Below are 52,605 nucleotides of genomic sequence, written 5' to 3'. Positions count from 1 at the left end.
CCCGGCGCGGTGGCCGGGTTAGTCAGCATCCTTTTTCTTCTCTGTCGTCCTAGCCTTCATTTCAGATGGGAAAAGATTTCTCATGACAACAATGAAAACGGCAACGATATTGACGGTCACTCCTGAAATTAGAGCTATAAGAACATTGGATTCCAAATTAAAATCGGATGCTTTGAATTCAACAACCCAGAGCTTAAGGTGGGGATATTTTGCCCCCTGAAGCACAAGAATAACGATTAGAGCAACTGACCACAACCATACGAATCTGTAAGCCTTTTTGGCATACATTTCGCGCATTGTAAGAAATTGCTCTTGCCCTTCGTTTTCCAAGTCCTTAGAGCGAGTGTCTATTTGCTGAACTGCATTTGCGAGAGATTCAACGGCGCTTTTTAAGTCATCAAGCGCTTTTTCGTCTTGACCTCTTTCCCCTTCCAGCTGCTGGCGCTCCAATGAAGTTTTCTCATCGCCATTGGATACGCTGGCTCTTTCAACTTTTTCTCTCGCCCTCTTTATGAGCGCCTCAAGAGCTTCCTTTTTCTTGTCTAAAGGCTGGCTTGGGTCAATCACCTAATCCCAACTCCCTTGATGTGCATTCCTTTATAACATCATTAGGGATAATAAGATTCCGTGGCTCGCCACCGCCGTGCTCCTCAACGACATGATACCAGGCAGACCCAGGGCGGTGAGTCAGATTGGATAGAGCGCCTGCGGACTGATCGCCATAAACTTCAAGCACAGAATCTATGATTGATAGCGACAGGTCATCACCCTCAGGAACATGAGGTGTGACATACTTAAACTCTATCAAAGCACTAGGAGAATCATCCCACTCCAGCTCGGTACCAGGAACAGTAATGTTCGTAGAACCATGGCCTTTGAACTCATGATAAATTGATTCGATCACCGGCCCATATGGCCACGCGAACACTTTGTCTTTAACAAGTGGCTTATTTGACATAACAAGTGACCACGCATGAGCGTAGAAAACAAGCTTTTGCAGCTTCATTGGCGTTATGTCTTTGATGCCTTTTTTCTTGGCTTTCTGAATGAAGGCATTAGCGACCGCGATAGCAGAATAAGCCATGTTATGCCTCCTTTTGGTTTAAATTTAGACAATAGCAGCCAGTTCCAAAAACTGATAGCTTTCAGAAGTGCCTGTATGGATTTACAGTATTTATATTACGCCGAGTACAACATAACGTCTATCTTAATCGCATAAAGGTTTTCAGTCACTTACTTTCGGATAGGATCTAATGCTGATGATTCATGAATGACAGCACGAAACGCTAATATGACGCATCGATACAGGTCAGTGACTATATGTTGTCTTTAATGCTATTTGTCAATACTACATATAGCAAAAGGCCGCATATCTGCGACCCATCCCGCCCGAACACCACTCTGTCAACTGGCCTAAACCAGCCGCTTCTTCGTCTTTACCGCTATCCGAACGTCTCTTCCGGCCACTGAGCCTTGACCACCTTGCCGATGATGCGGCAGTTCTCGTTGCACTCAATGCTCTGATATCGTGGGTTAGTGTTTAATGGTTCCAGCCACGGCTTGCCGTCTTCCCATACGAAGCGTTTAAATGTTACTTCGCTGTCATTGTGTATACCCGCGACACAGAAATCACCTGGCTCCACGTCTTCTTCTGGATCCACCAAAATCAGCATTCCCTCGGGGAAGCTCGGCTTACTGCCCTGTGGGGCCGTCATCGAGTGCCCCGAGACTTCAAGCCAGAAAGCTTTTTCGCTCGCCTTTTTCGTGGTGGCGACCCACAGCTTGGCGTTATCGCCCGTATAAGTTCCAACCTCTGCAAAAGATCCGGCCTGCACTGATGTGAATAGTGGGTATTCATACTGCTTAAAAACAGCACTTGAATCATCGCCAAACATTATCTGCGCAGGAGATACACCGAGTGCCTTGCTGAGGGTGATGGCTTCGTCAGCACTAACCTTACGCACACCCAGCTCGTAATTCCCGACCCTGGAAGGCGCAGCCCATCCGCACAACTTAGATAGTTGCGCCTGACTTAGGCCTTTTGCTTCGCGAAGAGATTTAATTCTTTCGCCGATCACTTCATGCATTGTTTTCATCTCATTAGATTAACACGTAACGTGATTGCAGTAATTACACGTTTTGAGGTTGACCGTTAATCACAATACGTGTGTAATAGCGTCTGTACTTAAGCTATGGAGGTTGCAATGAACAACATTGCCCAGCAGCGAAAGAAAATCGGAATTTCGCAGGCTGTATTAGCTTCAGCTATTGGTTGGGGGCAATCTCGCATCGCCAACTATGAGCTGAACATCCGTACCCCTGGACTGAATGAATGTCGTCAGATTGTCGAGGGCTTGAAACAGCTGGGCGGTAACTGCTCTCTGGATGAAGTCTTTCCGCCAAATAGTGACCGCAACGCCGCATAAGCCCCACCGCTCATTAACATCTCGCCCTGAAAAAGGGCAGTAATCAAAACAACGATTAAATCACTGTGACAGGCTCACTGCATTGTCACGTAACTACTAACCGAACAAGGACAGTATTCACCATGGAATCAGCAAACTACAGCAAACCAACTCAGCGTGAGGTTGATCGCGCAGAGACTGATCTACTTCTCGCAGTATCGGCATTAACAGGGCGTGAATTCGCCAAAAGTGTTGGATGTCACGAATCAAAAATCAGCAGGGCTGACTGGCGCTTTATTGCAGCGGTTATCTGCACTGCGCGCATGGCGTGGGAGGTGAGTCCGGTAGGCAGGCTGGTACTGGAAACTATCAACGCTATTGCACCAAAAGAAAAAGCGCCGAGCTGCGGTAACAGCTTCGACGCCTGATGCAAATTAACTGGATCAATTCACAGGAGTAATTATGCCTGGACAAAACAAACAAGTAAACCATGACATTCGTGCCGGTGGCCGTTTCGAAACTGTCTATCCATTCATATTTGTCTGCACAGACCTTCAATTATATGAAGGAGATGTTTTCACCGATGAGAGGTGGATTGGTGGTTGTCGAAAGACAACTGAGCCAGCTGATTGCGGGTATGGAGATCAGCTTGTTTATACAGCTGATGCAGAGGGGAAAAGAATCCTTGAGGTACTGTCAGTTGCGGAAATGCCTGGTAAATGGCAACGAAGAGTTATTTACGCCTGCCACCTAATTGATCCTGACGGTCGAGAGAGGAAGGGCAGGCAAGCATACACAGTAACAGAGGCCAGATTCCTCAAGATGACATCTGGTTATTTTGCGGATTACGCACTGGAGGATGATTAATGGCCCGCTCAAGAAATATAAAGCCAGGCTTTTTCACTAATGATGAACTGGCCGAATGCGACCCATATGCCCGGCTATTGTTCGCTGGTCTATGGACAATCGCCGATAAAGAGGGTCGCCTTGATGACCGCCCCAAGAAGATTAAAGCGCTGGTGCTGCCGTTCGATAGCGTTGATTGCGATGTAATGCTTCAGTAACTGCATGATCGCAATTTCATCACCCGTTATTCAGTGGAAAGTAACCCATTCATCCAGATTAATAACTGGAAGAAGCACCAGAACCCACACTGCAAAGAAGCGGCGAGTGAGATACCAGAACCGTTAGTGACCGAACCTGAACCGGAAGAAGCACCAGTAAAGAACGATGCTGGTTCTGTGCTTTTATCCGAAGAATTACCGCAAGTTATTGAAAATGATGAAGCACCAGAAAAGCACAGTTCTAATACAGTGCAAGAATCAGGCGAGAACAATTTAAATCCTGCTGATTCCCTTAACCTGATTCCTGATTCCCTTAACCTGATTCCCTTCAACACCCAAGCCGCTGAGGCGACTTGCGAGGAAGTGATTTCGGAAGAGCAGTCTCAGGCAACGGTTCATCAAATGGCAGGACGCTATGCATTCGAAGGCAACATCGTTCGACTGAATCACAAGGACTACGAATCCTGGAAGAACCTGTACCCGAATATCGATCTGAATTACGAGCTGCAAAAGCTTGATATCGAATTCACTCACGATAAGCCGAAAAACTGGTTTATCACTGCCAGCCAGAAACTTAGCTACCAGAACAAGCAGTCGGCTAATCGCCAACCTGCTCAGCGTTTTGCTGGACAGAATCGGGCGGTATCTGAGGGCTTCCAGGCTAAAGATTACGGCATCACCGAAAATCCAGCATGGGCGGAGGGCTAACCATGGATTTTAAATCTCAAATCGAAACTGTCCGCCAGAAGCTGGTAGACCTCAGCGCAGCACCAAAACAGGTTGAGAACACGATATTTGATGAGTGCCAGTCTGACTGCGAGAAACACGGCCAATTTACGCAGCGCATTCGCATCATGAAGGTACTCAACAAGACTCTCGAAACCCGAAGTGAATGCCCGTCGTGCCTGAAAGAAAAGCTGGCGAAGCTCGAAAGTGACGAAGCTGAATATTTTAGCCGGCGAAAAGCCAGTGAGATTGATCGCCTGATGGATGCATTGCTACTGCCAGAGCGATTTTCTAAATCAACACTGGATAACTATGAGCCGGTAAACAGCGACGCTGCACAGTGCCTGAAGCTCTGCAAAGCCTATGCGGCTAAGTGGCCGGATCGGCTAAAGCAGGGTGGCGGTCTTGTCATGTGTGGCAAACCTGGTACTGGCAAGAATCATCTGGCGCTGGCTATCGCAAAGCACGTTATCACTGAGCATCAAAGTTCAGCGATGTTCACTACCGCATTGCGCGTCGCCCGTATGTTTAAATCCACCTGGAGCAAGAACGCCGAGCGCAGCGAACACGAAGTTATTACGGCATATACGGATCCGCATCTGCTGATTATCGATGAGGTTGGCGTGCAGTTCGGCAGCGATGCAGAAAAGATGATTCTTTTCGAAATCATCAACACCCGATACGAGCGCATGAAGCCAACCATCCTGATAAGCAACCTGCCAAAAGACGAGCTGTCAGCGTTCATTGGTGAGCGGGTTATCGATCGCATGAATGATGGCGGCGGCTGCACTCTGGCATTCACCTGGGATAGCTACCGGTCGAGGGCTGCATGATGCAAATAAACTCTGATGATTACGTGGTCATCGACAAATACGCAGCCGGGAAATTTAACTGGCTCGGCGAAGTTGACACGGCAGAGAAGCGGGAAAATCTCCGTTTATTCAGCTACGAGGTATCGCTGGTATTTATCTCTGTAGGTGCTTACTTGGTGGCCGATAAGCCAGCGCAAGGTGGCACGTCATGACATTCCATCAGCGAAAAAAATTCCGCACAGAGTTTTATAACCGGTTTATTCACGGTTGGAAGCTACGCGACTGCATAGCCTGTAACGGCAGCGGGTATTACGACAACAACGGGTCGCCACATTGTGGGTCATGCGACGGCACCGGCAAAGAGCGTTTCAAGGCAGCGCAAGGGGGAAGGTGATGGGAATTCATTTTCATAAAAAAGGCTTCTGGTTTCGTTTTTTTGGCTATGGCCTGGCAATCAATGACAGAAGTAAATACACGCCTTTCTCTGTCAGATATGGCTATCAGCGAGAAATCAGGATTGGTCGCTGGGGTATTAAGGGGTTGAAACCATGACAGAGACATCTGTAAATACCGCAGATAAGAGTCGGGAAGAATTTGAAGCATGGCTTAAGCGTGACCACCTGTGCACTCCCGAAGAGCTTGTGTGGCAGCCAGAGCGCAACTGTTATGCAATCTACGGCGTACATCTGGCATGGTGTGCGTGGCGTGCATCCGCATCAAAGGAGATCAGTGATGGCCTTGTGGATTAGCAGACCATCGGGAAAGTGTCAGATGATACTCACCGAATATCATTACGACCCAAAGGATAGAGATCAGAAATCTGTTTACCTCCTGCGACACAGTTCATCGGTTCAAAAAGCAACACTGGAACAAAACCTGACGGTAGAGCGAGACGCATACGGAAAATTTAAGCCGACCATTGCGCTTGATGACTTTCCGCGAGGGTTAACCGACCGTGAATCAATGCTCAAGCTGGCCGACTGGCTGCATCGCCTGAGCGTTGCAATCGAAGATAACTGGAGTGAGCCATGACCGCAAAAGTAATCCCATTCAAACCCAAACAACAGCACCAGCAGGTGAAAGATGCTCGCTTGGGGATTTTGGTTCTCAGGTCGATGATTCTTGCCGGTGACCATGACATTCAGGCCATGGACTTACTGGCGAGTAAAATTGCTGATGAGCTTTACGACTACGTGGAGACATTAGAGGGGAGGTAACCATGAAACAAACGTTCGTGTTGCGAGACAGCAACATACGACGCAACTGCATTGAAGCCATCCAGCAACTACCCGCCAATCCCGCCAAACCATTGCAAGTAATCATCCAGGAAGACACCCGCAGCCTTGCGCAAAATCGCATGCTTTGGGCTTGCCTACATGACATCTCGCAGCAGGTCATCTGGTACGGACGCAAGATGGATTCGGAGAGCTGGAAACACGTCTTCACTGCATCTTTGAAAGAGCAGGAGACGGTGCCGGGTATCGATGGCGGCTTTGTCGTTCTCGGTCAGTCGACCAGCAAAATGCGCGTCAGTGAGATGAAAGACTTAATCACGCTAATGCATGCCTTTGGTGCAGAGCATAACGTCAGATTCAGCGATGAAGCAGCACTGGCCGCAGAGTGGGCTGGTCGGTTCGGGAGCGCAGCATGACACTACCACTTAACCTTATGCTGGCTGACGTCATGCCACGCAAAGAATGGCTGACTAATCAGCAGGTGAAATTCATTATTGAGCGCAAATACGGCCCGCAGGACGGCACAAAAGTAAGCTGGTTATTAATCAGGCTAAACCTCTCTCCCAACGTAACCATGCACCGCAGGGGAAAGGTAAAAGAATATCAGTACAAGCTGCTCGATATGGACACCCACTACTTAATCAACTCCATCAGAAGGGCAGACCGCGCAGACCTGACCGACTGGATGAAAGAGCTGATTCAGCCGCGAGTGAAAATTCCGCCTGGCGTGCTGATGGCTCAGTTTAACCAGCTAATCGGCGAGGTGCGGATGAGATGAGCAGCAGGAAATCACCGACCCAGTTAGCAATCGACAGCCTGATATACCAGCCCACCCGAAGAACCCGCAGCAAACGCAAACCAATCCCTTCCGCCAGCCAGGTCGTCACATTTGACTACACCTACGGACTGCTAAAAGCAAAGTGGGACAGGATGAGGAGGGCAAGGTGAAATTACCACGCCGACGATGCAAAAACCCTGACTGCCGCGAATGGTTCCATCCTCCCTATCAGAATCACACGTGGTGCAGTCCAGAATGTGGAGTAGTGATAGCGTTAGCCAGAAGGGAGAAAGACCGCCAGAAAGCGATACAGGAAGCCGAGCGACATCGAAAGGATAAAGAGCAGCAAGAACGCCATAGCCTGAAAGTCCGCAAGTTAGCCATCAAACCTACCAACTACTTCAAAGCGCAAGCCCAGCAAGCCTTCAACCAGTTCATCCGCCTTCGTGACCATAACCAGCCCTGTATCAGCTGCGGTGAAACCGATCCGCCTGATTTATTTGGCGGACAGTGGGACTGCGGACACTTCAAAACGGTTGGTGGATTCCCTGAATTGCGATTCGAAGAACGCAACGCCTATCGCCAGTGCAAATCGTGTAATGGCGGTTCGGCAAAGCATGGGGCTAAAGCAGCGACGGTTGCTCATTACTATGAGTCCAATCTGGTGAGGCTGTTTGGGCAAGACTTGGTTGACTGGCTTAATGGCCCGCACGAAATGACCCGATACCGGCGAGAAGACTATATCCGCATCCGGGACGAATACCGGAGGAAGTGTCGGGAATTAATTAAGAAACAGGAGGCCGCATGACCTGGCTAACCAGATTACTAAACCACTTCAGACCTGTTCAGCCTATACCTGTGCAGTGTAAACGATCCAGCTACCCGGCAGGCGCCGCAAAACTCACCAAGCGGAGGAAGAAATGACGGACTACCTCAGGCAGAAATGGTTAAGGCTTCGCTTATTCAGATCCAGGCGAATGCTGGAAATAAATTACCGAATCATCAGGAACACAGCAAAGCTAATGGGGATGAGAGCATGAGAATCGAACGTGACTATCAGCAGATTGTCCGCCTGGCCGGAGTACGCACAGCAGCAGACATGCGCCGCCTGTTCGGCACCGGATGGAAAACCATTAACCGATCACAACAGGCATGGATTCGTCACCTGCTAACCGTTTGGGGTGATCACCTTTCCGGCGACGAGTATGAGCGCGGCGAAGTAAACGTTATAGGTCGGCTAATGATGCGCTGTGAATGGAGTGAACAGAAGGGCAAGCAGATAGAGAAAGTCGTCTCTGAGCTTCACTGCGAAGGCTACAGAGGGGAGGAATTACTCCGTAAGGCCAGAGATATACTCGTACCTCAATCCTCAACTGGCAACATCATCGCTCTCGCCAAAGAATCAGATGATGCTGCCTTTATGGAATCGGTAATCGTGAAAACCTTTGGCCGGGATAACCCGATCCGCTCTGTAGCCAGATTACGATACTGCAAGCGCAAGAGTGCGCAAAACATCGCTTCAAGTCTGATTTATTTCACCGGTATAACCACAAAGGAGGCTCGAAACAGAATGGAATGGGCGCAGGACATACTTGAAGGGGAATTGTTTTATGCCGTAAAGCGGGAGATGGAGAAAGAAATCCTATCGGTTGTAGCATGATAGCACGAATAGCTAAATATAAAAGGCAATAGTCTTGGTACATTACAGCTATGCTCGGGAAGTAAAGCGAACTGAGCGACGGATTGAAAGAAGATAAGCCCTGAGTTAATAGCTTGGGGCTTTTTTATTGCCTGCTCAAGGGCAGGTACATCCGCTAACAATCGGATTCTCATTGGTTCAACAGCATCATTCATCTTGATTAATGGTCTGGCTTAGAGGCTGGCGAGAATGTAACTTTGCTTTTATGAGAAAGTTAATTATTATTTACGTGTTGCAGTGAATCCCCCTACGCGGTGGGGCTAAGCTACTTTATACGTTTGCTTGAAAGGAGCGGGTCAGGTTGTAGCTTTCCTGACTCACCGGGAGGCACCCGGCACTGCAATATTTCTTCAGTCACATATTCAGCATAAATTTAAGGCTCACTTCGGTGGGCCTTTTCATTTTCCGCGCCCGTGAATCCCAAAAAAACTCCTGTGTCTTTTGTCACGGTAGCGCGCTTAAATTAAAAAAATCCGCACATTGGCGGATTCTATTCGGTTGGCTACCTCACGGCAGGGCGGTGCTTTTCTCTCGTCAAGAAAGAGTTTACCCGGACTTGTCCAGTTCACAATGTAACCAATTCCTAAATTGGATAAGTCCCCGCATACGGGGGTGGAAATGAAACGCATGCCAGATAAAGATCCGGGCTTCTGGGCAAGCCTGATAGCCTGGCTTTATGCCCATAAAAATGAATCAGGTTATGCCGCACTGGCTGGGGCAATGGCTCTGCTGAGAGCATCATATTTTGGAAAAGACACGTGGCCGCGCCGCCTTATGGATGCTGCTATGTGCAGCATCTTTGCCTTCTTCGTAAAACCAACCCTGCAGCTGATTATGTCTATCTTCGGATGGCAGATTGGTGACGACTTCGCATGGGTGGCCGCCATTCTTATTGGATTCATCGGTATCGACTACATCTCATTCCGTTTCAGGAAATTAACTGATCGTAAATTCGGAGGTACCGATGAAACTTAGCAATAATGGTGTGGTTTTCATCAAGCTAGAAGAGGGTGAAAGGCTAACTGGTTATCTGGATACTCGGGGGATTCCAACCGTTGGTGTCGGTCATACCGGCACGGTGGACGGTAAGCCAGTAATACGTGGCATGGTCATCAGCCAGAACAAATCTACTGAGCTTCTCCTTTCGGACCTTGCCTGGGTTGAGCGATCAGTGAATTCAAATGTCACAGCCAACCTTACGCAGAACCAGTATGACGCTCTTTGCAGTCTGGTTTTCAACATTGGTGCAACGGCGTTCGCTAATTCAACTGTCCTTAATCGCATTAACAAAAGTGATTATACCGGTGCAGCAGAAGCAATCCTGATGTGGAAGCGAGCCGGAAATGCCCCGGATATCCTCCTGCCGCGTCGTAAGCGAGAAAGGGAGCTATTTCTGAAATGATCCCATTCATCAAAAACTATTCTCACATCATCGTTATTGGCCTCATCTGCGTAGCACTGTGGGGGCTTAACGCCCGCAACTCACAACTTACTGCCACAAATGATCGCCTCGAAAAGCTGGCTAACAGCAAAGACGACCAGATTAACGATCTGCGTTCTAAAAACGACGGGTTGGCCGCCAGCGTAACTGGTTTGGTGAGCGCTGTCCGACAGCAGAACGATGTGATGTCGCAGGTAACAGACCAGCGGGTAGTTACCGCGCAGCAAAACAGGAAGCTCCAGAATGAAATCAAGCGTTACCTCGAGGCTGATAAATGCGCTACTGCTCCTGTTCCCGCTGATGCTGCTGACAGGTTGCGCGCCGCAGCAAAAGCCGCAGGTGGAATATCGGACAATAAAGCAACCTCAGTTGAAGCTACCGGCAGAGCTGACAAGCCAGATTAACGTTCCAGAAGTACCTGACCCACTGACATTTGGCGACAGCGTGTCCCTTAATGCAGAGTTATTCGGCCTGCTGTGGCAGTGCAATATAGATCGTGCAGGTATAAGTAAGATTGAGGCATCGCGCTAATGATTGAGCCATGCATGTGTATTTTATCAAACAATTGATAACTTTTTTCTACTCAAAACATCATGAAACCGTTTTTACCGTTTGATTTTTGCTGATACATGGCTGTATCAGCACATTTCATTAGTTCATCTGCCGTACCACCGTGCACAGGATAAACAGCTGCACCAATAGTCAGCCCAAAGTCTGCTTCTGAACGACTGAATCTGATTTTTCGCCTGACTTCAGAAAGGATATAGTTGGCATAGCTGGTCAGAACGTTCGGATCTGCACTATCCATCACAACAGCAAATTCATCGCCTCCCAGTCTCGATATGAAAGCGTGGTCTGGACTGATTTTTTTTAAATCAGCAGTGAATTGTATAAGGGCACGGTCTCCGGCAGCATGGCCCAGGGTATCGTTTATGCCCTTAAAGTTGTCCAGGTCAATGAACAAAACGCCTACATTTTCGGTACGACGTTTAGCTTTAGCGAGTGTCGACTTCAAATGTTTTTTGAACATTCTCCGGTTTGGCAAGCCTGTAAGCGGGTCGGTTTCGCTGCTGACCTTTAGTTTTTCTTCGGCCTGTACTTGTAACGTGATATTCCTTGAGATACAAAGAATGCTGGTCGTTTTGCCAGCATTGTCCAAAACTGGCGTGAGCATATTGTCCCAGTGGGTGACTGAGCCATCAGAAAGAACGCTTATTCCCCTGAAGCCTGAGCATTCTCCATTAACTGCTTTTTTTAAGGCAATTCTTCCCTTGCGGTGAACAGAGTCTGGTAGCAGTTTCAACCATGCCATACCGAATTCCTTTTCTTCAACGCTAACACCCAGGGCTTCACATCCTGATCTGTTCATGAAAATCAGGCAGCCATTCGTATTGATAACTTTGATGCAGTCCACACTTACGTTAAGCATATCAGTAAGTAAGTCTATTTTTTCTGCGCTACACACAGGAAGTATTGGGGCAATACTTGGCTTGGAATAAGTCATATCAGGCTCTCTGTAACAGAACATTACACCTAATGTACGCCAGTACTGAACAAAAAATCTACACAATCGTGGAGGCTTTTAGGTGGTTTGGGATTGGCATCTCACTCACTTGTGGAAAGATAATGGGGCTGTCGGAAGACTGGTTTTATTCTTAAGGATGCTCCTGATAAGAGTAGTCCGCAGGAGGTTTTATTGGAGTGAAAACCCCTTACGCTCTTTAGTGACCGTCGCAAGGCGCATTTGCGAGTGCGCCTGATGATGATATGTTGATACCTCTCTAAACAGGAGGTCATATGTCAGGTGAATCAATCGGCATCAACGAAGTTTATGAGATAGCACGAGAGAAATTTCCAGAAGGCCATTTGAAAGTTGAAATATGGGAATTGGGTTTGCGGTTTGTATGGGAGTCAGAATTAAAAAGTGGTTCAGCTTTCCTGCAGGAGCCTCTCAATAAGATATCTGCTTCAACCATTTTGGGTTTTTTACACGCTGAGCTTAAAGAGCCTAATTATTCAGATCGTGACTCAACACATTAACCGCCTCTGGGCGGTTTTTTTATTTTGTTCTGAATACTGCATTCACTGAGTTCACTTTTCAGCATAAACACACTGAATCATCGGTTGCTGGTATCAGCATCGCCGAGGGTTATATCTATCCAACCAGCAGGAAATGCTAAATGACCACTAAATGCATGTCAGTCGGCGGCTACCCCGTCACAGTTGCAACACCTGAAGATATTGAAGAGGGTGGCTACACATTGCCAGCGGCCACTACCGCAACAATTGGCGGCGTCAAAAAGATGACCACTCAGGCAGCATCAACTGCGACAGATGTTGCGGGCGTCGTCACTGATCTGAACGCACTGATCACCAAGCTAACAACTGCGGGGATGATGTAATGGGTGAGAGCGTGATTAAAAGCTATGACATCACTGTTAACTCTGAAGAGTCCACCTGGAATCACAAGACAAAGAAAAACCCGACGATGAGTGATGGTCTGCTGATCATCAGTGAAGATGATGGTTCAGATGCTGTTTACTTCACCGCCAACCTTGTTGGCTACCACGTCAAACCAGTTTACGAGAAATAAGATGGCAAAGCTCACCGACAAGCAAGAGCTGTTTGCCCGTGAGTACCTGAAGGATTTAAACGCCACACAGGCAGCTATCAGGGCGGGCTACAGCGAGAAGACAGCCCGCGCAACAGGTTGCGAGAACCTAACAAAACCTGACATCGTTGAGCGTATCGTCCAGTTGAAGGGTGATCGCAACGAAGAGGTGGGAATTGATGCTGCCTATGTGCTTCGACGCCTGGTCGAGATTGACCAGATGGACGTTCTCGACATCATGACCGACGACATGAGCATCAAGCCTGTATCTGAATGGCCTGCATCATGGCGGCGATACCTGAGCGGCTTCGATCTGGCTGACATGTTCGAAGGGCGCGGTGAAGACCGTGAGATGGTCGGCATCCTGAAGAAGATCAAATGGCCGGACAAGGTGAAGAACCTTGAACTGCTCGGCAAGCACGTCACGGTGCAGGCATTCAAAGAGAATGTGAAAGCTGAACATGTTGGTAAGGATGGACTGCCTATTCAGGTGGTGAACTATACCCCGGCAGATTACGCAGCAGCACAACAGCAGCTGGAGGAGAAACTAGACGGGTTGGACTGATATGAGCAAAGTCATCGAGTGGGAGGATTTAACCTTCCCTGAGCGTGTTGCTCTTAAGTCAAAGTCCACGAAATCGTTTCTCAACTTCACGCGGTTATGGTTCGAGCTGGTACAGGGTGATCGTCTGCTGGTTAACTGGCATCACCGCCTGATGGCATCCAAAATTGATGATTTGATAGCCGGTCGCCTTAATCCCCGCAACCTGATTATCAACATCCCGCCAGGCGGCACCAAAACAGAATTCTTCTCCATCCACTTCCCGGCCTATGTTAACGCGCTGGTGCAGGAAGGAAGATTGAAACGCTTCCGCAACCTTAATATCTCGTTTGCTGACACGCTGGTTAAGCGTAACTCTCGCCGCACCCGCGACATCATCGCCAGCAAAGAGTATCAGGAGCTGTGGCCGTGCGGCTTCGGCGTCAACCAGGCGGAAGAGTGGGAAATAATCGACACCAAAGCCCGCTCAACCGGCCAGACGATATCCCGCTCAAGCAACGGACAGATTACGGGTGGTCGTGGTGGCTATTACGGCGAGCTGTTCTCCGGCGTTGTGATGCTGGATGACTACAACAAGCCTGTCGATATGCTCAGTGAGTCGCGCCGCAATAGCGCCAACACGCTGCTGGTTAACACCATCCGATCACGTCGTGGTGATAAGTCGAAAGAGCATCCTACGCCATTCGTGAGCATCCAGCAGCGACTGCACACTGACGACGCCACAGGGTTCATGATGTCTGGTGGCATGGGGGTTAAATTCCACCATGTAGCTATCCCGGCACTCATTACCGAAAAGTACATTGCATCACTGGCTGAACCATGGCGCTCATTGTGCTGGGAAACAGTAAAAGATACAGAATCAGTCGAATACCTCGGCGAACGCTACTGGTCATACTGGCCGCAGATGGAAGATGTTAACGACCTCATCCAGCTGTGGGAAAAGGATCGCTATACCTTCCTGTCTCAATACCAGCAAAACCCGATGGCGCTCACTGGTGGCATTATCGAAACGGACTGGTTCCAGACCTACACCACACTGCCAAAACTGCAGTATCGCGCTGTCTATGTTGATACCAACAGCGGCAAGGTAGAGGACTGGCTCGACTACACCGTATTCACCCTGGTCGGTATGGGTGTTGATGGCAATCTCTACATCATTGATGTGGTGCGTGGCCGCTGGGACCCTGAAGACCTGCTGAAGAAAGCGGAAGAGCTTTGGGAACGCTGGCGCATGGCTGGCTCTGTTCGCATGATGCCAATGCGTCATATGGCTATCGAAGAGAAACAGGCCGGGCAAGGTCTGATTACCACGCTAAAGAAACGCAGCGCCACACCCGGCCAGATGAGCATCCCGGTTAAAGAAATTCCTCGCGGCACCGGCCAGAACAAACTGGTTCGCTGCCTGAACGTTATCCCACAGATTAAGACCGGCAAAGTATACGTACCCGCCACGCACAATCATGACGGTGCGGCGATTATGCACGTCTATTACGAGGACGGAACGATTGCCGGGACAACATCATGGGTGCTGACTGCCATGACCGAATGTGCTGCATTCTCTGCTGATGACAGCCACGACAATGACGACATTCTGGACACATGGATGGATGCCATTGACGACAACCTTATTTCCGGTCGCCAGCCAATGGTCATCGACCCGAACCAACTCAGGAGAATTTAAGTGTGGCCGTTTAAAAAGAAAACTGTTGCCGCGCCTGAGCCGGTGAAACAGCCTGAAAAGCTTCAGATGAAGATTAGCGCGGAGGCGGTGGCGGCTATTCTGCCAAAGCCGCCGAGGGAGTTTCAGCGCTATGAGCCGCCGAAAGGCGTCATTCCGTCCGCGATTGAGAAAGCCATCCTTGCGATGGACTCAACCGACTACACTGCCATGAATGATGCCTACGCGATGGGATATGGCTACGGAAATCTCGACAGCTTTCCCGGCTACCCCTATCTGGCAATGATGGCTCAGAAGCCTGAATACCGGAAGATGGTCGGAATCATTGCAGAGAAAATGACCAGTAAGTGGATCAAGCTGAAAACGGTGGGTGATGACGATAAGTCAGACCGCGTTAAGCAGATCATGGATGCGCTGGAGCGGTACGAGGTGCGCGACAAGTTCCGTGAAGCAGCGGAGCATGACGGGTACTTTGGCGGCGGTCAGATTTACATCGATGTGCAGACGTCGAAAAACGTTTCAGCTTGGACTGACGACACTGAGCTGCAGTCGAAGCTTTTCATCAGCAACAAGAAAATCACCAAAGGCAGCCTGAAAGGTTTCCGGGTGATTGAGCCTGTCTGGACATATCCGGGAGTGTATAACGCTCAGAACCCGTTAAGTCCTGACTTCTACAAGCCGACCGAATGGTTTGTGATGGGCAAGACGGTGCACGCCAGCCGCATGATTGACTTCGTTTCCCGGCAGGTTCCTGACCTGCTGAAAGCGTCATACAACTTTCGTGGATTATCACTTACGCAGATTGCAGAGCCATACGTTAATAACTGGCTCAGGACGCGCGATAGTGTCAGTGACATGATCCACTCATTCAGCGTCCCTGTAATTGGCACCAACATGGGGGCTATTCTGCAAGGCGGTGGGGCTGAAACATTAATCTCCCGACTGCAGCTGTTCAATCAGTGCCGTGATAATCGCGGTGCATTCGCAGCAGATAACAACCCTCAGCAGCCAGAAACAGTGGAATTCGTTAATGCCCCGCTTGGTACGCTGGACTCTCTGCAGGCTCAGGCACAGGAGCAGACAGCTTCCGTAGCAGGCATCCCACTGGTATTCCTGCTGGGCATCACCCCGAACGGCCTGAATGCTTCATCAGACGGCGAGATTAAAGTCTTTTACGACTACATCCATTCGCTGCAGCAGGCAATGTTTAAGCTAAACCTGAAGCGCGCTCTGGACGTCATTCAGCTATCTGAATTTGGCGCTATCGACCCGGATATCTACTTCGAATTCGAGCCGCTCTACGAGATGAGCGCGAAGGAGAAAGCAGAGATTCGTAAAATCGATGCTGATACCGATGCGGTGTATGTCACTGCCGGCGCTTTGTCGAATAACGAGATTCGCGAGAAGATCGCCGACGACCCTGACAGCCCTTATCACTCACTGGACTTAAGCGATGACCTCGACATCGAAGATGACTATGACGAAGAAGAGGAAGCCGAGCCAGAAGACGATAAGGCCAGTGCGGCCTAATGCTGGCGTCGAAGCCTGGTATCGTAAGCAGCTTGATAATCAGGTTAGTGCGATGCAGAAGTCAGTTGTTTACTGGCTGGCTGCAAACTACAAAGCCAGCGGCGCGGTGGTGGCAATGGACGCATCCCCGGCGATATTCATGCGTGATGCTATGCGTAAGCTGGCAAAGCGCTGGACTAAAGCCTTTGACGGTATAGCGCATAAGCTGGCTGCTCGGTTCGCAGGTGACGCGCTGAAAAACTCAGATGTTTCGTTATACAACGCGCTTGAAACAGCGGGATTCACGGTAGAGTTCAAAATGACCGCGCCGATGAACAACGCACTACAGGCGACCATTGCCGAAAACGTCGGGCTGATCCGTAGCATTCCTGAACAGTATTTTACTCAGGTGCAGACTCTGGTAATGCAGTCGGTTACCCGTGGTCGTGACCTTGGCGCGCTGACGGACGAATTAGAAAGGCGATACGGCATCACCCGCCGCCGTGCCGCGCTGATTGCACGTGACCAGAACAACAAGGCCACATCAGTAATGCAGGCCGCAAGACAGCAGTCATTAGGCATCACACAAGGCATATGGCGACACTCTCACGCAGGTAAAGAACCTCGGAAATCACACGTCAAGGCTGATGGAAAGGTGTTCGATCTGAGTAAGGGGATGTATCTGGATGATAAATGGGTGATGCCTGGTGAAGAGATTAACTGCCGTTGTACGTGGTCACCAGTGATACCCGGACTTAATTAATCGGAAGCAAACATGACAATCGAACGGTTAGCGTTTGACCGCGCATCCGTGCGCAGTTTTGATGGTAACGGTCGGCTTCAGGTAAAGGTCAGCAACATTAGCAAGGCGAACGTCTGCCCGTACTATGGGCGAGAAATTCCAAATCATGAAAAGCTGGGGTTAGATCCTGACAAGATATACCGGCTCTGGCGCCACCCTGATGAACTGAAGAAAGCCGCACCCACATTCAACAATATCCCGCTCCTCTGTATTCACACCCCCGATTTCCCTGGTGATCCGCCGCGTCAATATCGTGTTGGCACGACTCATTCAGGTTGTGAGTTTGTACACCCGTTCCTGCAAAACGGGCTGTCTATTTGGGATAACTCAGCCATCGCAGGGATTGAGACTGAAGAGCAAGAAGAACTGTCTTCGTCGTACCAATACGTCGCTGACATGACACCCGGCACTACCCCGGATGGTGAAGTCTATGACGGCATCATGCGGGACATGGTCGGGAACCACGTAGCGCTGGTAGAAACAGGCCGCGCAGGAAGCGACGTATTGGTCGCAGATTCACTACCCCCGGAGTTAAAACACATGAGCAAACGCAAAGCTGCGGCTATTCGCGCCACGCTGAAGCCGTTACTGGCGCAGGACGCGGATTTGGAAGCTGAAGTGCGCAAGGCGCTTCTGGCACTCGATGAAGCTGACAAGGAAGACGAGAAAGACAAGAAGCCAGCCGAAGACGAGGATGACGACGACAAGGACGATGACAAGAAAAAGAAAACCGCCGACGACGCTGATGAAGATGACGACAGCGACGACGACAAAAAGAAAAAAACAGCTGATGACGAAGACGATGAGGATGACAAGAAAGACGAAAAAGTCTCCAAAACCGCGATGGACTCAGCTATTCGGTTAGCTCAGGACGGCGCCCGCAAGCAGGCCGCTAAAGACTTCCGCGCCGTTCGTCAGGCCGAGCAGGACGTCAAGCCACTGGTAGGCGATCTGGTAGCTATGGATTCCGCTGATGATGTTTATCGCACCGCGCTTGAACAGGCTGATGTGGATATCAAAGGCGTACACCCTTCAGCCTATCCGGCAATGGTTCGCATGGCTATCAGCCAGAAAGCAAATTCACGTCCTGTTATTGCTCAGGATTCCGCTTCCGTCAGCGACTTCGAGAAAGCTTATCCGACCGCTGGCAAACTGAAACGAGGTTTCTAACATGGCAGGTTTTCAGAGTGTAATTAACCAATATCCAGCACCGGGTATTGAGGGTGGCTTTGCAAGCACCAATCAGCACGCAACCTTTCTCGCTGGCGAAGCTGCACTGATAGCAGGCGCAGGCGGCGTAACCATTGGCCGCTTCGCATGGGCTGTTAACGGCGTTGTCACCAATGCTGGTACAGGCGCGCCATCTGGCTTTGTGCATCGCGACGGTCAGGCGGTAATCACCGACTGGCTTGGCGCCGCATCAAACGTCATTCAGCAAGGCCGTGAAATCACGCTGATGACTGCTGGTGACTTCTGGGCGCGCACCTCCACCGCTGCAACGCGTGGTCAGAAAATCTTTGCGTCACTGACTACTGGTCAGGTTCAGACCGGCGCAGCAGGCGCAACCATTGCCGGTTACGCAGAAACCCCATTCTCTGCTGGCAGCGTTGCTGAAGCAGGCGAACTGGTCAAAATCAGCACCTGGAGCAAGTAATGAACGAATTTCAGAAACATTACGCCGCAGCAAGCGGCAAGTACGGCATTGTGCTGCGAGGTGCTGAGAAAGCTCAGTACCTGAATCCTGAATTTGCAGAAAACTTCGCACTGGCGATGGATGCTCAGCCAACTATGGTTACCACCGGTAGCTCCGGCATCCCTGCATTCTTCACCAACTACGTTGATCCTGAGCTGATCCGTGTTCTGGTCACGCCGATGAAGGCTGCGCAGATTTATGGCGAAGTTAAAAAAGGCGACTGGACCACGCTCACCGCGCAATTCCCGATCGTTGAGTCAGCGGGTGAAGTCAGCTCCTACGGTGACTACAACAACAACGGCATGGTTAGCGCCAACGTTAACTGGGTGCCTCGTCAGTCCTACCACTATCAAACCCACACCCGCTGGGGTGAGCGTGAGTTAGATATGTATGGCGCTGCCCGCATCGGTTATGCCGCCGAGCTGAATGTGGCGTCGGCTCTGGTGCTGAATAAGTTCCAGAACAAGTCATATTTCTATGGCATTGCTGGCCTGCAGAACTATGGCGCGCTGAACGATCCAAATCTTCAGCCATCTGTGACCCCTGCTGCAACCGGAACTGGCAGCGCTGTGACGTGGGATTCCAAAGATGGTCAGGCAGTTTATGACGATATCTCTGGCCGCCTGTGGAAACAACTGGTCGCTCAGACAAAAGGTCTGGTGGAGCGCACTGACAAGCTGAAGTTAGGCCTGTCACCAGTGGCAGAAGTAAATCTGACCAAAACGAATATGTATAACGTGAACGTCGCCGATCTGCTGAAGAAAAACTTCCCGAACCTGACCATTGAAACGGCTATTGAATACTCAACGACTGCCGGTGAGATGGTTCAGCTGATTGCCGAACGCCTGGGTGAGCAAGACACTACTTATGCAGCGTTCACCGAGAAGATGCGCGCCCACGCTGTTGTTACCGAAGAATCTTCCTGGAAGCAGAAAAAATCAGGCGGCACCTGGGGAACCATCATTCGTCAACCGCTGGCAATTGCCAGCATGCTGGGAGTTTAAGAAATGGCTGAAGTTGTAACCGTAGGATGCAAGCTGCCAAATGGCCTGCTGATTGATGTGGGTGGAAAAATCACCCACCTGCAGGGCGCCAACTCTTCCAACGTGATCGGCGGCTATGGTCTGACCGAAAGTGTTGATAAAGAATATTTTGAAGCGTGGCTGAAGGAGCATGCAGATCAGCCATATGTCAAAAATGAGCTGGTTTTTGCGCAAGCCAAAACAAACAGCGCTCAGTCTAAAGCAACTGAAAATGCCAGCGTGAAAACCGGCCTTGAAGGTTTGCCACAAGACAAGCCTGTTGAAGGTGTCGTGAAAGACGAAGAAGCCATGAAGGCTAAGGGTTAACAGATGGCTATCGTTGTTTTTGATGTTGCCGCGTTCCGCGAGCGTTACCCGGAATTCGACACGGTAAGTAACTCGCTGCTGAATGCGTACTTCGTTGAGGCAACGGTCTATCTGAATAACACCGATACCAGCCCGGTAACAGATATTGCTGTCCGGGCGGTATACCTGAATATGCTTGTCGCTCACCTCACCGCGCTCAACTCTGGCGTAGGCGGGCAAAAGCCAACCGGGTTAGTTGGGCGGGTAGCGAGTGCTTCGGAAGGATCAGTGTCGGTGTCTCTGGATGCCGGGCCATCTGGCGCTGCTTCGTGGTGGTATATGCAAACACCTTACGGAGCAGCGTACTGGCAGGCAACATTGCCATACCGGACGATTCGCTACCTGCCTGGCGCCTCACCTTCAATGTACCCATATCACTACAACCGCAGAGCAAATTACCGGAGGTAGCTATATGACAACATTTTCAGGCGGTGAAGCTTTAGAGCAGAAACTTGCTGAAATTGCTGAAAAGCTTGGCGAGGGGAAAACGCTGCGCGTTGGTTTTCTCGAAGGGGCCACTTATCCAGACAACACTTCGGTGCCAATGGTGGCCGCAGCCAACGAATTCGGTGACCCGGCCATGAACCGACCGCCACGGCCATTTTTCCGCAACATGATCGCCGACAAGTCGCCTGAGTGGGGTGATGACATTGGAAAAATTGCTATAGCTGTGAATTACGATGCTTCAGCACTTTTTTCATTAATGGGTGAGCGCATAAAAGATCAGTTGCAAGGCTCCATTCGAGAACTTACCGACCCACCATTGTCGCCATACACAATCAAGAAAAAAGGATTCGATAAGCCCCTGATTGAAACCAGCCACATGCTTAACAGCGTCGATTATGACGTTAAGGACGGCGTATGAACCTGCGCGGCATAGCAAACTCCGTCACTCGGGCCATTAACCCGAACGTGCCCGGCGTGTTTCAGATCAGCACTGGTTACACCACTCTCCCAAGTGGAAAGCCGTCGCCGTCACATAACTCTGTCGATGTTGAGGTGCAGTTTCAGGAATTATCAAGCACTGACCTGCGCCAGGTGGATGCAATGAACATTCAGGGCATTTTGCGATCTGCTTACCTGAACGGGAATTTCAACGGTGTTAATCGTCCTGAGCAAAAAGGCGGGGATATTCTCATTGTTAATAATCAGCAATGGCTGGTCGTAAAGGTGGCTGAGTTATGGCCTGACTGGTGCCGAGTGATCGTGAATCTCCAGAGGTCCACATGAGTGCATCGGTAAGCATTATTCAGGATGACCTTACAGCCGCCTTGCGCGGTTTTTTGTTATCCATTGTTGACACCGATGAAGTGGTTCTCGGACAGCAAAACGGCGTTTCTATGCCTGCTGCTGATAACTTCATCGTGATGACTCCCCTTGGTCAGATAGGACTTTCAACCAACCGGGTTCAGTACGATGACAACGGCATTGCCGGGGAAGGCAAGCAGCTTACGCAGCGTAGCACCCAGTGGCCTTGCCAGATTGATTGCTACGGCGAAAAGGCGTCAGCTTATGCCTCAATCATTGGCACATTAATCCGCTCTGATCATGCCTGTGAGTGGTTTAAAGAGTATGGGCCAGTGCTTACCCCTCTTTACTGCTCTGACCCACGCCAGACGGCAATGATTAACGGTGAGCAGCAGTATGAAGACCGATGGACTCTCGATTTTATCGGCCAGTTTAATCCTGTCGTAACCACACCTCGCGACTTCATGGACAACATCACTGTTGGCGTCATCGCCGCAGACTTAAAATACCCACCGGAGAATGCATAAATGGCAATCCCATTACGTAAAGACGTGCAGATCAATCCGGGAGTTCTGCCAGCTGGCGGCTCCGCTTTGGATCTGAATGGACTTATCCTCACCGATAGCGCGTATGCTCCGGTAGGAAGTGTTATCACCTTCACATCTGATGATGATGTGGCGGCGTATTTCGGCAGTGCTTCTGTTGAGTTCAGCATGGCAGAAATTTACTTTGCCGGTTACGATAATTCGAGCAAAACGCCGGGGGCGCTGTTGTTTGGCCGCTTCAGCACCGAATCAGCATCCGCCTGGTTACGCTCTGGATCAATGGCATCCACAACCCTTGAGCAGCTGAAACTGCTTAGTGGCGTTCTGACGATTACCATTGATGGCACGGCGGTAACATCTGCCAGTATTGATTTAAGTGGTGCCACAAGTTTTGCGGCGGCGGCAGACCTGATTGAAACAGGTATCGGCGATGATGTTACTGTCGAATACAACACAACACAGAAAGCGTTTATCGTCACCGCAGTTAGTTCCGGCGCAAACAGTACTATCGGTTACGCCAGCGGCACGCTGTCAGCTGGTCTGAAACTCACCGCGGCTAATGGTGCAATTCTTTCTCAGGGTTCAGCTGTATCAGTCGTAACTGATGCCATGCAATCCCTGCTGAATTCCTCGCAAAACTGGGCGATTTTCACTACGGCATTTATCTGTGATGAAGCTCAACACCTCGCCTTCTCTTCGTGGGTTAACAGCCAGAATTTCCGGTTCGGGTATGTGGCGGCCACCAATGAAGAATCGGCGTTGGTTAACGGTTCAACTGAAACGCTTACCTATAAGATCATTGAGACGTATGGCTATGCGAATGTTGTGCCTGTGCATGGTAGCCAGACGCAGGCGGCAGCGGCACTCGGCTATGCGGCGGCATTAGACTTTGAACGGCAGGAAGGTCGGGTAACTTTCAAATTCCGGTCATTGTCCGGCCTTCTGGCAACGGTCACATCATCCCCTGACTATGATGCGCTTATTGCCAATGGGTACAACTTCTACGGGGCTTACTCTGCCAATAATTACGATACGAAATATTGGGCTGACGGCACAATTACCGGTGATTTCAAATGGTTTGACTCGTTCTGCTTCCAAATTTGGTTGAATGCCAATCTGTCACAGGACGCTATCGAACTGTTTAAGTCAAACCGCTCCATTCCGTACAACGCGACCGGCAAGGCGATCATTGAGACGTCGTTCTCCGATACGCTGAATCAGGGGATTGTATTTGGCGGCATCCGTACCGGCGTCACCCTGTCCAGCGCACAAATATCAGAGATTAAGAACGCGGTAGGCTCTGACATCTCCGCATCGCTGGTTGCCAAAGGTTATTACCTGTATATCGCAGATGGCACACCAACGCAGCGGCAGGAGCGCACAAGTCCAAGCATGACTCTGTGGTATTGCGACGGCGGCAGCGTTCAGAAAATTAACTTAGCCAGCATCGAGGTGCAGTGATGTCCAATACAATTACAAGCGCTGATTCCATCTTCACGCTGTCGGTAACAAACCTGTTCCCTAACGCTCAGACGCTTGAGGGCTATGCTGCTGACGCCATGTTCGCCATGGGTGATACGGAAATGGCACAGGCGGTGCGTGGTGCGGATGGCAAGCTGTCTGCTGGCTTCGTATTTGGTGAATATCTCCAGACTATTACCATTATGCCGGACAGCCCGAGCTGGCCGATGTTCGAAACGTGGATCTTGACATCTGCCACGGCAAAAGCAGTTTTTCGCTGCAACGCAACAATCATCCTTCCCGCGACCGCTAAAAAGTACACTCTGACAAACGGCGTGCTGCAACGTGTTAAGGCTATGCCTGACGCACAGCGAGTATTGCAGGCCGGAACATTCCAGATCAACTGGGAGTCTGTGACTCCAGAAGCCTACAACGCATAAGGTCGGTTATGGCACGTAAAGAAATCTACTTCAAAATCGAAGCTAAAGGGCGCGATACCGGAAAGGTTTTCCACCTCAAAGAAATGTCAGCCACCGCTGCGGAGTGGTGGGCTATTCGCGCTGGTATGGCGATGGCAAAGAACGGTGTAAATCTGCCTGACAATTTCACTGAAATGGGAATGGCTGGCATGGCAAAAGCTGGGCTGGAGATGGTCGCCAAAATCCCGCCAGAAGATGCTAAACCGCTGCTTGATGAGCTGATGAAGTGTGTTCAGGCCGTCCCGAATCCTGATAATCAGGCCATCACGCGCAGCCTTATTGACGATGACACCGAAGAAGTGGCAACACGCCTTAAGCTTCGCGCCGAAGTCTTTAAATTGCACGTCGATTTTTTCACAGCCGCCTCCCTTTAGACATTCCCCCAGTCATGAATGACACGGTTCATGGTCTGGCTGATTATGTCAACATGCCGAAAACCATAGCGACCGTGCTTTCCTCAGGTAAATGCTCATTAACCGAGCTAAGCACAACGCTGGGCGTTGAGGATTTGTGGTGGTGGCTTGAGATTATCACCGTGGATAATTACAACCAGATGGTCATCAACAAAGCAAGAGAGGCCCACTGATGGCAGGCACAATTATCGATGCATTAGTGGTCACGCTTGGCCTCGACTCGTCCGGCTTCAAAAAAGGTAAAAAGGAAGTCGGCGAGGGTCTGGTTGAGACCAGAAAGGGCGCTGATCAGACAGCGAAAGATATGGAAGCCGCAGGTAAAAGAGCGGCTTCTTTCTTTGGTTCAATCCGCACTGAGTTGCTGGCGCTGGTTGGCGTAACCCTGTCTGCTCAGGGCATCAAGACGTTCATCACCAGCATGACATCCGATCTGATGCGATTGGGCATTCAGTCAAGAGCGCTGGATATTTCAGCTAAGTCGCTTGATGGATGGGAGAGAGCGGCTGCGGCTGCTGGTTCCAGTGCTGAGAAAATTACCGGCAATCTCCAGTCATTCCAGAATGTACTGACGCAGATTAGAACTGGCGGCGGTCAGGACGATCCGCTTTTCGATGCTCTGGCAAGTTTCGGCGCAGCAACTGGCGCTAATTTCGATTATCAGAATGATAATTCTGAAACGATCATGCGCAAGATTGCTGAGAACTGGAACAAGCTCAATAAAGATGCTCAGCGAAGATTCGGCGGTATGCTGGGGTTTGATAACCCCACACAGCAAGCTTTAAGTGATGGCAGCCTGATCCGCGATGCTGATCATTTTGCTCAAATCTCTAAAGCAACCGATGGTGCCACCAAAAAAGCATTGGATTTCAATCGCCGCCTTGAAGAGATGAAGCAGAATTTTTCTGCTGCTACACAGGTTTTGTATGAATCCCTTATTCCGTACATTGAAAAACTAATCCCCTTAATTGAAAAAATTGGCATCTGGATATCTTCGCATGGGCCAGAAATAAGCAAATTCTTTACGGACTCCGCCGCAGAAGTAAGCAAGGTAGTTGATGCCGTGGGGGGGTGGCAAAATGCATTAACAGTTCTTGCTGCTTTTGTTGCCGGAAGTTGGGCGTTAAGGATTATCTCGGCAGTTGGCCGTGTTGGTAAAGCATTTGGGCCATTACTGATCGCCATGGCCGCAGTCAGCGCCTGGGATAAGCTTGGCAGCGCTGATGAAGAAGCCAAAAAATCCGGCATGAGTACGGGCGAGTATCTTGTTAAGAAAATGCAAGATAAGCAGCGCGAAAATGAAACATCGGGAACAACTATTGGGGATAAAATCCTTAAGTGGTGGCACGGCATATCAGGGACGGGTGGTTCTGATAACGTATACACCGCTTACGGTACTTCTGCCCCCAGAGGCATTCGCAATAATAATCCCGGCAACCTCAATTACGCGGGGCAAGCTGGCGCCACTAAAGAGGGCGGAAACAACGGCCGATTTGCTGTCTTCCAGACTATGCAGGATGGGGTGGCCGCGCTTCACCGTCAGTTAAAGCTCTACTTTAACCGTGGAATCGATACGATTGAGGAAGTGGTTAACAAATATGCCCCCGCCAGTGACAACAACAATGTTGAGTCCTATATCCGGCAGCTCGTCGGGGCTACCGGGAAAGGCGCTAACGAACAGCTATCAGCAGACGACAATGACACCATATTCAAGCTAATCAAAGGCATCATTAACCATGAGAATGGCAAAAATGCCGATGGCAGCGGGTATGTGGCGGATCAGGATATCTTGAGTGGCATCCAAGTTGGCGCAACCTCAACGGCAATGCGGCAACAGGCAATGCAGCTGCAACAGGTGCAGGGTAATAAAACAGATATCCATATTGGCGAGGTTAATATGCAAACTTCAGCCAGTAACACCAATGCACTTGGGGCTGATCTTCAACGCAACGTGCAGCGGAACAGGCTGATTACACCTTCAATGTCTGGGCAGGGGGGATAATGTCATTTTCATTGAATGAAACAACGCTATTGAGCGCAATCAGTAGTGGGAATATCTTTTCGATAATTAACAGCATCCTCAGCCCAAGTTACGGAATTTATCTAAAAAGCGGAGCCAAGGCGATTTCCCCTTCTTCCTTTTTAGGAATCGAGTATGGCACTGATTCATCGGTTGTTTCATCCCCTATTGAAGGCGGATCTTACAATTCCTTCAATAAGGTTAAGCGTCCATCGGTAATAAGAGTTCTTTTCACTCTGGAGGGATGGACTGGTCAGAGTGGATCTATCCCGAACCTGACGAATTTTACTCTCACAAGCCGCACCGACATGCTCGGTGCGCTTGATGCAATGGTGAATAGCGCAAAAACCTATGATATCGAAACGCCAGACACTACCTATGAAGATTATGACTTGGTTCGTTATAACTACCGGACTTCAAGTCAAGAAGTAACGTTGCTAACTGTCGAAGCTATATTTGAAGCTATTCTTCAGGAGGCCGAAGTTACGCTAACGAGTACCAACGCTGCCAATAGCCCAACGTCAAACTCGACGACAAAAGCGACGAGTGCCGTAACTGAAAAAGCAAACTCCACCGCATCTAATTCAACATTGGATGATGTTAAAGGAGCGCTGACCGGCCTCAAAGATTCCGTATCAAGCGCGGCGACCACCGTCGCAACATCGGTTACATCAGCAGTTAGCAATGTTTCATCTGGCGCCACAAGCGCGATCAATGGTGCGGCCACGTCCGCCATTAACAATCTCTCTTCAACTGTTAAAGAGTTGGTTGCGGGGCTTAGCTGATGCAAAATATCTCATTAAAACCATGGAAGGCTCAGGAGGTCAGCATTACTCTTGACGGTCAGGCGATAACTCTACGTATTGTGCAGAGGTCTACAGGGCTTTACATGGATATCGGTATAGATAATTTGTGGATAGCTCAGGGCGTCCTTTGTCTTAATTGCAACAAGATTATCCGTTATCCATATCTTAAATTTAACGGTGAGCTTTTCTTCGCTGACACTAAAGGAAGCTTAGATCCTGTCTATGACGAGCTTGGAAGCCGTTTCAAGCTGTTCTACGCAACTGCTGAAGAGATGGCTGTATGACCTATAAAAAACGAATGCTTAAATTCCAGTTTACCCTTAAAGAGGGAAGTTTTGATAAATCTGGCAACGACACGCTGACGTTGGATAATTTTAAGGCAGAGATTGAAATAGGAGCTTACGGCGGCATTGCAGGAACAAACACTGAGTGCAAGATTTACGGACTCAGCATAGATAATATGGCGTCGCTCAGCTACAAGGGAATTCAGTACAACGGATCGAAGCAGCACATGATGAAAGTATGGGCGGATGACAAGCCCATATTTATTGGTTCAATTACGAGCTGTTTTTCAGATCTCAATCAGATGCCGGATGCACCTCTCATTATCAGTGCATTCTCTACAGGATTTGACCAGTCGATCACGGCCCCGCCTTTCAGTCGTGAAGGCATCGCAAGTGTGGCGGAAATCATCCAGTCAATCGCTGCATCCATCGGTTATGTGGTAGTTAATAACGGTGTAAGCGAGAAAGTAGAAAACCCCTATTTCGTGGGCGATCCAATTTCTCAGATTCATCAGGTTGCCGAATTGGCCGGAATAAACATCGACTTCAGGCTGGGGGCCATCTATATCTGGCCGCAAGCTGGCAATGTTGATGACACAGTTCCACTCATTTCTCCTGAAACCGGGCTTCTCGGCTATCCAATTTTCACTCGTACCGGAATAACATTTCAATGCGTTTACAGCGATCTGATATTGCGCGGAAGGAAAATCCAACTGGATACGTCCTTGCCAAACGGTAGTGGCGTTTACACCATCCAGTCTGCGGTCCATCATCTATCCTCCTGGACCGAGGGCGGACCATGGTCAACCATAGTTTATGCGTCAATCGGTCAGCTTACAGTGAGGCAATAATGAATCTTTTCACAACTCGACCGGAAGACACGACAGCAGACGCTAATGCACAAAATCACCTGATGCGTCAGTTCCTTATGGGGCAAGCCTTTATCACGCTAGCTGTTGTTACTAAGGCGGACGATAATGGTGAAGTGGTGTCAGTTAAGCCAATAGTTGACGGGTTTACCGGCAACGGCGACCGAATCACGAATGAACCCATACACGGCGTTCCGGTGTGGAGGCTACAACGCGGAGCAAGCGCGGTTATGATGCCACCAATCGCTGGAGATATTGGGCTGATAGCCATGTGCGATCGCGATATCACTGCGGTGAAAAAGACCAAAGATTCAGCTCTTCCAGGCTCTAACCGCACACACAGTTACTCAGATGCGATTTATCTTGGTGGGGTTTTGAACGCTGAACCAAGTCAGTTCGTTAAGTTTTCAAACGATGGCATTGATATAGTTTCACCACTGTTAGTAAGTATCCATGCGCCATCAGTTGAAGTTAACGCTCAGCAGGCATTCACTGTAAACGCTGCCAGCATTGTGTTAAATGGTCCAGTCAACCAAGGTGCAGGAAGTTACTCCGGCGACTTCCAATTTGCAGGCAATATAACTGCGCAGGGAGAAGTGACAGGCAAAGGGGTTAAACTTTCAACACATGTTCATGGTGGTGTAGAATCAGGAAGCTCAACCACACAAGGACCACAGTGATGAAGAAAGCAAAGTTAATTGTGGCTGTCATTTTGTATGTATCAGCCATGCCGGCATTACATGCAGCAGACGCAGATCTCCCAATTAAGTGTGATCACGGTGTATTAGCTGAAATATATGCAGCAAAAGCATCCAAGTTTAAGTTAAACGGTTCTACATCTTCCTATCAAAAAGCCAGGGATGCCGCTAAGGAGCATGGCGCTGAATTGGGCTACCCGGATTATGGTGTGGATAGCATGATCGAAGCAGGGGTGGAGGATGTAAAAATCAAAGATAGCATTACTCAAAGATTAGCCAGTTTGGATACAAGCGGCATGGTTATCTCGCCACTTGTACAAGATTGCCTCAAAAAGCCAGAAAATTACATTCGCAATTACAATCCATAAAACAGACCCACCATTAGGTGGGTTTGTTGGTGTCAAAGCTGTCTATATGAACAGTAACAGCTTTTTCATCAAGGATTTTATATAGTTCTTTCTCATTCAGGCCCGTAATGTCGACTCTTGTATCGCCTTTTCTTAAAGAAATTCCTTTTCCATTTCTGGCCCGAATCCATGCGATGACGATAGCTGCAACTGAATAACATACGTCCTTGTTTTGTATAAATTCAAAGATATAACCTATAACGTTATCTCCATTCCCTCCGCCAGATGCAGAATCAAAAGTTAGCGCTCTGACGCTCATTTTTCTTGACTCTTGAGGAATGATTTTTTCTATATAAGGCATCATATCTTTGCCGACAGACTTAGAGAGGCGAATCGTGAAAACTGATTTAGTCATAACGTTTGGTGGCTCCTTCCTTAAACGGGTAAAAGCAATATGGTTGTTGTCAGGCACCATATGTGCTTTGTTCTTTTATCGGCAAGCAACGATCACATTAGAAGATGTAGATTTATTGGAGTCGATAAAGAAGGTTTAACACTAAACCTCTGAATTAATAATCCTGATATTTGATCAGTAGCCCGCCATGGCGCGGGTTTTTTATTGCCCGGAGTAAATATGCTCACCAAATCACTATTGCTAAATACAGACGCCTGGGATATCGGGCTGGATGACACTGGAAACCTTGCGATCACCAGCAACCCCTTTGCTGTGGCTCAGGACGTCGCCTGCGCCTGCTCAACGTTCCTCGGTGAAGCCTGGTATGACACTACTCTCGGCATCCCATATTACGAACGCATTCTCGGACACTGGCCGGGCACCCAGCTAATCAACACAAAGATGCAGTCTGAGGCTAAAAAGCTCCTATACGTTCAGGACGCATTCTGCACCGTCACGGTTGGCAAGCAATCGCGGGCAGCGTCTGGCGTCATGACCATCACCGACACAAACAGCATCCAATCCACGGTTCAATTCTGAGGTAAATAATGGCTGAAGTAACAGTAACCACAGCCGTTCCGTCAGTCACGTTTTCAGATATCGGTGTTTCTGTGCCGGATGAGGTAGATATCCTCAACGGGCGGCTTTCCGATCTGGATGTTGCCACTGGTGGCGGAATGAGTAAAAGCCTGACAACTCCTCAGGGTCAGATTGCCATGAGTGACACGGCGATCATTGCAGACAAAAACGATAGCCTCGCACTCCTGGCTAATCAGGTTAACCCCGATTACGCATCCGGCCGCATGCAAGACGCCATCGGGCAAATTTACTTTATTGATCGCATTCCGGCCATAGGAACCACGGTAACAGCAACCTGCACCGGGCTTGTTGGCACAATTATCCCGGCAAACAGCATTGCTCAGGATGACAGCGGGTTCCTGTATTACTCTCTTGCGTCTGCGACTATCCCGGCAACCGGATCTGTTAATGTTGTTTTCCAGAATCAGGCAACGGGCGCCATCGCCTGTCCTATTGGCGCATTAAACACCATTTACCGTGCTATTACTGGCTGGTCAGGCATCACAAACCAGACCGCTGGAGTGTTAGGAAATGAAGTTGAAGGGCGCGCAAATTTTGAGTATCGGCGCAAGCAATCTGTCGCCGGGAACGCCAAAAATCAACTGGGTTCAATTTATGCGAATGTTTTAGCAGTGTCTGGCGTGACTGATGCCTATGTGACGCAGAACAACACAGCTGAAACAGTAAATAAGGGCTTCACTAACTTTCCCTTACCAGCTCATTCACTCTATGTGGCTGTATATGGTGGCACGCAGGAAGAGATCGCAAATGCAATATTCCAGAAGCTCCCACCCGGCCCGCCAATGGTTGGAAACAACAGCTACACGGTTTACGACGAAGATCACTATGTCCAGCCATACCCGGATTACGAAATTAAATGGCAAACGCCAACTGCTATAAACCTGCATGTCAAAGTCGAACTTGCAGACAATAATTTCATGCCAAGCGATATTGTTGATCAAGTCAAAGATTCGGTTATTGCAGCATTCAATGGTGAAGATGGTGGCACAAGGGCAAGAATCGGGTCAGTGATTTATGCTGGTCGTTATTACGCAGGGGTTACTTCAATTAACCCTGAAAATGTCGATATTTATGGCATTACGTTAAGTAAAGATGGTGTGACATATTTAACCTCGGCCTCATTTGGTATTGATGAGGTTCCTACGCTTGACAGGGCTAACATACAGGTGACGTTAACATGATAAATGTTGCTGACACCATCCTCACGCAATACGCAGAAAGTCCAAAGCTGAAGTCAATAATTTATTCATTTAATGAGGCTATTGGCGCTGAAGGGTTTATTGATGATTTTTATGACATGATTTGGAACATTAACACTGCGGGCACTTATGGTCTGGATGTATGGGGAAAGATTGTAGTCGTAAGCAGAATGTTGACGTTGACTGAAAATAAAATCGTTTTTGGTTATAGTGAGGCTTTATCGACTCCTGCCACAATTGATGATCCACAGCCTTTTAACCAGGCTCCCTTTCATAGCGGCGACAACCTTACATCTACCGTAAATCTGACAAATGATGTTTACAGAAAATTAATAATGATGAAGGCCGCAGCGAATATTTCTGATTGCACAATCCCCAACCTGAACATGCTCCTTAGCTATATGTTTGGTGACAGGGGGCGGTGCTACGTGAGAAGCGACGGGCCTATGGTTATGAGCTATGTATTCGAGTTTCTACTTAGCGAGTCAGATCTTGCAATAGTGCAAAGCTCTGGAGCGCTTCCGGCACCGGTCGGAGTGACCGTAAACATCGTCCAGCAGGTATAAAAAATGAATTCATCGGACAGCCCATCAAGAATTACAAAAGCTTTTGGTGTTAGTGGAAATAAAAATACAATTCCGACTGATGCAACAACGGAAACATTAGCTGGCGGCATTGCTACTTTTGAAAGTGGGTTCCCCCCTTTAACAATGACACCTATTAGCGCAGGAGGTAAGCCGCCATCTGGTAAAGATGTGAATGGTATTCTTTACTCCGTGACGCTCCAGCAGCAGTGGCAGAATGCTGGGATGACTTATGCGTTTAATAATTCATTTGCATCTGCAATCGGCGGTTACCCCAAAGGTGCTATTATTCCAAGCTCTGTATATACGGGGCAGTGGTTGAATCTCTCTGAGGATAATTCGGCATCCCCTGAATCATCATCTGGAGCATCAACTGGCTGGGTTCCGATTAATAATTACGGCACAACAATTATTTCAGGCTTGACCAATGCAAGCATAACGCTTTCATCCCTTCAGGCTGCTAAAGAAAGAATTACACTGAATGGAACATTGACAGCGAATATCAATATTTTATTCCCTGCATGGGTTAAATCATGGGTCGTTCAAAACAACACTACGGGTAACTTTAATATTACCTGTAAAACCGCATCAGGTTCAGGCGTAACCGTCATGCCTGGTATGGTTTCAAGGCTTTACTGTGACGGTGCAAATATCACTGATGAGACATTAAGCGCTAATAATGATATGACCGGCGCAGTTATGCCGTTTGCGATGAATGTGGCGCCGACTGGCTGGTTGGCATGTAACTCTGATGCAGTAAGCCGAATCACCTACGCCCGCCTATTTGCCAGAATAGGTACGCTATACGGGGCAGGTGATGGTTTAACTACATTCAACCTGCCAGATATGAGAGGTGAGTTTGTCCGGGGGGGGGATGGTGGGCGAGGTGTAGACACTGGTCGAGTATTTGGATCTGCGCAGGAAGGCGCAATCCAGTCACACATCCACACCGGCACAACCAATGGCGGCGGCGGACACACCCACACAGCGACCACAGCAAGCGCGGGCGCCCACACGCACACTGTTTCAGGTACGGCTGCCAGTGCAGGCGCGCATACCCACGCATACACCGCGTGGGCGCAAGGCTACGGCGGTAACCGGTTCTCTATGGATGATGTGCTGTTTGGGGCTTATACCAACAATACCGCCTCCGCAGGCGCGCATACGCATACCGTTTCCGGTACGGCTGCCAGCGCAGGCGCGCACACGCACACAATTACTGTTGCCTCAGTAGCAGATCACACACATTCATTCACCACTAATGCAACAGGCGAAACAGAAACCCGTCCTCGCAACATCGCGATGCTTTACTGCATAAAATACTGAGGTAAAAATGGCTCTGTCAGATACTACACAGGCAAAGAAATATGCATCTGTGGCAGAAGTCGCGGCCGCACAAGCTAAAGAAGCAGTTGTCGAGGCTCTAAAAGCTCCTGTTTATGCGGATGAGGCTAAGCAGTATGCAGAGCAGGCATTACAATCATCCTCTGAAGCTGGTGAGTATTCAACACAGGCGGGAATAAGTGTTGCTTTATCATCCGAAAATGCAAATATTGCTAAGGAATCCGCAGAAAGCGCTGCGTCTTCAGCGAAAAATGCGCAGAATATGGCCGACGCAAAAACTTATTACATAACTGAATCTGACCCAACTGGAACAATAGCTGGTTTAGCAGGAACTCAAAGTGGTGATGGTTTTCGTGTGGCTCAGGGAGTAGATAGCAATGAATCATTTAGATATTATGTAAATGATAACGGAGAGGCTGTTGAGAAAGCTAGTCAGGTAGGAACGGCGTTAGTTGAAGCTACGAAAATATTAGCTAACGATGTTGACAGACGAACCAATGGAGTGCAAAGCCAGAAAAAATCCAAATATCCTTTCGAGATACTGGACGGGAAAGGGAAGGTAGCTCTTTATATTGATAATACAGGGAAGCTTAATTCTCCCGGCGGGGCTTACCTTGCAACATTAGATATTTCAGTACTCAATTCTCCAGAATTAGTCACAAATTTGGCTACTATACAGAAACTGGTTACTAACCTTTCTCTGGCGATTGGCTTGAATGTGTTTAGCCCTAAGAAAAACTCCAGATATGCATATTCCGTAACAGACACCAATGGCAGAGTTTCTCAGGGTGTTCTTCTTGATGGCACTATGGAATATATGGGGTTGCCACTTAGTCAGCAGATAGGACAGATCAAAAACGATTTCTTTTTTATCGGCGACTCAATTACGGCTTTCACCGAGACAACATCGAACGATTACAACAGCACTAATCGCGATCAGGCTCCTGCGGTCTGCGCGCAGGGATGGCCGGTATGGGGAGAAATGCTAAGTCAGGGGCGCATTCTCAAAACGGGCATCTCAGCAACCGGAGGGTTCAGGGCTGACCAGATACTGGCAACGCATGTGCCGGTAGCAGTCGCGGCAAAGCCGAAATTTTGCGTGGTGCTGGCAGGGCGCAACAACATCGTACAGATTGACAGTTACACATATGAGCAGACAATCAAATCGATGGCATCTATCTACCTGACGCTTCGCAAGGCTGGTATCACGCCTGTGTGCTGCTCTATGTCAGCACAAAGCGGCAACACTGATGCGCAAAACACCATGCGCTATAAGCTCAATGAGTGGATTCGGGCTTACGCGGAGAAATACAGCCTGCCCTTTGTTGATATGCACAAGGCAACTACTGATCCTTTGACCGGTGAATGGTATTCAGGATGGAATTATGACGCATCCCATCCTACAGCTATCGGTGCGAAGGCAATGGGGCAGGCTCTTGTTGATGTGATGTCCCTTTGGGTTGGTGGCACTTCGCCAAGAATGGCTGAAAGCAATACCACGCCAGCAACCAGCACTAATTTGATTACCAACCCCCTTTTTATTACCACCTCCGCAACTAACGTCCCGGAATCTTGGGACGTTGGCACAGCTGGAGTAGTGACGCTGGAAAGTAACGCTGCAGTAAAAGGATCAGTGCTTCATCTGGTCAGCGCCAATGGAACAAATCAGGCAAGCCGCAGCCAGACAATTGCGGTTACGCCGGGTGACGTCATGGAATTCAGCATGAAATTTAAAGCTGGCACAGAGACGGTTAATAACGCCTGGGTGCATTACGCAGCAACGCCATTCGCTGGCGGTAATATTCTGGCGGGCATCAGGCTCTGGAAGGCTGTAACGGATTTTGGCACTTATAGCCAGAGGTTTACTGTCCCGGCAGGCGTAACTTCTGTCTTTGTGTCACTTTCAGGCTTTGACCTTAGCATCGGCCAGATCGGCCTGTTCAAAATTACGGGGATTTAAAATGCGCCTAACTCTCGACACAACTTTTGATAATGCAGACCTGCCGCTCATTGATCCGACCGTGCCTCTGCTTCGGGCGTCAACCATTGAGATTTTCGACATGCTGAGCGCGGATGGAGCCACCGGCGCACTCAGTATGGATTTTGCCGGAACGTTTGGAGCGCAGGGTGCCATAGCGACGGCGACAACGCCTCTAAACACCAATATTATCGAACAGGATAATATGACCCTGATTTTCTGCTGGAAAATTGACAGGGTGACCGGTACTCAGCATATGGGGATGGGTAACCTGTCACCCGCAGCTGCGCCGTTTACCGGTTTTCGCCTTGCGACTGCCGCCAACAACACGCCAACCATGATTGTTGCTTCTGGCGTGACATCACCATCCAACTATTCACTGTCATCGGTGGGGTACTCGCAGGCGTGGACGGTGCAGACTATTCAGATATCCAACACGCTGATTAAGCGTATTTCGCATGCTGGCGCCGAAGTGAGCGCAGCGGTAACTACCAGGGCAAAATCCACATTGCCAATTTACCTGAATGGATTGCCAGATGCATTTGACGCTTCATTAAAGACTGGCGCGCCCGGCACGATTGGTATGTTTTGCGCTTATAGCGAAATTTTAGCCACAGCTGACTGCGTGACATTGATGGACGCAATCGCCGCCATTATGGCCGATCGCGGTGTCACAGTCCCTTAATCAATCACAAACCCGCTGTTATCGCCCTGCCTGGGCACTCCCACCAACTAAATTTAACAATGGTAAGGTTGAAATCTTCAGGGCTGATAGCCCGGCGCAAAATGAAAAAAAGCCCACCGGGAGGGGAGGGCTAAGCGAGTAAAGGGAGTTCTAATGAACAAAGCTATGCTGCTTTGTTATGTAAGTGTAGCATTCGGGAGAGATGTTGGTTGTTTTTAGAGGAATCAGTACCGTTAAAAAAAAGCCCGCCGATTGGGGGTGGCGGGCAGAATCAACAAAGAATAAAACAGTCTAGGCAGAACAACGATAGCTAGGATTTAATTATAGCACTGGCATACAAGGAGGGGGGGTAAAATATAAGTTGTGTGATCACGGTCAATAAATAAAAAACCGGAGAAAACCCCGGCTTTATTTTTCAAAAGGTTGTTCAGAAAAAAGATTATCGTGTAGTACTAGTGGTAGTCGTAGTTCCTGTGTTTGAACCATCGCTACCGCCTGCAGTTGCGAGTGCCACTCCAGCAAGTGCAGCAACTGCACCTATACCTACAGCCGAACTGGAACCAACGGCTGTTGTAGATGCGTCGTCGCCTGCCGCTGTACCTTCAGTAACCGGGACCGCAGCAAAGGAAACGTTAGTAAGTGCCATAAGGAAAAGAGGTATGATTAATTTTTTCATAAAATGAGTCCGTCTCTATTTAACGATGGTAGTAATATTTTATACCATAACTCAAATTTTACGCACCAAAAAATTAGCCAGAATTATAATTTAAGAATAGTGCCACATTGAGTTTTTTCTAATTTAAATACAGTCGGTTGGCTTAGCTTTGTGAGGTTTTCTTAATAAATGATTAAACTCATTAGCTAACTACTGCCAATAAGTGATTTTTTCGTAAAATGTGACCCACTTCAAAATATACTAAAGTGCATATTAATTTCTTGATTTCTATTCATAATTTTCTTAGTGTTTGGATAAACCTAACGTTTACCAGCATGGAGTGTTAGTTTTGTCTACAGAGCCACCTATTGATTATGATGAGATGTGTAGAGTAGTAGGAGATATGGTTTTCACTTTGCACGATTTAGGTATTGAGTCAGAGCAGGTTGTGATAGCCGATGCGCTCAAAAGGGCTCTGCAAAAAATGGACATAAAGAAAAACAACAAGTCAGAACATGCGATGGAAGCTGCTGTTAATGCACTGGAAAATTGATTCTCCATGAGTGCCGTCAACTGGCGATCCCGGATGTGAAATTCAGCCCTGAGCTATAGCAAGGTTATCTTGGTGAGGTGATTTAACCCGTGACAATCTTGTTGTGTAGACTTTTAAAACACGGATGAAAAAAAGCCCGCACTGGGAGCGGGCAAAACAAATCACACTCAAATGTCATATCCTCAGGATTTCGAACCGAGCTATGACATACCAAGTATAGTCAATATGTGATTTCCTGCTGAGGTAGTGTGATTGGAGTTACGACAGGCAAAAAAAACCGGCGCTGTAGCCGGGTGATCACTCATGCAAAATCAATTAATCCTAAGCACAATGCTAACTTTACTTTTAAAGTTAGCTTTTCTCATAACCGTGATAATGCTTTGAACAACCCAAATTCTTCCAAACCGCGAGTCGTGAGAAATACTGCAAGGAAAATTCAATTTTGATTTGTTACAGGTTAGCGTAAAAAGTGCGCCATCAGGCATGCCTAGAATAGTATGTAGGTGGACTCGGATGAATTCTTTAAATACCCCTTCAAGCTCGGCCAAAGAGATGGCTGGATTGTTGCGGGGTCGTTAATCCGGTCTACGGAAGCGTGAAAAGTGAAGTGTAGCTCAGCATTATTTTTTCGAGAATGTCGTTGAGTTCACCCTCTAGATCAAGAATGCCTTGCTGCGAAATTGTCATAGAAAATCTGCCGTGATTTTCTCAAGCTCGTCGTTAAGCTCATCATCGCTTTCGGCATGGATAGTTCCGACACAATTGCTATCTAAAAGGCTACCCACACGAACGTCAAATTCATGATTATCGAAAGAATCCACGAAAACATATACTCCTGATCTAGGAGTAGTAAAAGACGCGTAGTTATGGTCGAGCTGCATATTAAATTTCATAATTCTACTCCTTAGCCGTAACTATCGGAGATTACATTTTCTATGTGGGTTGAGATAAGTTATCGGACTACATATGTTGAACTTTAGCTGTAAACCAAAGATGTTGCACGTAATCAGTCCAAAATGATAAATCGTTTAGCTTACAAGATAGCCGAAATGAGATTGTATGCCTCAACGGTAAAGATGTACATACTGTATGTTTGTCGAGTAAAAGAGACGATAACTCATCCTGTTTAATCATCAAAATAAAACAACCATCTCACCCGAACGTCTCTTCCGGCCACTGGCCTAAACCAGCCGCGTCGTAGTCTTTTTTGCCCTGCAAGTAAACACCTCCCTGTGGCTCTATCTCCCGTTCTAACCAGCCCTGATGCTGATTTGTAGTGCTGTTCGAACGCCGCTTACGGAATCCCAAAAGGGCTCATCCTTGAGATTTATCTTCCTCATCACACCTGGCGTTGGTGTTCAGTTTATGTTTTTTCTGACATCACATTAGCGGTAGTCCATATTTTCGTATTATCTCTACGGCTAAAATAGCACCAGCAAGTACTGCTAATGCGGCCAGCACTAATGTGAAATAATTGATAACCCACTCCATTTTTAGAAGGCTGTTCAATCAGGATGATGACCAGAGACGTAAGAGAGGTATCATAACCTGAGCTTATTATTTGTGTTTTATGTGGATTTATTCAGGCTGTATGGATATACAGATTGAGAATGGCCGGGCTACCGGCCTTTACTGCAAGTTGTTTAAGCCTAAACTCTGCGCTGGAGCTGTTCACGCTGATATTTTGCGTAGTCATCTCCGCACTCAGCTGAACAGAAAGCTGTGTTCACGACGACAGGTTCGTCTTTGCACCAGATGCACATGCCATCAGGGCTTTTCAATCTGATTTCTCTCGCGGAAAGAGCAGCGTCCAGTATGGTTTCCTCACGTTCTTGCGCTAAATCTGCAATATCCATAAGTGCCTCTTTGCTTGATCTTCGGTATGTGCCGTCCAAAATTTTAATGTAGCCCTGACAATGTTGGGCCGATTCAGGAAAAATCAACGTTACCACCTTCGGCGCCACTCAGAGATCATTGGTCAGCGAAGTGTCAGCCTCTTCAAGCATCTTTTCCAGTACAGCCTTTAGCTTCTTGAGGGCGAAGGGAGCATCATGGAGGGCGTGGTGGTGATCGGTGTAGTGACGGCGGTAATCACACGGTTGCATGAGCCGGACAGGCCGACGATTTAACTGCCATGAAATTGCTTGTGTATCACTGAGTGTATCACTTTCAATAAAAAGGCATTGAGAATTAACAAACAATACCTTTAAATTCATTAAGATATAAATATCATGCTAGAAAGCGGTGGTGTCTTTAAACAGACCCACTTTCAGATCGGTGGCGTTATAAATAACATGGCCATCAACCAGCACTTCGCCATCAGCGACGCCCATCACCAGTTTACGGTTAATCACGCGCTTAAAGTGGATACGATAGGTCACTTTCTTCGCGGTTGGCAGGACCTGGCCAGTGAATTTCACTTCACCCACGCCCAGCGCGCGGCCTTTACCTTCCGCACCCAGCCAGCCCAGATAGAAGCCTACCAGCTGCCACATGGCATCAAGACCTAAGCAGCCTGGCATTACCGGATCGTTGATAAAGTGACAGCCAAAGAACCACAGGTCCGGATTGATATCCAGCTCGGCTTCAACGAAACCTTTACCATAGTTACCGCCGTCTTCCGTCATTTTAACGACACGGTCCATCATCAACATATTACCGGCTGGCAATGGTGGGCCACCAGCGCCAAACAGTTCACCGCGACCAGAAGCAATCAGGTCTTCTTTTGTATAGGATTCGCGTTTATCTACCATGTTTTAATTAAGCCTTATTTTAGTGAATCACGAAGGTTAGCTAACAGGTGTAAGCTGAACAACTCCGATCAGCTGTGGTTAAACCAGTTAAGCCAACGCAGCGGCCATGGACGCTGGCGTGCGTCCTGCAGATGAATTTGTGCAATACGTTCCTGAATAGATCGTAGCAGACAGGGAGCATGCTCTTTGTCCCATTCTACGCCAGTCAGCAGTGGCAATGCTTCGTCCGCGCTACTGACCGCCCAGATATGGAACTGGCCATCGCGCACCGCATCGACCACATCCTGTTGTAAACAGAGGTGGCGCACATTACTGGCGGGAATAATCACGCCTTGTTTTCCGCTCAGACTACGCTGGCGGCAAATTTCAAAAAAGCCTTCCACTTTCTCGTTCAGTCCGCCAACTGGCTGCACATTACCAAATTGATCGACCGAGCCGGTAACGGCAATTTGCTGGTTAATCGGCTGGCTGGCCAGCGCGCTGACTAACGCACACAGTTCCGCCAGCGAGGCGCTGTCGCCGTCAACTTCCGAATAGGATTGCTCAAACACCAGCGAAGCGGAGAAGGGCAGTTGCTGATCAAGCTGCAGTTCGGCAATCAGATAGGCCTGCATAATCATCATGCCTTTAGCATGGATGTTGCCGCCTAACTCGGCTTTACGCTCGACATCAGTAAACTCTCCATCGCCGGGTTGTACAACGCAACTGATACGGGAAGGTTCGCCAAAGGCGCGCGGATGGCCAGGAAACTCAATCACTGACAGCGCGTTAATCTGGCCGATGGCTTCGCCTTCGGTTTCGATCAGGATCTGATCAAGCAGGATCTCATCACGTACGCGTTCCGCCAGATAACCCTCACGCCATTCGCGCGCTTCCAGCGCAGCACTCAGGCTTTCGCCACTGATCAGCGGTTGTTCAGTATAAAGCGCCGCTTCACGCAGCTGGCGGACCAGCCATGCCGGACAGAGCGGCAGGGTTTCCTGATCGCCGGTATAGCGTACGCTTTCACGCATCAGTACTGGCCAGAAATCGGCGGCAATCGCCGGTAGCATCTGGCTTTTGGCCAGCTGAGTGGTCCACTGGCACCACAGGCTGACATCATCCTGATCGGCAATTTGCAGGTTTTCTTCAAATTCGCTATAGATGCACAACGAGGCCAGTTCTGGCTCCATCTCCTGGAAATCAGCCAGCGCATCGCGCTCACCGCTGAGTACCAGGCGGAACTGCATCGGCATCGCTGGAATTGAAATCGGCAGCGGACGGGTTTCATCCGGCGATAACCAGTCGAAGCGCTGACGCGTAATCACCTGTTTGAGTCGCAACCACATTAATGGCTGAGCCAGCAGGCTGCGCAGCGACAGCACCAGCGTGCCGCCATTGATACGATGCAGCAGACCAGGTTCCAGCTGAATGTTGTTCTGATGCACGCGTACGCATCCAAATAGCTGCTCTGGCTCAATCCAGTCGGCGAAACGAATTTCACCGCGGCTGGCAAACAGTTCATCCGCGCTGCTGGCGGGCTGCCAGCTGACCGTCTGGCCGCTGATAACATAGTGCCCACCGAACACTGTTTCGCTTTCCGTGCTGACGCTCTGAGCCGCGCGGGTCAGTAACGGCAGGTATTCAGGGTTTTCCGCACATTTCACCAGCAGCAAAGGGAAGGCTACTGAAGACTGCTGCAGTAAACCTAACGCGTTGATTAAACGAGGTTGTACCGCAGTCAGACTGTCAGTATCGTCATCAAATGCCTGGGAGAAAAGGGGCTGCAGGCTGTCTGTGTCGGGCTGTAGGGCGCGCCATTCAAGTCGGTTATTGGTCAAAGTTATCGAATTTATCTGAATTAAGGAAAAGCGCGATTATACAAGATTTCAGCCGGTTAAGCACCGTAGAGATGCATTTTGCCCCTGTGCTGCATCCCATGTTGTTTAATCATCTGGTTTTCTCTGCCGCAAGCCAGAAAAAAGCTGTTATTCTTAGCTTGTTACGTGGTCACGATGAGATCCCGATGAAATATCAGCAACTCGAAAACCTTGAAAGCGGATGGAAATGGACCTACCTGGTAAAGAAACACCGGGAAGGGGAGTTGATCACGCGCTATATCGAATTCAGCGCGGCGCAGGAAGCGGTGGACGCGTTACTGGCGATGGAGAACCGCCCGGTAGAAGTACTGAAGTGGATTGATGATCATATCAATCCGGCGCTGGAGAATCGTATGAAACAGACGATTCGTGCCCGTCGCAAACGCCACTTTAATGCCGAGCATCAACATACCCGTAAGAAATCGATCGATCTGGAGTATCTGGTCTGGCAGCGTCTGGCCGGTCTGGCGCAACGTCGTCATTGCACATTGTCAGAAACCATTGTGCAGCTGATTGAAGATGCTGAGCGTAAAGAGAAATACGCCAGCCAGATGTCATCACTGAAGCAGGGCTTGCAGGATATTCTTGGTAAACCTGAGAAACCCGAAGAGTAAGTCGATATTTGCCCGTCTTCACTGATTTCGGGCAATAAAAAACCCCGCCTTGGCGGGGTTTTTTTACGCTGGTAACTTAAGCCTGTGGCTGAGTTACAACGTCTTTGATGCCTTTAACTTCGATTTCTACGCGACGGTCTGGCGCCAGGCAGTCGATCAGGGCATTACGGCCTTTCACGCTGTCACAGGTGTTGCCAGTAACTGGGTTAGATTCACCCTGGCCACGTGCAGAAATCTTGTCAGCTGGGATACCTTTAGAGACCAGGTAATCAACAACGGACTGAGCGCGCTGCTCGGACAGTTTCTGGTTGTACTGGTCAGAACCGATACGGTCGGTGTAACCCAGAACCACTACAGAACCATCTTTAGGATCCATTGAGCTCAGCTGAGTGTAAAGCTGATCCAGTGCCTGCTGACCTTCTGGCTTCAGAGAAGACTTGTTGAAGGTGAACAGAACATCAGACTTCAGAGTGAAACGCTTGGTTTCAACTACCGGAGCTGGTGCCGGAGCTGGAGCTGGTGCTGGAGCAGCAGCGTCGTCCTGACCGAAACGGTAAGAAACGCCAACGCTCAGCATTGAGTTGTCTGGACGTGCGCCAACGGTAGATGCATCACCGATGTTGTTAACCCACTGGTAGTCCAGGCGGGTAGCCCAGTTTTTGGTCAGTGCGTATTCAACACCAACTGCTGCCAGCGGAGAAACGCCGGTGTCGTGATCGCTGATGCGACCAGTGGTTGGGTTGGTCTGAGTAGAGTCAGCACGCCATACCATACCACCCAGACGGGTATATACGTCCAGGTCGTCTGCTACTGGGTAGCTTAATTTAGCTGCCAGCTGAACGCCCTGAGCTTTGAAAGCACCGTTAGTGGTGTTGCCTTTGTTAGGCATACGGCCAAGCCAGTCGTAACCCAGCTCGAAGCCCAGATAAGGGTTCGCCTGATAACCCAGGAAGGCACCCGCACCCAGCTGACTTTCGTGAGATGGGCCGTCATTATCTTGGTAACCGTTACCGTAGTAACCTTTGTCATGGTACTGAGACCAGCCCAGTTTAGCACCGGTGTACCAGGTGTCATCTTTCGGTGCGGCCTGCGCTACGGTAGCGAAGCCAGCCAGTGCCACTGCAATTGCGATAGCTGTCTTTTTCATTTTTGCGCCTCGTTATCATCCAAATAGGCAATGAGCTTTAAATTAAGCCCTTGGTTAAATCCTTCGCCGGGTTATCAAGCTCGATTATTACTCTACCGAAAAACGGAGGTTATTGAGCACCCTGGCGAGATAAAGTCTACAACGTACCAGCAAACTTACAAGTAGGATGTGATGTCGTGCAGCAAAAAAACAGCGTTTCCTACACAATTTTTAACATTTGAAGGGGGAATCTGTGCAAGAAAATGCTGTCCGAGCTGCGGCTAAACCATTGTCCAGCCGCGCCAGAGTAGAATCAGTGTGTTATCTGAGTATGAGACGAAGAAAATCCTGAGAAAAATCTCATTTTTACTTAATGATACAAAGTTGAATGAATTTTTAACCCACTTTCTGGTCTCGCGGAAGCAGAAACGCGATATTGCGGTCGCATAATCAGACCTAAAGCCTGGCCCATTGCCGCAGCTTCATCCAGGCGACGACGGTCATCACGATCGATCTCTTCCGGCAGCCAGCCTAAAACCACACTGTAATTTCCCGTCTGTAATGCTTTGATCATGGCATCAACGGTGCTGATCTCTGCGGACTGAGGAATCTGCATCACCTTATCCAGGGGCAAACCCGATTGTTGCAGCCAGTGGCGGCTTAATTTCTGCGGAGGGGTTAACCAGAGCTGCCAGCGAGACTGCGTTCCCAGCTGCTGAAGCAGGGGCAACAAGAGCATTTGGGTCATGCCTGGTTGATCTTCACTGTATGTCAGCTCACTAATCCAGCCGCCAGAAGCAGTGGTTGACGCAGCGGCGTGCCGGGAAGGGCGAACCACAGCATGAGCAGATTGAGTTTTCAGTAAATGAGTACGCATAAGTTGTTCGCTCGCAGTGTTACTGTATGGATATACAGTAACTGCGTTGCGGATAAAGATCAACCTCAATTTCTGAAAACATCTCGCAGATTAAAATGAAATCCAGCTGCAAAAGCATTTATTGATTGAACCGGTTACTCGAATTGAATATTTTCTAATGTCATGTAAAAACACGCTTTTTTTGCATCTGAAAATCATGCTGAAGGAGAATTGCATGAATAATTCTAAACAACGGATCGCGCAGTCAAAACATTATCTTGCCCCCTTAGGTGAAATTGATGCGCGCACGCAGTTTGGTGGTTATAGCCTGGCGGTGGAGAAAATTGTCTTTGCGGTAGTAGCGGAAGGAGAACTTTATCTTCGCGCCTGCGAACAGATACAACCCTATATTGGTGCCGGGCGTATGCCGCGGCTGATCTTTCACAAACGTGGAATGCCGGTATCACTGAACTATTTTCGTGTCGATGAGGCCTTGTGGGCACAGCCGGAAACCCTGCTGGCGTTATCGCGTTCGGCGCTGAAGCGTGCGCGGCAGCAATTACAGGAGAAGGTCGACAATTTGCGGGTCAAAGATTTGCCGAATATGGGATTGCGGCTGGAAATGATGCTGCGCGCGGTGGGGATTTGCACCGTGCAGTCGTTGCGTGCGGAAGGATCAAAACAGTGCTGGCTGAAACTTAAGGCGGCGCATAAAAATTTGGGTATTAATACGCTGTTTGCGCTGGAAGGAGCGATCACCGGACGGCATCAGGCGGCGTTGCCTGATGCCGTGCAGCAAGAGTTACGTGACTGGTTTAATCACAATGTTGATTTGCGCCCGGAGTAGTATTTGCTGACTCAGAGTGACAGGGATATCTGCTTTTTAAGCGCAGCGAGTTCCGGCAAAAGAGCCACCAGTAGTCCCACTTGCTGTAGTACCAGTGGCTCTTTTGTTTCCGCTGCCGGTTCAATGGCGGCCATGCGCGCGGTGAGATTGTCCAGCATCTGCCTGGCTTGCTGTTCGCTGACGCTCTCGACCTGCAACACATCGTCGGCATAGCACACGGCATCATCCAGCAACTGCAGCATCTCAGGGCTGGTCAGCTTCTCCCGGTGCGCACCCAGCGCCGAGATATAGCTGAGAAAAGAGTGATTGAGGTACAGCAGACGAAATGCTGACTCCAGTAATGCCGGGTTGCGGCGCGCTTCTGTTGCCATATTGGAGACTACCGAAGCCAGCTCTGCGTCACTGTTATGGGCGTCACGACGCGCAATACGGTAATCCAGCCGGTTATCCTTGCCCTGATGATACTGAACCAGAATGGCATCCAGATAACGGCAGCTGGCATTTAAGGTGCGTTCGGTCACTGCAGGCAGGCGGCGGAACTTCCAGTCTGGCCAGATATAGCTCACCGCCAGCCAGGCGATGCCACAGCCCAGCAGGGTGTCGATAATTCGCGGCACCGCCACTTCAAACCCTTCACCCAGCAGATTAAAGCACAACAGCACCAGCAGAGTAATAAACAGGGTGGCATGTGCGTAGCGCACATTGCGAAAGGCAAAAAACAGCACTCCGGTGAGCACGATCAGAATCAGCTGTCCATCGGTTGAAGGCACCAGCCACAACACCGGCAGCCCTGTTGCAACGCCGGCAAGGGTCCCCAAAATTCGCAGCGCCAGACGCCGCCGCGTCGCATTGTAGTTGGGCTGGCAGACAAACAAACTGGTCAGCAGAATCCAGTAACCGTGTTGCAGGCCGGTGATCTTGATAAAAGCGTAACCGACACACAGCACCAGCGACATGCGAACCGCATGGCGGAACAGGGGAGATTCCGGCGTCAGATGACGGCTGATACGCAAGCGGATATCGCTCCAGCCGGTCAGCCCTTCACTGGAGAGGCTGTTATCGTGACTGGCATGCGCTTGCGCAATTGCCTGCTCAGATTCAATCGTCGCCAGCTGCGCATCAATGGCTTTTAAATTGCTCAGCAAATAGTGCAGCGCCTTAATCTTGTCTGATTGCGGCTGAGCGTTTTGCAGGCGCGTAAGGGCCGCCTGCAGATGAACGAAGGCGCTTTCGAAGCGGGTATTATGCTGCCAGGTTTCACGCATCAGAATCGAGCTGGCCAGCTGCTGACAGGCTTTAGCCTGCATATTCAGCAGTCGCTGAAAGCGGAACAGGATCTCGCTATAGCGATACTCTTTCCTCAGCTGATGATACTGCACGTGAGATGAGCTGGCACGCTCGTGAATATCTTGCGCCACAAAGTAATAGTGCAGGGTACGACGAGTGCTGCGCTGGCCTCGGTCGCCGCGTAAGCGCGTCTGAATCGATGTTTTTGTCTGGTTCAGCACCGCCACCAGCTGGCTGTTGGCCATCGCCACATCGATTAACGGGCTGTCATCATTCTCTTCGATATCGGGATCAAACAGACTGGCTTTCGCTTCCAGATAGCTGGCCAGCTGATCAAAACTGCGCGCCAGATTCTCCTGCAATGGCCGCACCGGAAACAGCAAATGACCGCAGAGGGTGAGAACGTTGTACCAAATCGCCCCCGTCAGCAGCAGCAGCGGTTGCAGATACCATTGCGGAAACAGTCCAATTCCCAGCATGGTGTAAATAGCGATCAGCAGCGCACCAAAGGCGATGGTGGCATAGCGCTGACCCAGCGCGCCAAGCAGAATAAAGCCACAGGTTGAGATCGCCAGCCCGACAATAAACAGCCACGGATAAGGAAACAGCAGTTCTATAGAGACCGAAGCGATACAGAAACACACCAGGGTAATCAGCAGATTAAGCAGGCGGCCGCTCAGGCGGTCATCAAGATCGGCCAGCGCGGCGGCAACTACGCCAAGTGTCAGCGGGATGGTCCAGATAATCTGCTGCAACCACCATGGAACCGCCGCCGCACCGGCCAGCGCCAGCAGAATGCGCAGGTTATACAACCAGGCGCTGTTAAACGCATAGCGACGCAGGCCAGGCTTAATGGCAAACATAGTCAGGTATCCGCAGCTTAGTTAAAACGGCTGCGCGCATTGGCTTCGCGCGCGGCCTGCGCCACTTCAACCGATACTACACGACGACCTACCGGCCACAGCGCAATGGCGGCAATTTTAAAATTAGCGATGCCGACCGGAATACCGATGAGAGTCAGGCACTGGGCTATGCCGACCATAATATGGGAAATACAGAGCCACCAGCCGAAGAAGATAAACCACAAAATATTCAGCAGACTGCCGGCAGAGTTTAACAGCGCGTTTTTGCTGCCAGGATTCAGTTCATCCACATGCACCGCTTCATTGCCATAGGGCAGCAGTGACAGTTTGGTAATTTCCCAGCATGAACGGGTCAATGGCAGAGTAAAAATCAATATAATGCTTACCAGCGTCGCCAGCAGCCAGGCCAGCGTAGTAAAGAAACCACCTAGTACAAAATTAAGAATATTGAGGACGGTACGCATAGAAGTTGTTCCCTAAAGCAGTGCGCTGCATCAGCAATCAGACAATTCGTTGATTGTAACGTGTTTTAACGGTGGAGCGGTACACTCCTGCCAGTTAAACTGAATAAAACCGCGACATGGCCAATCTTCATGGAACTTAAATCAACGTCGCTGGGTAAACACCTGGCGCAACATCCTTACAACCGGGTGCGGCTGCTGACGGCCGGCGTCGAAGTCAGCGGTGAAAAGCATGAGTATCTTATCCCTTTCAATCAGTTGCTGGCTATTCACTGCAAGCGCGGGATGGTATGGGGTGAGCTGGAGTTTAGCCTGCCTGATGACAAAGTGGTGCGCCTGCATGGCACCGAATGGCAGGAGACCCAGCGTTTTTACCACTATCTGACCAAAGCCTGGCAGAGCTGGAGCGCCGAAATGAGTGAGGTCAGCGCTCAGGTGTTGCAGGAGGTCGTGGACAGACTGCAAGATTTTGCGCAGCAGGATCGCTGGCTGAAGCGCAGCGAGTTAAGCGAACTGGGCGGCACCATCAATAAAGCCTTCGATGCGCTGCCGTTGCCGGTCGAACGGCTGAATGAATTTGATAACTGTCGCGCGCTGTATCAGTTCTGCCTGCAATGGCTGCAGAGCGGCGAGAAACAGCTGGCACAGCGTAATAGCGAGTGGACCAGCCGCATGCTTACGCAGTATGCCGACTTCTTTGACAGCGTAGAAACCTCACCGCTTAACGCTTCGCAGGCACGGGCGGTGGTGAATGGCGAGGACGCCCTGCTGGTACTGGCGGGCGCGGGCAGCGGTAAAACGTCGGTGCTGGTGGCGCGCGCGGGCTGGTTACTGATGCGCAAACAGGCCACGCCATCGCAAATTCTGTTGCTGGCTTTTGGGCGGCAGGCTGCAGAAGAGATGAACGATCGTATTAAGACGCGTCTGCAGAGTGATGGCATTCAGGCGCGCACCTTCCATTCGCTGGCACTGCATATTATTCAGCAGGGCAGCAATAAATCACCGGCCATCAGCAAACTGGAGACCGACAGCAGCCATCGCCAGAAACTGCTGGTCGCCAGCTGGCGTCAGCAGTGCAGCGAGAAAAAAGCGCACGCCAATGGCTGGCGGCAGTGGCTGAATGATGAGCTGGAGTGGGAAGTCGAAGAGGGCGACTTCTGGAAAAACGATCGGCTGGCAAAACGCCTGGCCAGCCGGCTTGAACGCTGGCTGGGCTTAATGCGCATGCATGGCGGCGCGCAGGCGGCAATGATCGAGTCGGCGCCGGAAGAGGTGCGGGAGCTGTTTGCTAAGCGCGTTAAACTGATGGCGCCGATCCTGAAAGCCTGGAAGAGTGCGCTAAAGGAAGAGGGTGCGGTAGATTTCTCCGGGCTGATTCATCAGGCGGTGAATATTCTCGATAAAGGCCGCTTTATCAGCCCGTGGAAACATATCCTGGTTGATGAGTTTCAGGATATCTCACCGCAACGCGCTGCTCTGCTGGCGGCGCTGCGCAAGCAGAATAAACAGACCACGCTATTCGCCGTCGGCGATGACTGGCAGGCAATTTACCGCTTTAGCGGTGCGGAGATGGCGCTGACCACCGCGTTTCATCATCACTTTGGTGAAGGTGATCGCTGCGTGCTGGACACGACATACCGCTTTAACGATCGCATTGGTGAAATCGCCAATAAGTTTGTGCAGGAGAACCCGCACCAACTGGCAAAGCCACTTAACAGCCTGACGAAAGGTAATAAAAAAGCGATTTCGTTATTGCCGGAAGATCAGCTGGAGGCGCTGCTGAATAAAATCAGTGGCTACGCGAAACCTGAAGAGCGGGTGCTGTTGCTGGCTCGCTATCACCATCTGCGCCCGGAGATATTGGAGAAAGCCAAAACCCGCTGGCCGAAGCTGAAAATTGACTTTATGACCATTCATGCCAGTAAGGGCCAGCAGGCGGATTTTGTTATTCTGCTGGGGCTGCAACAGGGGAAAGATGGCTTCCCGGCCGCCGCACGCGAATCGGTGATGGAGCAGGGACTGTTGCCACAGCCGGAGGATTTTCCTGACGCTGAGGAGCGTCGGCTGGCTTATGTGGCGATCACCCGCGCGAAACAGCAGGTATGGATGCTGCATGACCGGGAACAGCCGTCGGTGTTTGTCGGAGAGTTTAAGCGTCTGGGTGTACCCACATTACGTAAACCCTGAACTATCAGGCCAGCTTAGCGCTGGCCTTGAGGGTTTACTGTAAACGCTGTTGCAGATAGCGCTGGTAATCAGGGATCTGAATAGCCACCGCCTGTGCAAACAGTGGCGAGTGGATAATAAAATCAGCAGTAGAACGGTTGGTCGCTACCGGAATATTCCACACCGTGGCCAGCCGCAGCAGCGCTTTTACATCGGGGTCGTGTGGCACTGCATTCAGCGGATCCCAGAAGAAAATCAGCAGGTCGATTTTTCCTTCCGCAATCAGCGCGCCAACCTGCTGATCGCCACCCATCGGGCCACTCAGCATGGCATTCACTTCTAAACCGGTCTCACGCTGAATAAGATTCCCGGTGGTGCCGGTGGCATACAGGGTGTGTTCGCCCAGCAGTGCTTTATGAGTATTGACCCACTGCAGCAGCGACGATTTACAGTGATCGTGCGCGACTAAAGCAATATGTTTTGACACGGGAATGGTACGACTGGTCTGCTCCATTAATGCATCCTGGTTTTGCGTAGGGTGATGAAATAAGGGCTTATGCGAAAGAGAATAGCAGCAGTGAGTTTACCGCTGCTTGCGCTAAAACATCAACTTGCGCGCAGTGCTTTCATCCACAAAACCAGACGCTGACGGGTAGCAGAATCAACCTGGTGATACCACAGATTAAGCAGGCGTTCTGTCGGCGTATCATTTAGCGCCAGATCGGCTGGAGGGGGCTGTGTAATGCTGGTGGTGGCCTGCGGTTGGGCAAAACGCGGCACTGAAGCTACCTGACCATTACGGTTGTAGGCGATCATCGCTTTTTCCAGGTCGCTATTATGGCTGGTCAGCAGGCGATCGCGCTTACTGGCAATTTCCTTACCCTGGTCATCAATCAGCTGGAAATCAGGAGCGGCATCGAACTTTCTCCTTTCGCTCAGCGTCTGTAACGCGGGCAAACTGATAGTGATCGATTTTGCCTGGGCATTAAAGGTGGCAATCAGCGGCACGGAAAGGTATTGCCGGTCCCGGGCGACGGTTTTTTCGACGCGGAACAGAAATTGGTGTTCGCCTCGCTCCAGCTCCAGCCCTTCCGCACCTTTTAGCAGGGAGCCGGAAATTTTACGTCCATCCAGCACCAGAAGGTCGATTTCAGGTGCCAGTTTAAGCGTGGTCGCATGGCAGGATGCAGCAACCAGCAGGGCAATTAAACCTGACAGCACCAGACGCAGTTTCATTATTACTCCAGGGGACGCAAGGACAGCTAATCACATTACGAATGTATCAAATTCTTACATTATGGCAGCATATTAACATTTGAACATATATATTCGTGCTATCAACTCATAAAAAGCCACTCGCAGGTTTATTCCTCTTCTTCCGACCACAGATAACCTAAAATGTTTGCATTCATCGCAACAGGAGTGGGATATGAACGATCAAACAATTGCTGATGTATTAAGATCAACGAAGCGTATTGCGCTGGTGGGCGCCAGTGATAATCCGTCGCGTCCCAGCTATGGCGTGATGGCGTATCTGTTGTCACAGGGCTATCAGGTGACGCCTGTCAGCCCAAAACTGGCCGGACAGCAACTGCAGGGACAACAGGTGTATGGCACGCTGGCGGAGATCCCGCATCCGATCGATATGGTCGATGTGTTTCGTAACGCGGAGGCCGCCTGGGGGGTCGCACAGGAGGCGATTGCCATCGGTGCGAAAACCCTCTGGCTGCAAATCGGGGTGATCAACGAGCAGGCCGCGGTACTGGCTGGCGAGGCTGGGCTGACCGTGGTGATGGATCGCTGCCCGAAAATTGAAATTCCGCGCTTAGGATTAGCAAAAAACGGATAAATAAAAACCCCGCCGTAGCGGGGTTTTTATTTAATGGCGCAGACGCGGCGCCTGCAACTGTCGACGGATGGAGGCCGCCAGCGCATCAAGAGAAGGTTGTTCCGGATGTTCACCCGGTGTTTCCCAGGATAACTGCGATTCAGCGAGATAGGTATGGAGCGGCTGTCCGTTGTCATCTTCCATAATCACATGATACCAGGGCGCAGCGCGCAGCGCTTCGTTGTCCGCCAGTTCATCACTGTCTGAATCCACTAATGAGTATTCCGGATCGACATCAACTACCACCCCGAGATAACCAAGCA

Annotated in this window: 72 protein-coding genes (1 of these 72 running past the window's edge); 54 read left to right on the top strand and 18 right to left on the bottom strand. The window is 49.7% G+C overall.

What is annotated here, in order from left to right; genetic code table 11:
* Nucleotides 1-18: 18 nt before the first annotated feature.
* From N5923_RS23480 to N5923_RS23470, 3 genes are all read right to left on the bottom strand, one after another.
* On the bottom strand, nt 19-567 hold the full coding sequence (locus N5923_RS23480) for a hypothetical protein (RefSeq protein WP_267144337.1): 549 nt from the start codon (nt 565-567) through the stop codon (nt 19-21).
* On the bottom strand, nt 560-1,084 hold the full coding sequence (locus N5923_RS23475) for a Panacea domain-containing protein (RefSeq protein WP_267144338.1): 525 nt from the start codon (nt 1,082-1,084) through the stop codon (nt 560-562). Before N5923_RS23475 ends, N5923_RS23480 begins: the two co-directional genes overlap by 8 nt.
* 358 nt (nt 1,085-1,442) lie before the next feature.
* Nucleotides 1,443-2,096: a LexA family protein gene (locus tag N5923_RS23470; RefSeq protein ID WP_267144339.1), complete on the bottom strand. Its 654-nt coding sequence runs from the start codon at nt 2,094-2,096 to the stop codon at nt 1,443-1,445.
* Between the two features lie 108 nt (nt 2,097-2,204).
* Between N5923_RS23470 and N5923_RS23465 the strand changes: the two genes are divergently transcribed.
* From N5923_RS23465 to lysC, 19 genes are all read left to right on the top strand, one after another.
* Nucleotides 2,205-2,426: a helix-turn-helix transcriptional regulator gene (locus tag N5923_RS23465; protein ID WP_267144340.1), complete on the top strand. Its 222-nt coding sequence runs from the start codon at nt 2,205-2,207 to the stop codon at nt 2,424-2,426.
* Nucleotides 2,427-2,548: 122 nt separating this feature from the next.
* Nucleotides 2,549-2,833: a CII family transcriptional regulator gene (locus tag N5923_RS23460; RefSeq protein ID WP_267144341.1), complete on the top strand. Its 285-nt coding sequence runs from the start codon at nt 2,549-2,551 to the stop codon at nt 2,831-2,833.
* Between the two features lie 34 nt (nt 2,834-2,867).
* Nucleotides 2,868-3,272, top strand: a complete 405-nt coding sequence (locus N5923_RS23455) for a hypothetical protein (RefSeq protein WP_267144342.1) — start codon at nt 2,868-2,870, stop codon at nt 3,270-3,272.
* Nucleotides 3,272-3,469, top strand: a complete 198-nt coding sequence (locus tag N5923_RS23450) for a hypothetical protein (protein ID WP_267144343.1) — start codon at nt 3,272-3,274, stop codon at nt 3,467-3,469. The genes N5923_RS23455 and N5923_RS23450 overlap by 1 nt, the downstream gene beginning before the upstream one ends.
* A 126-nt stretch (nt 3,470-3,595) precedes the next feature.
* On the top strand, nt 3,596-4,177 hold the full coding sequence (locus tag N5923_RS23445; RefSeq protein ID WP_267144344.1) for a hypothetical protein: 582 nt from the start codon (nt 3,596-3,598) through the stop codon (nt 4,175-4,177).
* A 2-nt stretch (nt 4,178-4,179) separates the two neighbouring features.
* Nucleotides 4,180-5,028 carry an ATP-binding protein gene (locus N5923_RS23440; RefSeq protein ID WP_407704522.1) on the top strand — a complete coding sequence of 283 codons (849 nt, stop codon included), beginning with the start codon at nt 4,180-4,182 and terminating at the stop codon, nt 5,026-5,028.
* Nucleotides 5,025-5,219, top strand: a complete 195-nt coding sequence (locus N5923_RS23435) for a hypothetical protein (protein WP_267144346.1) — start codon at nt 5,025-5,027, stop codon at nt 5,217-5,219. The genes N5923_RS23440 and N5923_RS23435 overlap by 4 nt, the downstream gene beginning before the upstream one ends.
* A gap of 559 nt (nt 5,220-5,778) precedes the next feature.
* The gene (locus tag N5923_RS23430) at nt 5,779-6,039 is read left to right on the top strand and encodes a hypothetical protein (protein WP_267144347.1); all 261 of its coding nucleotides are present in this window, start codon (nt 5,779-5,781) and stop codon (nt 6,037-6,039) included.
* A complete protein-coding gene (locus tag N5923_RS23425; protein ID WP_267144348.1) occupies nt 6,036-6,224 on the top strand; it encodes a hypothetical protein in 189 nt (62 codons plus the stop codon). Before N5923_RS23430 ends, N5923_RS23425 begins: the two co-directional genes overlap by 4 nt.
* Nucleotides 6,225-6,226: 2 nt before the next feature.
* Complete coding sequence (locus N5923_RS23420; RefSeq protein ID WP_267144349.1) at nt 6,227-6,658, top strand: recombination protein NinB; 432 nt, start codon at nt 6,227-6,229, stop codon at nt 6,656-6,658.
* Nucleotides 6,655-7,020 carry a hypothetical protein gene (locus N5923_RS23415; protein ID WP_267144350.1) on the top strand — a complete coding sequence of 122 codons (366 nt, stop codon included), beginning with the start codon at nt 6,655-6,657 and terminating at the stop codon, nt 7,018-7,020. Before N5923_RS23420 ends, N5923_RS23415 begins: the two co-directional genes overlap by 4 nt.
* A complete protein-coding gene (locus N5923_RS23410) occupies nt 7,017-7,190 on the top strand; it encodes a NinE family protein (RefSeq protein ID WP_267144351.1) in 174 nt (57 codons plus the stop codon). The genes N5923_RS23415 and N5923_RS23410 overlap by 4 nt, the downstream gene beginning before the upstream one ends.
* Nucleotides 7,187-7,828, top strand: a complete 642-nt coding sequence (locus tag N5923_RS23405) for a recombination protein NinG (protein ID WP_267144352.1) — start codon at nt 7,187-7,189, stop codon at nt 7,826-7,828. Before N5923_RS23410 ends, N5923_RS23405 begins: the two co-directional genes overlap by 4 nt.
* 112 nt (nt 7,829-7,940) lie before the next feature.
* Nucleotides 7,941-8,060, top strand: a complete 120-nt coding sequence (locus N5923_RS23400) for a YlcG family protein (RefSeq protein WP_267144353.1) — start codon at nt 7,941-7,943, stop codon at nt 8,058-8,060.
* A complete protein-coding gene (locus N5923_RS23395) occupies nt 8,057-8,680 on the top strand; it encodes a hypothetical protein (protein WP_267144354.1) in 624 nt (207 codons plus the stop codon). The genes N5923_RS23400 and N5923_RS23395 overlap by 4 nt, the downstream gene beginning before the upstream one ends.
* Nucleotides 8,681-9,337: 657 nt before the next feature.
* Nucleotides 9,338-9,694 (top strand): phage holin, lambda family, encoded by a 357-nt coding sequence (locus tag N5923_RS23390; RefSeq protein WP_407704521.1) that lies wholly within the window; start codon nt 9,338-9,340, stop codon nt 9,692-9,694.
* Nucleotides 9,684-10,121, top strand: coding sequence for a lysozyme (locus N5923_RS23385; RefSeq protein ID WP_267144355.1), 438 nt, complete (start codon nt 9,684-9,686; stop codon nt 10,119-10,121). Before N5923_RS23390 ends, N5923_RS23385 begins: the two co-directional genes overlap by 11 nt.
* On the top strand, nt 10,118-10,564 hold the full coding sequence (locus N5923_RS23380) for an Rz lytic protein (protein ID WP_267144356.1): 447 nt from the start codon (nt 10,118-10,120) through the stop codon (nt 10,562-10,564). The genes N5923_RS23385 and N5923_RS23380 overlap by 4 nt, the downstream gene beginning before the upstream one ends.
* Entirely contained in the window at nt 10,461-10,691 is a 231-nt protein-coding gene (gene lysC, locus N5923_RS24890) for an Rz1-like lysis system protein LysC (RefSeq protein ID WP_456119822.1), read from the top strand. Before N5923_RS23380 ends, lysC begins: the two co-directional genes overlap by 104 nt.
* Nucleotides 10,692-10,743: 52 nt before the next feature.
* On the opposite strand, the gene N5923_RS23375 is transcribed toward lysC, so the two are convergent.
* Entirely contained in the window at nt 10,744-11,664 is a 921-nt protein-coding gene (locus N5923_RS23375; RefSeq protein ID WP_267144357.1) for a sensor domain-containing protein, read from the bottom strand.
* Between the two features lie 293 nt (nt 11,665-11,957).
* Between N5923_RS23375 and N5923_RS23370 the strand changes: the two genes are divergently transcribed.
* The 24 genes from N5923_RS23370 to N5923_RS23250 all read left to right on the top strand — a co-directional run bounded on the left by N5923_RS23370 (nt 11,958) and on the right by N5923_RS23250 (nt 29,591).
* A complete protein-coding gene (locus N5923_RS23370) occupies nt 11,958-12,200 on the top strand; it encodes a hypothetical protein (protein WP_267144358.1) in 243 nt (80 codons plus the stop codon).
* A gap of 140 nt (nt 12,201-12,340) precedes the next feature.
* The gene (locus N5923_RS23365; RefSeq protein WP_267144359.1) at nt 12,341-12,562 is read left to right on the top strand and encodes a head fiber protein; all 222 of its coding nucleotides are present in this window, start codon (nt 12,341-12,343) and stop codon (nt 12,560-12,562) included.
* Nucleotides 12,562-12,753, top strand: a complete 192-nt coding sequence (locus N5923_RS23360) for a hypothetical protein (RefSeq protein WP_267144360.1) — start codon at nt 12,562-12,564, stop codon at nt 12,751-12,753. Before N5923_RS23365 ends, N5923_RS23360 begins: the two co-directional genes overlap by 1 nt.
* 1 nt (nt 12,754) lies before the next feature.
* Nucleotides 12,755-13,336 (top strand): terminase small subunit, encoded by a 582-nt coding sequence (locus N5923_RS23355; protein WP_267144361.1) that lies wholly within the window; start codon nt 12,755-12,757, stop codon nt 13,334-13,336.
* 1 nt (nt 13,337) lies between these two features.
* A complete protein-coding gene (gene terL, locus N5923_RS23350; RefSeq protein ID WP_267144362.1) occupies nt 13,338-15,014 on the top strand; it encodes a phage terminase large subunit in 1,677 nt (558 codons plus the stop codon).
* Nucleotides 15,015-16,541, top strand: a complete 1,527-nt coding sequence (locus N5923_RS23345) for a DUF1073 domain-containing protein (protein WP_267144363.1) — start codon at nt 15,015-15,017, stop codon at nt 16,539-16,541. It abuts the gene before it with no gap.
* A 52-nt stretch (nt 16,542-16,593) separates the two neighbouring features.
* Nucleotides 16,594-17,283 carry a phage head morphogenesis protein gene (locus tag N5923_RS23340; protein ID WP_267144364.1) on the top strand — a complete coding sequence of 230 codons (690 nt, stop codon included), beginning with the start codon at nt 16,594-16,596 and terminating at the stop codon, nt 17,281-17,283.
* Nucleotides 17,284-17,295: 12 nt separating this feature from the next.
* Nucleotides 17,296-18,492: a DUF2213 domain-containing protein gene (locus N5923_RS23335; RefSeq protein ID WP_267144365.1), complete on the top strand. Its 1,197-nt coding sequence runs from the start codon at nt 17,296-17,298 to the stop codon at nt 18,490-18,492.
* A gap of 1 nt (nt 18,493) precedes the next feature.
* Entirely contained in the window at nt 18,494-18,976 is a 483-nt protein-coding gene (locus N5923_RS23330; RefSeq protein WP_267144366.1) for a structural cement protein Gp24, read from the top strand.
* On the top strand, nt 18,976-20,019 hold the full coding sequence (locus tag N5923_RS23325) for a DUF2184 domain-containing protein (protein ID WP_267144367.1): 1,044 nt from the start codon (nt 18,976-18,978) through the stop codon (nt 20,017-20,019). The genes N5923_RS23330 and N5923_RS23325 overlap by 1 nt, the downstream gene beginning before the upstream one ends.
* A 3-nt stretch (nt 20,020-20,022) precedes the next feature.
* Nucleotides 20,023-20,364 (top strand): hypothetical protein, encoded by a 342-nt coding sequence (locus N5923_RS23320; protein WP_267144368.1) that lies wholly within the window; start codon nt 20,023-20,025, stop codon nt 20,362-20,364.
* Nucleotides 20,365-20,367: 3 nt separating this feature from the next.
* Nucleotides 20,368-20,811, top strand: coding sequence for a DUF4054 domain-containing protein (locus tag N5923_RS23315; RefSeq protein WP_267144369.1), 444 nt, complete (start codon nt 20,368-20,370; stop codon nt 20,809-20,811).
* 4 nt (nt 20,812-20,815) lie between these two features.
* Nucleotides 20,816-21,268, top strand: a complete 453-nt coding sequence (locus N5923_RS23310) for a hypothetical protein (RefSeq protein ID WP_267144370.1) — start codon at nt 20,816-20,818, stop codon at nt 21,266-21,268.
* Nucleotides 21,265-21,633: a hypothetical protein gene (locus N5923_RS23305; protein ID WP_267144371.1), complete on the top strand. Its 369-nt coding sequence runs from the start codon at nt 21,265-21,267 to the stop codon at nt 21,631-21,633. Before N5923_RS23310 ends, N5923_RS23305 begins: the two co-directional genes overlap by 4 nt.
* Nucleotides 21,630-22,178 carry a phage neck terminator protein gene (locus N5923_RS23300; RefSeq protein ID WP_267144372.1) on the top strand — a complete coding sequence of 183 codons (549 nt, stop codon included), beginning with the start codon at nt 21,630-21,632 and terminating at the stop codon, nt 22,176-22,178. The genes N5923_RS23305 and N5923_RS23300 overlap by 4 nt, the downstream gene beginning before the upstream one ends.
* Nucleotides 22,179-23,657, top strand: a complete 1,479-nt coding sequence (locus N5923_RS23295; protein WP_267144373.1) for a DUF3383 domain-containing protein — start codon at nt 22,179-22,181, stop codon at nt 23,655-23,657. It abuts the gene before it with no gap.
* Entirely contained in the window at nt 23,657-24,097 is a 441-nt protein-coding gene (locus N5923_RS23290; protein WP_267144374.1) for a phage tail fiber protein, read from the top strand. Before N5923_RS23295 ends, N5923_RS23290 begins: the two co-directional genes overlap by 1 nt.
* Nucleotides 24,098-24,105: 8 nt before the next feature.
* Nucleotides 24,106-24,510, top strand: a complete 405-nt coding sequence (locus N5923_RS23285) for a hypothetical protein (protein WP_267144375.1) — start codon at nt 24,106-24,108, stop codon at nt 24,508-24,510.
* A gap of 211 nt (nt 24,511-24,721) precedes the next feature.
* Nucleotides 24,722-26,548: a hypothetical protein gene (locus tag N5923_RS23275; protein ID WP_267144377.1), complete on the top strand. Its 1,827-nt coding sequence runs from the start codon at nt 24,722-24,724 to the stop codon at nt 26,546-26,548.
* Nucleotides 26,548-27,351, top strand: a complete 804-nt coding sequence (locus N5923_RS23270; protein ID WP_267144378.1) for a hypothetical protein — start codon at nt 26,548-26,550, stop codon at nt 27,349-27,351. The genes N5923_RS23275 and N5923_RS23270 overlap by 1 nt, the downstream gene beginning before the upstream one ends.
* Complete coding sequence (locus tag N5923_RS23265; protein WP_267144379.1) at nt 27,351-27,656, top strand: phage baseplate plug family protein; 306 nt, start codon at nt 27,351-27,353, stop codon at nt 27,654-27,656. Before N5923_RS23270 ends, N5923_RS23265 begins: the two co-directional genes overlap by 1 nt.
* Nucleotides 27,653-28,507 (top strand): hypothetical protein, encoded by an 855-nt coding sequence (locus tag N5923_RS23260; RefSeq protein WP_267144380.1) that lies wholly within the window; start codon nt 27,653-27,655, stop codon nt 28,505-28,507. Before N5923_RS23265 ends, N5923_RS23260 begins: the two co-directional genes overlap by 4 nt.
* Entirely contained in the window at nt 28,507-29,205 is a 699-nt protein-coding gene (locus N5923_RS23255) for a Gp138 family membrane-puncturing spike protein (RefSeq protein ID WP_267144381.1), read from the top strand. The genes N5923_RS23260 and N5923_RS23255 overlap by 1 nt, the downstream gene beginning before the upstream one ends.
* Nucleotides 29,205-29,591 carry a hypothetical protein gene (locus tag N5923_RS23250; RefSeq protein WP_267144382.1) on the top strand — a complete coding sequence of 129 codons (387 nt, stop codon included), beginning with the start codon at nt 29,205-29,207 and terminating at the stop codon, nt 29,589-29,591. The genes N5923_RS23255 and N5923_RS23250 overlap by 1 nt, the downstream gene beginning before the upstream one ends.
* A gap of 13 nt (nt 29,592-29,604) precedes the next feature.
* Here the strand turns inward: N5923_RS23250 and N5923_RS23245 are convergent, their stop codons facing one another.
* A complete protein-coding gene (locus N5923_RS23245; RefSeq protein ID WP_267144383.1) occupies nt 29,605-29,985 on the bottom strand; it encodes a hypothetical protein in 381 nt (126 codons plus the stop codon).
* Nucleotides 29,986-30,204: 219 nt separating this feature from the next.
* On the opposite strand from N5923_RS23245, the gene N5923_RS23240 reads away from it, so the two are divergent.
* The 6 genes from N5923_RS23240 (at nt 30,205) to N5923_RS23215 (ending at nt 36,414) form a co-directional block, all read left to right on the top strand.
* Nucleotides 30,205-30,564, top strand: a complete 360-nt coding sequence (locus tag N5923_RS23240; RefSeq protein WP_267144384.1) for a hypothetical protein — start codon at nt 30,205-30,207, stop codon at nt 30,562-30,564.
* An 8-nt stretch (nt 30,565-30,572) separates the two neighbouring features.
* Nucleotides 30,573-31,805: a baseplate J/gp47 family protein gene (locus N5923_RS23235; protein WP_267144385.1), complete on the top strand. Its 1,233-nt coding sequence runs from the start codon at nt 30,573-30,575 to the stop codon at nt 31,803-31,805.
* Nucleotides 31,802-32,389: a DUF2612 domain-containing protein gene (locus N5923_RS23230; RefSeq protein ID WP_267144386.1), complete on the top strand. Its 588-nt coding sequence runs from the start codon at nt 31,802-31,804 to the stop codon at nt 32,387-32,389. Before N5923_RS23235 ends, N5923_RS23230 begins: the two co-directional genes overlap by 4 nt.
* A gap of 3 nt (nt 32,390-32,392) precedes the next feature.
* Nucleotides 32,393-33,733 carry a phage tail protein gene (locus tag N5923_RS23225; protein WP_267144387.1) on the top strand — a complete coding sequence of 447 codons (1,341 nt, stop codon included), beginning with the start codon at nt 32,393-32,395 and terminating at the stop codon, nt 33,731-33,733.
* A gap of 7 nt (nt 33,734-33,740) precedes the next feature.
* Nucleotides 33,741-35,711: a GDSL-type esterase/lipase family protein gene (locus N5923_RS23220; RefSeq protein ID WP_267144388.1), complete on the top strand. Its 1,971-nt coding sequence runs from the start codon at nt 33,741-33,743 to the stop codon at nt 35,709-35,711.
* A gap of 61 nt (nt 35,712-35,772) precedes the next feature.
* Entirely contained in the window at nt 35,773-36,414 is a 642-nt protein-coding gene (locus tag N5923_RS23215; protein ID WP_267145272.1) for a hypothetical protein, read from the top strand.
* 439 nt (nt 36,415-36,853) lie between these two features.
* Here N5923_RS23215 and yjbE read toward each other — a convergent pair whose 3' ends face one another.
* The gene (yjbE, locus tag N5923_RS23210; RefSeq protein ID WP_267144390.1) at nt 36,854-37,090 is read right to left on the bottom strand and encodes an exopolysaccharide production protein YjbE; all 237 of its coding nucleotides are present in this window, start codon (nt 37,088-37,090) and stop codon (nt 36,854-36,856) included.
* Between the two features lie 328 nt (nt 37,091-37,418).
* Between yjbE and N5923_RS23205 the strand changes: the two genes are divergently transcribed.
* Nucleotides 37,419-37,622: a DUF2767 family protein gene (locus N5923_RS23205; protein WP_267144391.1), complete on the top strand. Its 204-nt coding sequence runs from the start codon at nt 37,419-37,421 to the stop codon at nt 37,620-37,622.
* 683 nt (nt 37,623-38,305) lie between these two features.
* Here the strand turns inward: N5923_RS23205 and N5923_RS23200 are convergent.
* The 5 genes from N5923_RS23200 to N5923_RS23180 all read right to left on the bottom strand — a co-directional run bounded on the left by N5923_RS23200 (nt 38,306) and on the right by N5923_RS23180 (nt 42,195).
* Nucleotides 38,306-38,515 carry a hypothetical protein gene (locus N5923_RS23200; protein WP_267144392.1) on the bottom strand — a complete coding sequence of 70 codons (210 nt, stop codon included), beginning with the start codon at nt 38,513-38,515 and terminating at the stop codon, nt 38,306-38,308.
* Between the two features lie 756 nt (nt 38,516-39,271).
* The gene (locus N5923_RS23195; RefSeq protein ID WP_267144393.1) at nt 39,272-39,478 is read right to left on the bottom strand and encodes a hypothetical protein; all 207 of its coding nucleotides are present in this window, start codon (nt 39,476-39,478) and stop codon (nt 39,272-39,274) included.
* Between the two features lie 108 nt (nt 39,479-39,586).
* Nucleotides 39,587-39,838 carry a hypothetical protein gene (locus N5923_RS23190; protein WP_267144394.1) on the bottom strand — a complete coding sequence of 84 codons (252 nt, stop codon included), beginning with the start codon at nt 39,836-39,838 and terminating at the stop codon, nt 39,587-39,589.
* Nucleotides 39,839-39,856: 18 nt separating this feature from the next.
* The gene (fabA, locus tag N5923_RS23185) at nt 39,857-40,375 is read right to left on the bottom strand and encodes a bifunctional 3-hydroxydecanoyl-ACP dehydratase/trans-2-decenoyl-ACP isomerase (protein ID WP_017802498.1); all 519 of its coding nucleotides are present in this window, start codon (nt 40,373-40,375) and stop codon (nt 39,857-39,859) included.
* Between the two features lie 68 nt (nt 40,376-40,443).
* Entirely contained in the window at nt 40,444-42,195 is a 1,752-nt protein-coding gene (locus tag N5923_RS23180; RefSeq protein ID WP_267144395.1) for a Lon protease family protein, read from the bottom strand.
* 185 nt (nt 42,196-42,380) lie between these two features.
* Here N5923_RS23180 and matP point away from each other — a divergent pair, with 185 nt between their 5' ends.
* Entirely contained in the window at nt 42,381-42,848 is a 468-nt protein-coding gene (matP, locus tag N5923_RS23175; RefSeq protein ID WP_267144663.1) for a macrodomain Ter protein MatP, read from the top strand.
* A 76-nt stretch (nt 42,849-42,924) separates the two neighbouring features.
* On the opposite strand, the gene ompA is transcribed toward matP, so the two are convergent.
* Together ompA and sulA are read right to left on the bottom strand one after the other, a co-directional pair.
* Entirely contained in the window at nt 42,925-43,995 is a 1,071-nt protein-coding gene (ompA, locus tag N5923_RS23170) for a porin OmpA (RefSeq protein WP_267144396.1), read from the bottom strand.
* 349 nt (nt 43,996-44,344) lie between these two features.
* Nucleotides 44,345-44,851 carry an SOS-induced cell division inhibitor SulA gene (sulA, locus tag N5923_RS23165; protein WP_267144664.1) on the bottom strand — a complete coding sequence of 169 codons (507 nt, stop codon included), beginning with the start codon at nt 44,849-44,851 and terminating at the stop codon, nt 44,345-44,347.
* Between the two features lie 214 nt (nt 44,852-45,065).
* Here sulA and N5923_RS23160 point away from each other — a divergent pair, with 214 nt between their 5' ends.
* On the top strand, nt 45,066-45,677 hold the full coding sequence (locus N5923_RS23160) for a TfoX/Sxy family DNA transformation protein (RefSeq protein ID WP_267144397.1): 612 nt from the start codon (nt 45,066-45,068) through the stop codon (nt 45,675-45,677).
* A gap of 11 nt (nt 45,678-45,688) precedes the next feature.
* Here N5923_RS23160 and yccS read toward each other — a convergent pair whose 3' ends face one another.
* A complete protein-coding gene (gene yccS / locus N5923_RS23155; protein ID WP_267144398.1) occupies nt 45,689-47,827 on the bottom strand; it encodes a YccS family putative transporter in 2,139 nt (712 codons plus the stop codon).
* Between the two features lie 17 nt (nt 47,828-47,844).
* A complete protein-coding gene (locus N5923_RS23150) occupies nt 47,845-48,291 on the bottom strand; it encodes a YccF domain-containing protein (protein ID WP_267144399.1) in 447 nt (148 codons plus the stop codon).
* A gap of 129 nt (nt 48,292-48,420) precedes the next feature.
* On the opposite strand from N5923_RS23150, the gene helD reads away from it, so the two are divergent.
* Complete coding sequence (helD, locus tag N5923_RS23145; protein WP_267144400.1) at nt 48,421-50,475, top strand: DNA helicase IV; 2,055 nt, start codon at nt 48,421-48,423, stop codon at nt 50,473-50,475.
* Between the two features lie 34 nt (nt 50,476-50,509).
* Here helD and N5923_RS23140 read toward each other — a convergent pair whose 3' ends face one another.
* Together N5923_RS23140 and N5923_RS23135 are read right to left on the bottom strand one after the other, a co-directional pair.
* Nucleotides 50,510-50,968: a methylglyoxal synthase gene (locus N5923_RS23140; RefSeq protein WP_267144401.1), complete on the bottom strand. Its 459-nt coding sequence runs from the start codon at nt 50,966-50,968 to the stop codon at nt 50,510-50,512.
* Nucleotides 50,969-51,060: 92 nt separating this feature from the next.
* Nucleotides 51,061-51,690 carry a DUF2057 family protein gene (locus N5923_RS23135; protein WP_267144402.1) on the bottom strand — a complete coding sequence of 210 codons (630 nt, stop codon included), beginning with the start codon at nt 51,688-51,690 and terminating at the stop codon, nt 51,061-51,063.
* A 193-nt stretch (nt 51,691-51,883) separates the two neighbouring features.
* Between N5923_RS23135 and N5923_RS23130 the strand changes: the two genes are divergently transcribed.
* Nucleotides 51,884-52,303 carry a CoA-binding protein gene (locus tag N5923_RS23130; RefSeq protein ID WP_267144403.1) on the top strand — a complete coding sequence of 140 codons (420 nt, stop codon included), beginning with the start codon at nt 51,884-51,886 and terminating at the stop codon, nt 52,301-52,303.
* Nucleotides 52,304-52,333: 30 nt separating this feature from the next.
* On the opposite strand, the gene hspQ is transcribed toward N5923_RS23130, so the two are convergent.
* Nucleotides 52,334-52,605, bottom strand: partial view of a heat shock protein HspQ gene (gene hspQ / locus N5923_RS23125; RefSeq protein ID WP_267144404.1) — the 3' portion only. The gene runs 46 nt beyond the window's last position; the window shows 272 of its 318 coding nt (coding positions 47-318); its start codon lies beyond the right edge, outside the window; the stop codon is at nt 52,334-52,336.

Source organism: Winslowiella arboricola (assembly GCF_025527015.1).
GTDB classification, from domain to species: Bacteria; Pseudomonadota; Gammaproteobacteria; order Enterobacterales; family Enterobacteriaceae; genus Erwinia; species Erwinia arboricola.
This window is presented reverse-complemented; position numbering and strand designations above follow the sequence as displayed.

Coding starts and splice junctions, on each gene's coding strand:
- N5923_RS23285 (WP_267144375.1), top strand. CDS start 24,106: ATGGCACGTAAAGAAATCTACTTCAAAATCGAAGCTAAAGGGCGCGAT.
- N5923_RS23435 (WP_267144346.1), top strand. CDS start 5,025: ATGATGCAAATAAACTCTGATGATTACGTGGTCATCGACAAATACGCA.
- N5923_RS23375 (WP_267144357.1), bottom strand. CDS start 11,664: ATGACTTATTCCAAGCCAAGTATTGCCCCAATACTTCCTGTGTGTAGC.
- N5923_RS23335 (WP_267144365.1), top strand. CDS start 17,296: ATGACAATCGAACGGTTAGCGTTTGACCGCGCATCCGTGCGCAGTTTT.
- yjbE (WP_267144390.1), bottom strand. CDS start 37,090: ATGAAAAAATTAATCATACCTCTTTTCCTTATGGCACTTACTAACGTT.
- N5923_RS23385 (WP_267144355.1), top strand. CDS start 9,684: ATGAAACTTAGCAATAATGGTGTGGTTTTCATCAAGCTAGAAGAGGGT.
- terL (WP_267144362.1), top strand. CDS start 13,338: ATGAGCAAAGTCATCGAGTGGGAGGATTTAACCTTCCCTGAGCGTGTT.
- N5923_RS23305 (WP_267144371.1), top strand. CDS start 21,265: ATGAACCTGCGCGGCATAGCAAACTCCGTCACTCGGGCCATTAACCCG.
- N5923_RS23300 (WP_267144372.1), top strand. CDS start 21,630: ATGAGTGCATCGGTAAGCATTATTCAGGATGACCTTACAGCCGCCTTG.
- N5923_RS23265 (WP_267144379.1), top strand. CDS start 27,351: ATGCAAAATATCTCATTAAAACCATGGAAGGCTCAGGAGGTCAGCATT.
- N5923_RS23200 (WP_267144392.1), bottom strand. CDS start 38,515: ATGAAATTTAATATGCAGCTCGACCATAACTACGCGTCTTTTACTACT.
- N5923_RS23460 (WP_267144341.1), top strand. CDS start 2,549: ATGGAATCAGCAAACTACAGCAAACCAACTCAGCGTGAGGTTGATCGC.
- N5923_RS23140 (WP_267144401.1), bottom strand. CDS start 50,968: ATGGAGCAGACCAGTCGTACCATTCCCGTGTCAAAACATATTGCTTTA.
- helD (WP_267144400.1), top strand. CDS start 48,421: ATGGAACTTAAATCAACGTCGCTGGGTAAACACCTGGCGCAACATCCT.
- ompA (WP_267144396.1), bottom strand. CDS start 43,995: ATGAAAAAGACAGCTATCGCAATTGCAGTGGCACTGGCTGGCTTCGCT.
- N5923_RS23390 (WP_407704521.1), top strand. CDS start 9,338: ATGAAACGCATGCCAGATAAAGATCCGGGCTTCTGGGCAAGCCTGATA.
- N5923_RS23240 (WP_267144384.1), top strand. CDS start 30,205: ATGCTCACCAAATCACTATTGCTAAATACAGACGCCTGGGATATCGGG.
- sulA (WP_267144664.1), bottom strand. CDS start 44,851: ATGCGTACTCATTTACTGAAAACTCAATCTGCTCATGCTGTGGTTCGC.
- N5923_RS23410 (WP_267144351.1), top strand. CDS start 7,017: ATGAGCAGCAGGAAATCACCGACCCAGTTAGCAATCGACAGCCTGATA.
- N5923_RS23270 (WP_267144378.1), top strand. CDS start 26,548: ATGTCATTTTCATTGAATGAAACAACGCTATTGAGCGCAATCAGTAGT.
- N5923_RS23225 (WP_267144387.1), top strand. CDS start 32,393: ATGAATTCATCGGACAGCCCATCAAGAATTACAAAAGCTTTTGGTGTT.
- lysC (WP_456119822.1), top strand. CDS start 10,461: ATGCTGCTGACAGGTTGCGCGCCGCAGCAAAAGCCGCAGGTGGAATAT.
- matP (WP_267144663.1), top strand. CDS start 42,381: ATGAAATATCAGCAACTCGAAAACCTTGAAAGCGGATGGAAATGGACC.
- N5923_RS23255 (WP_267144381.1), top strand. CDS start 28,507: ATGAATCTTTTCACAACTCGACCGGAAGACACGACAGCAGACGCTAAT.
- N5923_RS23315 (WP_267144369.1), top strand. CDS start 20,368: ATGGCTATCGTTGTTTTTGATGTTGCCGCGTTCCGCGAGCGTTACCCG.
- N5923_RS23310 (WP_267144370.1), top strand. CDS start 20,816: ATGACAACATTTTCAGGCGGTGAAGCTTTAGAGCAGAAACTTGCTGAA.
- N5923_RS23195 (WP_267144393.1), bottom strand. CDS start 39,478: ATGGATATTGCAGATTTAGCGCAAGAACGTGAGGAAACCATACTGGAC.
- N5923_RS23295 (WP_267144373.1), top strand. CDS start 22,179: ATGGCAATCCCATTACGTAAAGACGTGCAGATCAATCCGGGAGTTCTG.
- N5923_RS23250 (WP_267144382.1), top strand. CDS start 29,205: ATGAAGAAAGCAAAGTTAATTGTGGCTGTCATTTTGTATGTATCAGCC.
- N5923_RS23220 (WP_267144388.1), top strand. CDS start 33,741: ATGGCTCTGTCAGATACTACACAGGCAAAGAAATATGCATCTGTGGCA.
- N5923_RS23430 (WP_267144347.1), top strand. CDS start 5,779: ATGATACTCACCGAATATCATTACGACCCAAAGGATAGAGATCAGAAA.
- N5923_RS23325 (WP_267144367.1), top strand. CDS start 18,976: ATGAACGAATTTCAGAAACATTACGCCGCAGCAAGCGGCAAGTACGGC.
- N5923_RS23260 (WP_267144380.1), top strand. CDS start 27,653: ATGACCTATAAAAAACGAATGCTTAAATTCCAGTTTACCCTTAAAGAG.
- N5923_RS23360 (WP_267144360.1), top strand. CDS start 12,562: ATGGGTGAGAGCGTGATTAAAAGCTATGACATCACTGTTAACTCTGAA.
- N5923_RS23160 (WP_267144397.1), top strand. CDS start 45,066: ATGAATAATTCTAAACAACGGATCGCGCAGTCAAAACATTATCTTGCC.
- N5923_RS23275 (WP_267144377.1), top strand. CDS start 24,722: ATGGCAGGCACAATTATCGATGCATTAGTGGTCACGCTTGGCCTCGAC.
- N5923_RS23395 (WP_267144354.1), top strand. CDS start 8,057: ATGAGAATCGAACGTGACTATCAGCAGATTGTCCGCCTGGCCGGAGTA.
- N5923_RS23135 (WP_267144402.1), bottom strand. CDS start 51,690: ATGAAACTGCGTCTGGTGCTGTCAGGTTTAATTGCCCTGCTGGTTGCT.
- N5923_RS23475 (WP_267144338.1), bottom strand. CDS start 1,084: ATGGCTTATTCTGCTATCGCGGTCGCTAATGCCTTCATTCAGAAAGCC.
- N5923_RS23355 (WP_267144361.1), top strand. CDS start 12,755: ATGGCAAAGCTCACCGACAAGCAAGAGCTGTTTGCCCGTGAGTACCTG.
- N5923_RS23235 (WP_267144385.1), top strand. CDS start 30,573: ATGGCTGAAGTAACAGTAACCACAGCCGTTCCGTCAGTCACGTTTTCA.
- N5923_RS23455 (WP_267144342.1), top strand. CDS start 2,868: ATGCCTGGACAAAACAAACAAGTAAACCATGACATTCGTGCCGGTGGC.
- yccS (WP_267144398.1), bottom strand. CDS start 47,827: ATGTTTGCCATTAAGCCTGGCCTGCGTCGCTATGCGTTTAACAGCGCC.
- N5923_RS23320 (WP_267144368.1), top strand. CDS start 20,023: ATGGCTGAAGTTGTAACCGTAGGATGCAAGCTGCCAAATGGCCTGCTG.
- N5923_RS23230 (WP_267144386.1), top strand. CDS start 31,802: ATGATAAATGTTGCTGACACCATCCTCACGCAATACGCAGAAAGTCCA.
- N5923_RS23370 (WP_267144358.1), top strand. CDS start 11,958: ATGTCAGGTGAATCAATCGGCATCAACGAAGTTTATGAGATAGCACGA.
- N5923_RS23365 (WP_267144359.1), top strand. CDS start 12,341: ATGACCACTAAATGCATGTCAGTCGGCGGCTACCCCGTCACAGTTGCA.
- fabA (WP_017802498.1), bottom strand. CDS start 40,375: ATGGTAGATAAACGCGAATCCTATACAAAAGAAGACCTGATTGCTTCT.
- N5923_RS23130 (WP_267144403.1), top strand. CDS start 51,884: ATGAACGATCAAACAATTGCTGATGTATTAAGATCAACGAAGCGTATT.
- N5923_RS23245 (WP_267144383.1), bottom strand. CDS start 29,985: ATGACTAAATCAGTTTTCACGATTCGCCTCTCTAAGTCTGTCGGCAAA.
- N5923_RS23420 (WP_267144349.1), top strand. CDS start 6,227: ATGAAACAAACGTTCGTGTTGCGAGACAGCAACATACGACGCAACTGC.
- N5923_RS23290 (WP_267144374.1), top strand. CDS start 23,657: ATGTCCAATACAATTACAAGCGCTGATTCCATCTTCACGCTGTCGGTA.
- N5923_RS23415 (WP_267144350.1), top strand. CDS start 6,655: ATGACACTACCACTTAACCTTATGCTGGCTGACGTCATGCCACGCAAA.
- N5923_RS23400 (WP_267144353.1), top strand. CDS start 7,941: ATGACGGACTACCTCAGGCAGAAATGGTTAAGGCTTCGCTTATTCAGA.
- N5923_RS23425 (WP_267144348.1), top strand. CDS start 6,036: ATGACCGCAAAAGTAATCCCATTCAAACCCAAACAACAGCACCAGCAG.
- N5923_RS23465 (WP_267144340.1), top strand. CDS start 2,205: ATGAACAACATTGCCCAGCAGCGAAAGAAAATCGGAATTTCGCAGGCT.
- N5923_RS23440 (WP_407704522.1), top strand. CDS start 4,180: ATGGATTTTAAATCTCAAATCGAAACTGTCCGCCAGAAGCTGGTAGAC.
- N5923_RS23150 (WP_267144399.1), bottom strand. CDS start 48,291: ATGCGTACCGTCCTCAATATTCTTAATTTTGTACTAGGTGGTTTCTTT.
- N5923_RS23340 (WP_267144364.1), top strand. CDS start 16,594: ATGCAGAAGTCAGTTGTTTACTGGCTGGCTGCAAACTACAAAGCCAGC.
- N5923_RS23190 (WP_267144394.1), bottom strand. CDS start 39,838: ATGAATTTAAAGGTATTGTTTGTTAATTCTCAATGCCTTTTTATTGAA.
- N5923_RS23450 (WP_267144343.1), top strand. CDS start 3,272: ATGGCCCGCTCAAGAAATATAAAGCCAGGCTTTTTCACTAATGATGAA.
- N5923_RS23470 (WP_267144339.1), bottom strand. CDS start 2,096: ATGAAAACAATGCATGAAGTGATCGGCGAAAGAATTAAATCTCTTCGC.
- N5923_RS23330 (WP_267144366.1), top strand. CDS start 18,494: ATGGCAGGTTTTCAGAGTGTAATTAACCAATATCCAGCACCGGGTATT.
- N5923_RS23380 (WP_267144356.1), top strand. CDS start 10,118: ATGATCCCATTCATCAAAAACTATTCTCACATCATCGTTATTGGCCTC.